This is a genomic window from Aminobacter aganoensis, assembly GCF_014206975.1.
GTDB classification, from domain to species: domain Bacteria; phylum Pseudomonadota; class Alphaproteobacteria; order Rhizobiales; family Rhizobiaceae; genus Aminobacter; species Aminobacter aganoensis.
In genome coordinates, this window is the sequence record NZ_JACHOU010000002.1 from 613,937 (window position 1) to 669,298 (window position 55,362).

The window sequence follows — 55,362 nt, forward strand, 5'->3', positions numbered from 1 at the left end:
CTTTTCGAGCACTTCGAAGGCGGCGAGCGCCTCGTCGGCCTTGCCGGAGTTGGCGAGCGTCAGCGCCTGCGAGAACTGGTCGCCGGAGCGGTTGGCCTCGGTCTCGACCCAATATTCCCAGGCGACGAAAAGGCCCGTGCCGATCACGACCAGGATGGCAAGCACGATGGCCAAGGGGCCAAAACGGTCCCACAGGGCCTTCGCCTGCTCCTGGCGAATTTCCTCGTTTACCTCACGAAAGAAACTGTCGTCCGACATGCTATCCAACCACCTTTGCCCCCTCGGGGCCGTTTGAGCCTGCGTTTTAGCGGAATTTCGCCGCCATGGAAGGGGGCGGGGTGGAAATTCGGTGAAAGGCAAGAACCTGCCTTGCCACGCCCCGTTTCCGGTCTGGCCATTGTCATCCTTCGACAAGCTCATCCTTCGACAAGCTCATCCTTCGACAAGCTCATCCTTCGACAAGCTCAGGATGAGGAAAGCTCGGGAAGCGGGGCGCGAGGCCGTGCCTTCCGATAGTTTAGTAATGGCGCGACGTCCGCGCCCCGCCGGCGATTTCTGTTCCCGTCCGTTCCGCTTCCGGGGCAAGGGCATTTTCGCCCGCGCCCCCACTAGCGCATCGTCCAGCGCACCCGGGCCGTAGTGCCCGAAGGGGAACCCTTGGACGGAACCTCCCCGGACCGCGAGCCACGTTAGCCCACGAGCGGAGGCGCCGGTTCCTCCCCACATGCCACCGTCGCGACCGGCGTTCCCGCGGGAGAAACTGGCATGGATTGTAAGGGAGGTCTGGAGGGCGTGGAGAAACAGGGCCGGCTATCCACGCGGCATGGTGACAGATGGTGACACGTGGAAGGCGGAGGCAGTGCCTTGTGAAGCAAACTTCTGGCCTCTCATTCCTTCGCCCCCCCCCTGCCGGCGTTCGATGCTCGAAAAGCCAAGCAGTTGGTTTTTCGTCCGCTGCGCGGACTGCATCTCACCCCACAGGCAAGAGGGGGGTGCGAAGGAATGAGGCGATGAAGATCAGGAGCCGCAGGACCCAACAACAATCACCGACCGTGGAGAAACATTCCACGCCGGGCCAACTGCACCCAGCACCACGCTACATGCCGCATTCCACCGCGAACGCATCCATGCCACATTTCGGCCGTACCCGCCTTTTGTCGCCAAGCCCCCGAAATCGCATCGAAGTTCGCCATGTCCAAAGCGTTCCGCCTCAGTGTCCTGTTGTCCGCATCACTGATGGCGCTGCCGGCGGCGGCCGGCCCTGCGCCCAAGGTCGACGAGGTCAAGGAACCGCAAGTGGTGCTGATCTCGTTCGACGGCGCGCACGATGTCGCCCAGTGGCAGCGCAGCCGCAACCTCGCCGCCCGCACCGGCGCGCGCTTCACCTATTTCCTGTCCTGCGTGTTCCTGCTGTCGCGCGAGACGCGCGGCGAATACCGGGCGCCGGGAAAATCGGCAGGCAGGTCGAATGTCGGCTTCGCCATGGACAAGCAGGAAGTGGCCGACAGGCTTGGCCAGATCAATCTCGCCGCAGCCGAAGGCAACGAAATAGCCAGCCACGGCTGCGGCCATTTCGACGGCGGCAAGTGGAGCAAGGCCGAGTGGACCAAGGAGTTCGACGCCTTCTCGACCATCATGCGCGATGCCTACAAGATCAACGGCATTGTGCCCGAGCCGGCTGGCTGGGCCGGCATCGCCGCCTCGGTGAAGGGCTTCCGGGCGCCATATCTGTCCGACAGCAAGGGCCTGACGGCGGCGCTGCACGACAAGGGTTTTGCCTACAATGCCAGCGGCGTGTCGCGCGGGCCGGAAGAACCCCGGCTCGACGGCAGCATGATGGAGTTTGCGCTGCCGCTCATTCCGGAGGGCCCTTCGGAGCGGCGCATCATCGCGATGGACTACAATCTGTACGTCCGCCACTCCGGCGGCGTGGACAAGCCCGAAGAAGCGGCGACATACGAAAACCGCGCCTATGGCGCGTTCCGGCAGGCCTTCGACACGCAATATGCGGGCGGCCGCATCCCGCTGCAGATCGGCTTCCACTTCACGCTGATGAACGACGGGGCCTATTGGCGCGCGCTGGAACGCTTCGCCAGCGAGGTGTGCGTGAAATCGGACGTCGAATGCATCAGCTATGCCGACTTCGTGGCGCGGCGCAACGACGCCCCGGTGCAGACCGGGGGGTGAAGCGAGGCTTTTCTTCAAACGGGACGGTGACGCCCCCTCCCCCTTGTGGGGAGGGATAGAGGGTGGGGGTACTGCCAACGCTTCCGCTGGCCATCATCCAAAAATCATGAGGGTAGGAGAACTTCACCCCACCCCTTACCCCTCCCCACAAGGGGGAGGCAGCACGGACGTTGCGCCAGACCAATCACGCCACCGGCTGGTCTTTAGGCTTCAAGCCAGCCTTTTCGCGATCGAGATAGCGCTGGTCGATGTCGGGCAGCGCCTCGCCCACGAGCGTCGCCTCGAAGGCGCGCAGGCGCTTGTAGACCGACAGCAACTCGACGATGGTCGACCAGGAATTGACCAGGAACTGGAACGAGCTGGTGACCTGGGAGAAGGCGTAGCTGATCTGGTTCATCAGGCCGAGCGTCAGCTTTCCGGCCGCAATGGACGGCACCATGACGACCAGCGAGAAGATGTTGTTGGCCTGAAGGTAGGTGTAGCGGACGACGTTGAAATAGACGTAGTGGAAATAGAGCCGGAAGTAGTTGCGGCGGACGTTGGCGAACAATTCGGTGACGGTTGCCGGCTGGGCGCGGTCCTCGTGATCCTCGCCATAGACGAGTTCCTTGCGGTAGGCGGCCTCGACGCGCTGGTTGCGGAACTGCAGACCCGGCAGCTTGTAGCCGGCAAGAACCAGGCTGACCGTGCCGAAGATCGACCAGGCGATGGCTGCGACCAGAAGCGGCTGCTTGACTTCACCCAGCAGCGGCAGGTGCGTGATGTGGGTCGACAGTTGGATGAGCACCGGCGTGAAGGCAATCAGCGTCATGATCGAGTCGATGAAGTTGACACCCAGGCCCTCCATGATCTGGGCAAAGCGCATGGTGTCTTCCTGCACGCGCTGGGAGGCACCCTCGATGTGGCGCAGGCGCGACCAGTGTTCCATGTAGTAGCCGTTCATCGCCATGCGCCAGCGGAAGATCCAGTGGCTGACGAAGAAGGCGTTGACGACGGCGATGTTCATGCCCAGCAAGGCCAGGCCGGCAAAGCTCGCGACCTCCCAATAGAGCTGCTCGTCGGTCGCCGTGGTGGCCTTGGACAGGACATTCTGGATGAGGTCGTAGAACGGGCCGTACCAGTTGTTGACGGCGACGCTGACCTGGACCTGGAAATAGACGACGAACAGAATGAGCGCCGTGCCGAGGACCGACCAGCGCTGCCAGGGATGCGGCGAGAACCAGGCCCAAAAGGCGTAGAAGATCATCACGCCGACGAAGAAATAGATGTAGAACCACAGGAAGGGCGGCGACCAGAACACCGACACGCCGATGATCTTGGGGGCGTCGGCAGCCGCCGGCGGCATACCGAAGACGGCCCCCAATTGTTCGCCTCCGAAGAACCAAGCCAGGACAAGGACGAGGCTCCAGACGGCAGCCGAGGAGAAAAACAGCTTCGGCTGCGGGAAGAAGGATACGAACACGCTTCAGGGTTCCTTTCGGCGTTCTGCGGCCCATGCAAAAGAGGCATATGCAATTTGCCGCATGAAGTCATACTTCGCGCCTGATGGGAATCCCCGCGGGCGCATCGACATTGCAATGCGCGCCGGATCGTGGCGATTTTCGGCCCCCGACCATTACAGTTTGGCAATGCAAGCACGGAACCCGCGATGAACCAGCCAGCCCTTGCCGCAGCCGGGCTCTATGCCGCGCTCAATGCCCTGATCCTGCTGTGGCTGACGATGGCGACCGCGCTGGTGCGGCGCAGGCACATGGTGGCGATCGGCGACGGCGGGGTGGAGCATCTGCGCAGGACCATGCGTGGCCATGCCAACGCCGCCGAGAACATGCCGGTGATGCTGATCCTGCTCGGCCTTGCCGCAGTACTCGGCGCGCCGGCGCTGGCGATCCATGTGCTGGGCGCGGCCTTCACCTTCGGCCGGGCGGTGCATGCCTGGCACTTCACGCATGAGACGGCGGCGCAATGGCAGCGCGCCACCGGCTTCGGGCTGAGCGTGATGACGATCGCTGCCGCGGCACTCGGCGTGTTCGGCCATGCGCTCACGCTCATCTAGGCGCGGCAGGCGCCCTCGCCCGGAACCGGCAGGGCCCGCCTGAAGCCACGACCGAGCGGCAGGTCGCCGAGCTCGCGTGCATCCATGCGCTCTATGTCGGGATGGGACAGCGGATCGCGCAGCCAGGCGAGAAAGCGTTCGCTGTCGCTGCCTTGGTTGTCGTGCCGGCCTTGCAGCAGGGTGGTGAGGCTTGAGAAAATCTTCATCTGACTTCTCCCGAAGCGTTGGTCCTTTCACTCAAATTCGGCTATAAACGCTGTTCCTACAATCAAGAACTTGGCCGACGGAGTTTAGAAAATCTCAAGTCAGGCGCTCAATCGCGTGCATCTCAACCGCGTGCATCTCAACGGGCTCCGCGCGGTGGAGAGCGTGGCGCGCTGCGGCTCGCTGGTCAAGGCGGCAGAGGAGCTGGGCGTCTCGGCCAGTGCGGTGAGCCAGCAGATCGGCCGCACCGAGGCGCAGCTGGGTCGCGCGATCTTCCAGCGCACCGGGACGGGGCTGGCGCCGACGGCGTTCGGCGCCAAGTTCTGCGCCAGGCTGACGAGCGGCTTCCAGGAGCTGGGGCGCGCGGTGGCGCTGGCCGACGAGGCGAGTTCGAAGATGCTGGTGGTGTCGGTGGCGCCGGCCTTCGCCTCGCGCTTCCTGGTGCAGCGGCTCAGCCGCTTCAACCAGCGTTTTCCCGAGCTGAAGCTGAGGATCGACGCCTCGACCGGGCTTGTCGATCTCGACCATTCCGACGTCGACCTGGCGATCCGCATGGGCGACGGCAAGTGGCCGGGGGTGCGGGCGGAGCTTTTGCTGGCGCAGGAGGTGTTTCCCGTCTGCGCGCCGGCGCTGGCGGCCAGGCTGAAGCGGCCGGCCGACATCGCGCAGCTGCCGGTCATCGCCGACGAAAGCACCATGATCAGCTGGGAGCGCTGGTTCGAGGCGGCGGGGCTTGCGCCCTACCCGGTGCTGCCGGCGGGCCCTGCCTTCACCGACCCGATCCTCGGCATCGATGCGGCGATCGCCGGCCAGGGCGTGGCGCTGGCCTGGCAGTTGCTGTCGGCCGACGCCTTGGCCGACGGGCGGCTGGTGGCGCCGTTCGGCATCACGGTGGCGAGCGGGCTCGGCTACTACCTGGTGACGTCGGCGGCCGAGCGGCCGCAGCGCAAGGTCAGGGAGTTTTCAGGCTGGCTGGCCGAGGAGGTCGCCGCGACGATGGCGCGGTTCGGATGTCAGCCCGAAAAGGCAGCGTCGTAGATTTCGGGCTTGAAGCCAACGATGCGGCGGCTGCCGAGATCGAGCATCGGGCGCTTGATCATCGAGGGCTGGGCCAGCATCAGCGCGACGGCCTTGCCGGCGTCGACGTTCTGCCTGTCGGCGTCGGGCAATTTCTTGAAGGTGGTGCCGGCGCGGTTGAGCACGGTCTCCCAGCCGAACTCGCCGACCCATTTTTCCAGGGTTGCGCGGTCGATGCCGGCTGCCTTGTAGTCGTGGAAGTCGTAGGCGACGCCGTGGCCCTCGAGCCAGGTCCGGGCCTTCTTGATCGTGTCGCAGTTCTTGATGCCGTACATTTTGATGGGCAAGGTCGGGTTGATGGGCAAGGTCGGGCCTCCGCGTCTGGCGGCCGGGCGGCATTGCCGACTCGACCGTTTCGGTTGCGGCTAGCTTGTACATCGAGGCCGCTTTGGCAAGCGCGCGGCGGCGCCGGTGCCGGTGCTGTACGCCTTGCAAAACGCCTCGGGATTAATTACATAGGAAGCTAATCATTTTCATACTAATAAAAAAGGGGATCGAGATGAGCGACGAAGCCTTGAAGGCGGCATTTTTCGACGAACTGCTGAAGGTCAACCGCAAGATGCGGACGATGTTCGACGCCCGGGTCAAGAAGCGCGGGCTGACGCTGGCGCGCGCCCGGCTGATGATGCAGATCGCCGAGTGCGAAGGCAAGACGCAGGCCGAGCTGGCTGAGCAGATGCACATCGAGCAGCCGTCGCTGGTCGGCCTGATCGACGGACTGGAAAAGAAGGGGCTGGTGGTGCGCTGCACCACCGACGATGACCGGCGCGCAAAACGCATCTTCCTGACGCCCACCGCCCGGCGCGAGACCGACGGCATGCGGGCCTTCGTCGCCGAGCTGCGCAACCGGGTGCTGGCCGGCGTCGACGACGCCGACATCGAGAGCGCCACCCGCGTGCTGAGCGTGCTCAGCCGCAACATCGGCGAGGCCGCCTGCGAATAGGGATGGCCGAGATGCAGCAGGCACCGGACACCGGCGAAGGCCGTGGTAAGAGGGCTGAGCCCGGGCAAGCCGATACGGCGACCCGGAGTGAGGTGCCTGTCGCGCCGCAGCCTGCTGCGCCGGCGCCAGCACCCCCGGCCTTCGTGCCCAAGCCGATGCCGATGGCCGCGGCCTATGTCTGCGCCTCGGTGGTGCTGGCGCTGACGCAGGGGCTGGGCATGAACCTGGTCGCCGCCAACGTGCCGCAGATCCAGGGTTCGATCGGCGCGACGGCGACGGAGACGACGTGGCTGGTCGCCGCCTACATGGCGCCGAACGTCTCGCTGGCGCTGGCGCTGATCAAGATCAGGACGCAATACGGCCTGCGCAACTTCGCCGAGCTGAGCATCCTCGGCTTCGTCGTCGCCTGCGTGCTCAACCTGTTCATCTCCGACCTGCAGTCGGCGCTGGCGGTGCGCTTCATGAGCGGCATCGCGGCCGCACCGATGTCGACACTCGCCTTCCTCTACATGCTGGAATCGTTTTCGCCGGAAAAGAAGCTGAATGTCGGCCTGCCGCTGGCGCTGACCAGCATCGCGCTGGGATCGCCGGTGGCGCGGCTGATCTCGCCCGCCCTGTTCGACATCGGCGGCTTCCATGCCGTGACCATGTTCGAGCTCGGCATGGCGATGGTCGCCTTCGCGCTGGTCTACGCCTTGCCGCTGGCGCCGCAGCCGCGCGCCAGGGTGATCGGGAAGCTCGACGTGATCAGCTACCTGCTGATCGCCACAGGCTTCGGGGCAACCGCCATCGTGCTGGTGCTAGGGCGGCTCTACTGGTGGCTGGAAGCGCCGTGGATCGGCGTGCTGCTGGCGCTGGCCGTGGCCTGCATCACCATTGCCGCCGTCATCGAGCTCAACCGCGAGAACCCGCTTCTCGACATTCGCTGGCTGGCGAGCCCGCCGATCCTGCATTTCACCGGCGTGCTGCTGATGTTTCGCCTGGTGCTGTCCGAGCAGACGCTGGGCGCCTCCAGCCTGTTCCAGGCGCTCGGCCTCAGCAACGAACAGACGCGCTCGGTCTATGGGGTGATCCTGGTCGCCTCGATCGCCGGCGGGCTGACCTGTGCTGCGCTGATGAAGCACGGCAAGGAGGAGCGCATCCACATCGCGGCGCTGATCCTGATCGCCATCGGTGCGTACATGGATAGCCGCGCCACCAACCTGACGCGGCCGGAGCAGGTGTTCTACAGCCAGGCATTGATCGCCTTTGCCGGGGCGCTGATCCTGCCGCCGGCGATGAAGAGCGGGCTAATGTCGGCGCTCAAGAAGGGGCCGAACTACATCCTCAGCTTCATCATCGTGTTCCTGACCACCCAGAGCCTGGGCGGCCTGCTGGGCTCGGCGGTGTTCACCACCTTCGTCACCAGCCGCGAGCAGTTCCACCACAACATGCTGGTGGAAGACATCGCGCTGACCGACCCGCTGGTGGCGCAGCGCGTGGCCCAGCTCGGCGGCGCCTATTCGCGCGTCATCACCGACAAGGCATTGCTGAACGCCGAGGGGCTGCAGTTGCTGTCGCAGCAGGCGACGCGCGAGGCCTATGTGCTGGCCTACAACGACGCCTTCCTGCTGATCACGGCGATCGCGCTGGTGTCGCTGGTCCTGCTTCTCGCCCATATCGCCATCGTGGCCCTCCGCAACCGGACCGCCGCGCCCCAAGTTCCAGCCACTACGTGAACCGCCATGCTATCCAAGAGCCTCCATCTCCTGCGTTCCGCCAGCACCATCCTGGCCATCGTCCTCGGCATCGCCGGGCTGACGCTGATCCTCTATGTCTGGCAACTGCCGCCGTTCAGGAGTTCGGTCGAGGTCACCGAAAACGCCTATGTGCGCGGCCAGCCGACCATACTGGCGCCGCAACTGTCGGGGACTGTCGCCGAAGTCGCGGTGCAGGATTTCCAGAAGGTCGAGGCCGGGCAGCTGCTGGTGCGGATCGACGACCGCATCTTCGTCCAGAAGCTGGAACAGGCGCGGGCGACACTGGCATCGCAGCAGGCCGCACTGGCGAATTCCGAGCAGCAGCGGCATTCGGCCGAGGCGCGCGTCAAGTCTGCGGAGGCGCAGGTCGCGTCGGCCAAGGTCGCCTATGACAATGCCCGGGCAAGCTGGGGCCGGATCGAGCCGCTGCTGGCGCGCGGCGTGTCGACGCTGAGCGAAGCCGACAAGTCGCGCACCGCACTCGAACAGGCGCGCGCCGCCCACAGCCAGGCGGAAGCCGCACTCGAGGTGACGCGGCAAGACCTGCAAGCGACGATCGTCAGCCGCGCAGCACTGGAAGCAGCGGTCTCGGGCGCGGAAGCAACCGTGCATCTCGCCGAGATCGACCTCAAGAACACACGCATCGTGGCGCCCGAGGACGGGCGGCTCGGCGAGGTCGGCGCGCGGCTCGGACAATATGTGGCGCCGGGCACGCAGCTGGTGGCGCTGGTGCCCGAGCGGATCTGGGTGGTCGCCAATTTCAAGGAGACCCAGCTTGCCGGCATGAAGGCCGGCCAGCCGGTGACATTCACCGTCGATGCGCTGGGACACACCCGGCTCGACGGCCATGTCGAGCGCTTTGCCCCGGCGACGGGATCGGAATTCAGCGTGCTACGGCCCGACAACGCCACCGGCAACTTCACCAAGGTGGCGCAACGCCTGCCGGTGCGCATCAGCATCGAGCCGGGCCAGACGATGGCCGACAGGCTGGCGCCCGGCATGTCGGTGGTGGTCAGCATCGACACGGCGGCGCAGCAACTGGTCGAGACGGCAGCACACTAGACTAGGGATGCCGATACCGGAACTTGGCTTCGTGCTTGCGCACGAAGTCGCGTATCGTTACGGGCTTGCGCCCGGTGATGTTCTCGAAATTGTCGAACACCTCATCCGCCCCGGGAATCTCCTTGCGCCCATGCATGACGAAGTGCTCGTAGATGCTGCGCATATAGGCCGGTTCGAGGCCGTTGGTTATCGATTCCAGCACCTCTTCCGGCGGTCGCGGCACGTAACGAAAAGGTTGCCCGAGTTCCTCCGTCAGGATGCCGGCAATGTCGGCATGGGTTTTCGCATCGTAGCCGAGGCGATAGACTTGGCCGTTGTGCCTGTCGGGACGAGCCAGGCACTCGACGGCGACTGCCGCGACGTCTTCGCAGTCGACCCAGCTAAGACGGGCATCGGCGAAATGCGATGACAAGACACCATTGCTGGCGGCGCGGTCGCCCTGATAGCCGATGAGATTCTGCATGAAGGCTTCCGGGCGCAGATGCGTGAAGGAGAAACCAGCCCATTCGATGTATCGCTCGACGAACTGGTGCCAGCCCCAATGCGGAACCCTGGTGTCGTCAGGGCCGCAAGCACCCAGATGGACGACATGCTTGACGCCTGCTTTCCTGGCATCGTCGATGAAGGATTTGCTCTGGCGCAGCATGTCGATGGTGTATCCGGTCATCAGGAACGCAACGTCTACGCCCTGCAATGCCGGCAGCAAGGTTTCCGGGCGGTCATAGTCCATCTCAACGACAGGCAAGCCGAAATGGGCAGCTTTCTCCGGTGAGCGAACGGCCAGAACCACATCCAGATCGGTGCGCGCCGCCAAAAGACGGACGATCGCTCCACCGACTTGGCCGGTGGCGCCGGTCACGAGGACAACTGGTTTCCGGGGCTGATGTGCCATTTGTATGCTTTCGTTTGACTGCGACCGTTTCGCCGCTGAAATCGGCGGACGCGGAGACTAAAAACTGGCCCGGCGAAAACAATCCAGAATCAGATCACCAATCCTGCGGGAATCCTTTGGCCACAGGACCTGGAATTCTTCCGCTTTGCTTCGAATCGCGACAGCGCTCCACCTTCTTGTCTTGACGCAATCCCAGGAAAACCGCTGCACACTTTTCCTTGAATTGCCCTGGGATCAGCCGGCCGTTCATCCGTGCGGCATTCGCTCGAATTTCTGCAAAGACGCATCCACCGTATCCCACGCATGGCCGCGGATGGTGTATGTGACCGCCTGCGGATTGAACTGGCCCGGGTCGTCCAGGCTGGCCGCGTGGATCGCGATCACATCCGGCATTGCGACGAATGTCAGGTAGACCGGCGTTCCGCAGGTCGGGCAGAAGGCGTGGATCTTTTCGGCGCCGCTGTCGGCTGCGACCCGCCAGGTTCTCGCTTCGCCCGTTATCCTGACATCGGCCTTGCCGGCGAAACTCAGATATGAACCATGCCCGGTGCCGCTTCGTTTCTGGCAATCGCGGCATTGGCAGTGGTTTTCGAAGACGGGCTGGCTGCCCGTTTCATAGCGGATCGCGCCGCAGGCACATCCGCCGGCATAGAGCCTGGTCATCGGCAATCTCCTTTCAGGCTGGCCTCAGGCCGCTTTCGGCTTGGCGAAAATGTCGAGGGCTCGGCCGGTTTCGAGGAAGGACTTCAGGCTGGAGAGCACGATCGGCCAGCCCTTGCTGATGCCGTTCGCCATGCCGCTGCCGGCTTCGAGCTCGTCATGAATGACGGTCAGCCGAACCATGCTCTCATATTCCTCGATCTCGAACGTCACCCGGCTGTGGCTAGCCGGATCGGCGGCCTGCGAGGCGTTTGCCCAACTGATGACGAGACGGGACGGCGGCGAGATTTCGATGACCTTGCCGACGAGCTCGACGGTGCGCTCGTCATTGGCGCGGACATGCTCCCACTTCGAACCGGGGCTCCAGTCCGAGACGTTCTCATGGCCCCAATAACGCCTTGCGACGTCGGGCCTGGTGACGGCTTCGAACACCTTTTGCGGCGTCGAGAGAATGTAGGTCACGTAGACAAAGCTGGTCTTTTCCGTGGTCATCGTCACTCTCCTTCGAGTTCCTTCTTCAGATCGTGCAGCAGGGTGAGCCGCTGACGTTCGAACTTCCGCACCCAACGTTCGTAGACCTCGTGCAATGGCACCGGGTTGATGAAGTGCAGCTTTTCCCGACCGCGCCTGACCGTGCTCACCAGATTGGCCGCCTCCAGGATTTCGAGGTGCTGGGTGGCGGATTGCCGGGCCATTTCAAGGTTTTCGCAAAGCTGGCCAAGCGTCTGCCCGTTCTGTTCACACAGAAGGTCGAGCAGCCTCCTGCGTGTCGGGTCGCCCAGCGCTTTGAAAACCTTGTCAGTGTCCATAGGTCTCACTCGTCGGTGAGATCATAATATGCAGGTAAATACCTGCATGTCAAATCACGGCGCATGCCTGCTGACAAAGGACACCGTGCAGACCACGGCAGGCTCCAAACTCCGCTTGCAACAAAAAGGGCGCCACCGCGTGGTGGCGCCCTTTTCGTGCAAGGTCGTCGGGGGCTTACGCCTTGCGGTGGGTCGGGTAGCTCGTCGAGAAGATCTCCTCGACCGGCGGATGATTGAAGGTGCGCAGCGGATATTTGGCGATGACGCCGTCGAACTGCGCCTGCGCGCGCTTGCGGTATTCTCGGTCGTCGACACCCGGTATGACGCCGTTCTCCATGACGAAGCGACCGGCGATCATCACCGTCGAGACCGACCGGGCCGAGACGTTGAGCATCAGCGTCTGGATCGGGTCGATGGTCTGGCCCATGAACGGGTCGTCGAAATCGACGACGATCAGGTCGGCGGCGGAGCCGGCCTGCAGGCGGCCGAGGTCGGGGCGGTTGAGCGCGTCGGCGCCGCCGGTCGTGGCAGCGTCGTAATAGTCCTCGGAGCGGCAGCCGTCTGTGCCGCCTTCCTCGATGCGGCAGAGCATCATGCCGACCTGCATGTTGAGGAACATGTCCGGCGGATAGGTGTCTGTGCCGAGGCCGATGCGGATGCCCATGTCGCGATATTTGCGGAACGACTGCAGCGCGTTGCCATGGCGTGCGGAGACCAGCGGGCAATGGGCGATGGTGCCGCCGCCGTCGCGCAGGATCTCGAGATCCCTGCCCGGCCGGTCGATGCCATTGCGGCCGCTGACATGGGTGCCGTGCGGCAGGATGGCGCGCGGCGACAGGAAGCCGAGGCTTTCCAGCCATTCGGCCGGGCTCATGCCGCGCAGCTTGAGCACGCTCTGGTACTCGAACGGCGACTGGCAGCAATGCAGCCGGATCGGCACGTCGAGCGCCTCGGCCGCCGCTGCCGATGCCTTCAACAGCTCGGGCGTGCAGGTCTCGATGCGGTCGGGCGCCAGCATGGTGCGGATCAGGCCCTTGGCCTGGCCCTCGAACTTGCGGCAGAAATCGACGGCGTCGGCGAGGCCGTCGAGGCCGCGTTCCTCGTCGAAATGGAAATCGATGGTGCCGTCGCGGCGGACAAGTGAATTGCCGGAGCGATAGGCCGGGCCGAGATAGACGCGCAGCCCGAGGTCACGCGCGGCTTCGGCGGCGGCGCTGAACTCGCCGACGGTCTCGCCCCACTGGCGGTAGAACAGCGAGGCGATGGGCAGCGCCGTGGTGATGCCCGAGCGGATCAGCCGCGAGAAGGCGTAGCGCTTCTGGAACGCCAGTTCTTCCTCCGAGTACATCTCGAAGGGACCGCTTTCCATGTAGGTCTCGGGCCAGATGCGGCCCTTCCTGGCCGCCGGCTGGTTGTCGTAGCCGAGCACGGTGGTGTCGAGGTCGGAAAGCGCGTCGAGATCCACGAAGCCCGGGCCGATCAGCGCGTTGCCGTAGTCGATGCGGCGGGCGACCGGGCCCTCGTAGCCATGACCGACGAAGAGCACGCGGTCGCCGGAGACGACGACTTCGCCATTGGGGTAGAGGGCATGGCGGCCGCCGACATGGCCGACAACCCAGCGGGCGGTGAGGAGCAATGGTTCGGTCATTTCAAATTCTCATTCGACTGTGAACAGGGCCTGGCCGTCGCGGGCCACCGGCTTGCCGCGCTTGAGCACCAGCTTGCGTTTCGGACGGGCGGCGACCGCTTCCGGCACGGTCTCGGCATCGAGCAGCACGATGTCGGCGAAGGCGCCCTCGCGCAGGCCGTAATCGGCGATCTCCATGACGTCGGCGCCGCCCTGGGTGCAGATGTGGAGGGCGTATTCGACGTCGGCGTCGTTGCGGAAATTGTTGCGCAGGCCGATGAACAGCGCGCGCTCGAGCATGTCGAGATTGCCGTAGGGACCCCAGGTGTCGCGGATGCCGTCGGAGCCGGCGCAGAGGCGGACGCCGGCGCGGCGCAGCTCGGCGGCCAGCGGCACGGGACGCGAGGCGGGCGCCGTGGTGGCAATGGCGATATCCTGATGCGCCAGATGCTCGGTGAGCGCTGCGGCGCGGGCACGGTCGGTCATGCCGAGGCAGAAGGCGTGGCTGACGGTGACCTTGCCCTGCATGCCGAGCGCGCGGGTGCGCTCGATGATCATCTCCATCGAGAAGGCGCCGAGGTCGTCGGCCTCGTGGAGATGGATGTCGACCGGCTTGCCGTGCTTCTGGGCAAGGCCGAAAATGGCGTCGAGCTGGCCCTTGGGATCGCGGTCGATGCCGCAGGGATCGAGCCCGCCGACTACATCGGCGCCATTGGCGAGTGCCTCGTCCATCAGTTCGAGCGTGCCGGGGCGGATCATCAGGCCCGACTGCGGGAAGGCGACGATCTCGATGTCCATGACATCGCGGAAGCGCTCGCGCGTGGCGGCCACGCCGTCGAAGCACCACAGCTTCTGGTCGGTGTCGACGTCGACATGGCTGCGGATGGCCGTGGTGCCGTGTGAGGCGGCGAGCGCCACCTGGCGCGCCGACTGGCGGGCGGGATCGATGTTGAGTTCGCGGCGCAGGCGGCGCTCGGTGGAAATCTTGTCCTCGAGGGCGGGGCCGGCCTGGTGGACATGCCAGCCCATGCCCCACAGCGACTTGTCGAGATGGGCGTGCGCCTCGACGAGGCCGGGAATGGCGATGGCGCCGCCGCCGTCCTCGACCTCGGCGGTCGAGGCTTCGGCCTTGCCGATGCGGGCGATGCGGCCATCGCGGATGAGGATGTCGGTCAAGGCACCGCCGAAGGGCCGGACGTTCCTGAGGAGGAGTTCTTTCATTTCAGCACCGCTGCATTGTCGGATTTCGGTGGTGCCGGGCGCGGACGCCCGGCGCGGTCAGCCGGCGACCTTTTCCGGCTTCGGCGCGGCGTAGCCGGCGGCTTCCTCATGATGGAGAAGCTCGGCCGGGCGCTTGAGCACGAACTGGTTGTCGGCGGCGATGTAGTTGTCGGCGTGGAGCCGGGCGATCGGCTGGTAGACCTCCGGCCGGACATAGCGGCCGCGCTCGTCGAGGCACTCGTCGCGGACATACATCTGCACGACCTCGCCGATGACGATGGTGCGGCGGCCGTAATCGAGGATCTGCGACACCCGGCACTCCATGGCGCAGGGCGATTCCGCGATGCGGGGTGCCGCGACCTTGACCGAGGGCGTGCTGGTCAGGCCGGCGACCTCGATCTCGTCGACGTCGCTGGGGAAGTTGATGCCGGTGACGATCATCTCCTTGGCGATGGCCATGTCGACCATGTGGACGACGAACTCGCCGGAGCGCCTGATGTTGGCGACGGTGTCCTTGGCGGTGCCGTCGGGGCGCGTCTGCATGCCGAGGACGAGCAGCGGCGGCTCGTGCGAGAAGACGTTGAAGAAGCTCATCGGCGCGGCATTGTTGCAGCCGTGCTCGTCGATGGTGGTGACGAGCGCGATGGGCCGCGGCCCGACGAAGCTGCACAGCAGGCGGTAGCGGTCGTTCTCGGGCAGTTCGGCGAAATCGAAATCCATTTTTTCTCCCTCAGACCGCAGCCCGCAGCGGGTGGACGGCACTTGCCTGCGCCACGATCGGCTCGATAGCACGCCCTTCCTCGACCGCATGGCAAGAGGCGCGAACGCCGCCATCATACATGCGAAGCACCGGCGCCTCACTCCGGCAACGTTCGTTGGCGAGCGCGCAGCGCGGATGGAAGTGGCAACCCGGCGGCGGGTTGATCGGGTTTGGCACCTCGCCCGCGGCCGGCTGGCGGTCGCGCTTCGACATGCCGAGATCCGGAATCGTGTCGAGCAGCAGGCGGGTGTAGGGGTGCTGCGGATTGGCGAACAGCTCGGCCGCCGGCGAAACCTCGACGAGGCGGCCGAGATACATGACGCCGATCCAGTCGGACATGAAGTTGACCACGGCGAGGTCGTGGCTGATGAACAGGTAGGTCAGGCCAAGCTCGCGCTGCATCTCGCGCATCAGGTTGAGGATCTGGGCCTGGACGGAGACGTCGAGCGCCGATGTCGGCTCGTCGCAGACGAGGAACTCGGGCTTGGTGGAAATCGCCCGCGCGATCGAGATGCGCTGGCGCTGGCCGCCGGAGAATTCGTGCGGAAACTTGTCGCCGTCCCTGGCGTTCAGCCCGACGAATTCGAGCAGGCGGTCGACCTCGCGGCGTTCGTCCTGGCGCGAGGCGCACATGCCGTAGGTGCGCAGCGGCTCGGCGATGATGTCGGCCACGCGCCAGCGCGGGTTGAGGCTGGCATAGGGATCCTGGAAGATCATCTGCATGCGGCGGCGGATGTCCGCCGGCTGGCCGGCTGGCGCACGCGAGATGTCGGCGCCGTCGAACAGGATGGAACCGCCGGAGGGATTGGACAGGCCCATGATCAGGCGGGCGACCGTCGACTTGCCGCAGCCGGACTCGCCGACGAGGCTCAGCGTCTGGCCGCGCGGGATCTCGAGGTCGAGACCGTCGACGGCCTTGACCGTCTGCTGTTCGCCGCCTTCGAGCAGGCGGTTGAGGAAAGGCTTCGCCATGGCGAAGTGCTTCTTCAGGCCCTTGACCTGGAGCAGCGGCTGGCCGGTTCCGGCAATCGGTGCGGCGTTCATGGCGTCACCCCTTCATAGAGCAGGCAGGCGGCGGCACCGTCGGCCACCGGGCGCAGTTCGGGCCGGACGCGGTGGCATTCGGCGAAGACCTTGGGGCAGCGCGGATTGAAGGCGCAGCCGGTGGGGATGTCGGTCAGGCGCGGCATCGAGCCCTCGATCTGGATCAGCCGCTCGGGGCGCGGCCCGACGCGCGGGATCGAGCCCATCAGGCCGGCCGTATAGGGATGGCTCGGCTTCTGCAGCACATGCGCCACCGGGCCGATCTCGGCGAGACGGCCGGCATACATCACCGCGACCCGGTCGGCGGTCTCGGCGATGACGCCCATGTCGTGGGTGACGAGGATCGCGGCCGCGTTGCGCTCGCGGCAGACCCGCTTGAGCAGCGCGATGATCTGCGCCTGGACCGAGACGTCGAGTGCCGTGGTCGGCTCGTCGGCGATGATCAGCCGCGGCTCGGCGCAGAGCGCGAGCGCGATGACGACGCGCTGGCGCATGCCACCGGAGAACTGGTGCGGATACTGGTCGAAGCGCCTGTCGGGCGCCGGGATGCCGACCTCGGCGAGCCAGCCGATGGCGCGCTTCCTGGCTTCCGCCGCCGACATCGGCAGATGGGTGCGGATCGTCTCGACAAGCTGCTCGCCGACGGTGAACAGCGGATTGAGGCTGGTCAGCGGGTCCTGGAAGATCGCGCCGATGTGGCGGCCGCGGACCTTGCGCATCTCGTCGGGCGACAGGTTGTCGATGCGCTTGCCGTCGAGGCGGATCTGGCCGCCGCCGATGCGGCCGGGCGGTTCGAGCAGGCCGATGACGGCGGCGCCGGTCATCGACTTGCCGGCGCCGGATTCGCCGACGACGCCGAGGATCTCGCCCTGTTCGACGTTGAAGGAGACGTTGTCGACGGCGGTGAGCACGCCCTTGCGCGTGGGGAACTCGACTTTCAAATTTTCGACTTCAAGCAGGGCCATGGCCTTACCTCAGCTTCGGATTGAGGGCGTCGCGCAGCCAGTCGCCGATCAGGTTGACGGCGAGGACCAGCACGGCGAGCGTTGCCGACGGGAAGATCACCACCCACCAGATGCCGGAGAACAGGTACTCGTTGCCGACGCGGATGAGCGTGCCGAGCGAGGGCTGGGTCGCCGGCATGCCGACGCCGAGGAAGGACAGCGTCGCTTCCGTCAGCACCGCCATGCCGAGATTGATGGTGGCGATGACCAGCACCGGGCCGAGCACGTTGGGCAGGATGTGGGTGAGCATGATGCGCAGGCGGCCGACCCCGATGGTGCGGGCGGCCTGGACGTATTCGCGCTGGCGCTCAACCAGCGTCGAGCCGCGCACGGTGCGGGCGTATTGCACCCAGTTGGTGAGCCCGATGGCCAGCACGAGAACGAGGATGGCCGCGCTCTCGTGCTGGTTGGCGGGGAGGATGCCACGCATGACACCATTGATCAGCAGCGCGACCAGGATCGCCGGGAAGCTCAGCAGGACGTCGGCGACGCGCATGATGACGGCGTCGACGATGCCGCCGACGAAACCGCCGACCAGGCCGAGGAAGACGCCTAGCACGGCGGCGAGGATGACCGAGGCAAAGCCGACAAAGAGCGAGATGCGCAGGCCGTAGAGGATCGACGACAGAACGTCGCGCGCCTGGGTGTCGGTGCCGAGCCAGTAGGCCGGGTTGGCGCCCTCCATCCAGGCCGGCGGCAATTCGCTGTCGAGCAGGTTGAGATGGGCGATGTCGAACGGATCGTAGGGGGCGATGACCGGCGCGAAGATCGCGCCGAAGAACAGCAGCGCCAGCGCCATGGCGGCGATGACCGTCGTTTTCGAACGGCGGAAGCTGTAGAACAGGTCGCTGTCGGCGAAGCTGCGCAGACGCCCGGTGAAAGAGGTGTCACTCATGGTCATGGGTTCCCGTCAAGCGCCCTTCCCGGTGGCCCGGGTCGGATCGGTGCGAAGGCGCGGATCGATGACGTTGTAGAGAAGGTCGACGCTGGTGTTGATGATGACGAAGATCAGCGAGACCATGACGAGATAGGCCGCCATGACCGGCACGTCGGTGAAGTTGACGGCCTGGATGAACAGCGCGCCCATGCCCGGCCACTGGAACACCGTCTCGGTGATGATGGCGAAGGCGATGAGGCCGCCGAGCTGCAGGCCGAAGATGGTGACGACCGGGATCAGCGTGTTCTTGAGCGCATGGCGGAAGTGGATGGCACGGTTCTTGAGGCCGCGCGCCTTGGCGAACTTGATGTAGTCGGCGCGCAGCACCTCCAGCATCTCGGCGCGCACCAGCCGCATGATCAGCGTCAACTGGAACAGGCACAGCATGAAGGACGGCAGGATCAGCGCCTTGAGCCCGGAGGCGGTGAGGAAGCCCGTCGACCACCAGCCGACATCGACGACATCGCCGCGGCCGAAGGACGGCAGCCAGCCGAGCCAGACGGAGAAGACGAGGATCAGCAGGATGCCGGTGACGAAGGTGGGCAGGGAGATGCCGATCAGGGACAATATCTGCAGCCCCTGGCTGAGGACGCCGCGCGGCTTGAGCGCGGTGTAGATGCCGAGCGGTATGCCGAGCGCCAAAGACAGGATGGCGGCGACAAGGACGAGCTCTGCCGTAGCGGGGAAGCGCTCGGCGAGCAGCGCGCTGACAGGCCGGCTGTTGCGGTAGGAGATGCCGAAATCGCCGCTGGCGGCATTGGCGACGAAACGCCCGTACTGGATGACCAGCGGGTCGTCGAGGCGCAGGCGCTGACGCACCTCCTCGCGCTCGACCTGGGTGGCGTCCTGGCTGACGATGTTGTTCACAGGGTCGCCGAGGAACCGGAACATCAGGAAGGCGATGAACGCCACGGCCAGCATGACCATGACGGCCTGCAGCAGACGGCGGACAAGGAATACGAACATCGTCGCAGCTCCCTAGAGGGGTAGGCCCGCTTCGTGGCGGCGGGCTTGCCGGTAGCGAAAAGGCCCCTGCCCTCGCAGGACAGGGGCCCGGTTCGGGTTACTTGACCTTGGCGTACCAGAGGCGGAGCAGATCGTCGGCGGTCTGCACGACCTCGACATTGTCACGCACTGCCCAGGACAGCGGCTGCTGGTGCAGCGGCAGCCAGGCGACTTCCTGCTCGGTGATGCCGAAGGCCTCGACCATCATGGCGCGGCGCTTGGTCTCGTCGAGCTCGACGTCGATCTTCTTGACCAGCTCGTCGACCTTGGCGTTCTTGTAGCCGCCGGGATTCCAGGTGCCGAGCTTCTCCTCGGGCGAGTGCAGCATGGCCGACAGCACGGAGAAGCCGTCGAGCATCGGCAGCGTCGCCCAGCCGATCATGAACATGTCGGTCTGGCCTTCCTGCGCCTTCTTGAAGTGCAGGGTGCGGGCCTCGGTGACCAGCTTGGCCTTGAGGCCGACCTGAGCCAGCATCGCCGTCATGGCCTGGCAGACTTCCTCGTCATTGACGTAGGCGTCGTTCGGGCAGTTCATGTTGAACTGGAAGCCGTCGGGATAACCGGCCTCGGCCAGCAGGGCCTTGGAGGCTGCCGTGTCGTAGGGGAACCGCTCGTTGAGCTTGGCATCGAAGCCAGGCACTTCAGGCGCGATCTGCATGCCCGCATTGCGGGACTTGCCGCGCATGATCTTGTCGCGGACGAGATCCATGTTGATCGCCTGGTAGACGGCCTTGCGAACCCGCGCATCCTTGAACGGATTGCCCTCGACGTTGCCGTCGACCAGCTTATCGCGCATGTTGAAGTTCATCATGATCGAGCGCAGGCCGGGCGACTCCAGCACCTTGGTGCCGGGGTTGGATGCAATGCGCTTGGCATCCTGCAGCGGCGACGGCGTGATGATGTCGACCTCTCCGGAGAGCAGGGCCGCGACACGGGTGGCGTCGGAGGTGATCGGCGTGAAGGTGATCTTGGTCAGGTTGTGCTCGGGCTTGTCCCACCAGCCTTCGTTGACGACGAGAACGGTCTGGGCGTCGGGACGGCGGCTCTCGACCTTGAACGGGCCGGTGCCGTTGGCGTGGGTGGTGGTGTAGCCCTCCTCGCCGAGCTGGGCATCGACGGGGGCCACCGCATTGTTCTTCTCGAGCCAGCCGGCATCGAAGATGGCAATGTTGGTCAGGTAGTTGTTGAGCAGCGGCGTCGGGCCGGAGAGATGCAGGTCGACGGTGTAGTCGTCGATCTTCTCGACCGATTTCAGCGCCGGCAGGTTGCCCTTGATCGGCGACTTCTCGGCGGTGGCGCGCATCAGCGACACGACCACGTCGTCGGCGCCGAAATCCGCACCGTCCTGGAACTTGACGCCCTGGCGCAGCTTGTAGCGGATGACGTCAGGCTTGATCACTTCCCAGGAAAGCGCCAGCGCCGGCTCGATCTTCAGCTCCTTGTTGTAGCGCACCAGCGGCTCGTAGACGTGCTGCAGGAAATTGATCGAGAAGCTGTCTGTCATCGAGTGCGGGTCGAGCCCGTAAATGTCGCCGGCCGCGGCGTAGCGCAGTTCGGCGGCGCTCGCATTGCCCATCAGGCCAAGCTGGACCAAAGCCGCGGCGGTGGCCGCGAGCAGGAACTTCTTCATTGAACTCCTCCCGTTACAGAACCTATGGACCCGCGCCGTTTCGTTTGCAGGGCGCCTTTGGGCTCCATCCATTTCACGCTGACATCGTATCCAATTATTGTCAACAATCTATGTCGACAAATTTGTTGACTTCCTGTCTTTTTGAGATTGAATAGGTTGCGGGTCGCATGTTCGGACCCGGCGGGAGGAGGAGCGGATGGACATTGAAGCCGGCAAGCGACATGCCACCGATCAAGACATCTACGAGAAAATCTGGAATGCGATCGCCGAGCGGCAGATCGGCCCAGGCACGCGGCTGAAGGAAGAGCAGCTCGCCGACATCTTCAGTGCCAGCCGGGCGCGCATTCGACAGGTGCTGCAGAATCTGGCGCGCGACGGCCTGATCACATTGGTTCCAAATCGCGGCGCTTTTGTATCCAAACCATCGATCGAAGAGGCCCGCGATGTTTTCTTCGCCCGCCGCACCATCGAAGAGCGCCTGGTCGAGCGGCTGTGCGCGACGATCAATGCCGAGGGCATCGCGCGGCTGGGCCAGCATGTCGAGGCCGAGCGCAAGGCCCACCAGGGCGGCGATGTCGCCGGCGCGATCAGGCTGTCGGGCGCGTTCCACATGCTGATCGCCGAGCTGGCGCAGTCGCAGATCCTGGCCAGCCTGCTGCGCGACCTTGTCTCGCGGACATCGCTGATCATGGCGATGTACCAGCAGAAGGACGTGCTGAACTGCGGTCCCGACGAACATGCCGACATCGTTGCCAGCATCACCGCGCGCGATGCCAGGAAGGCGCTGGCCGTCATGCACCACCACCTCGCCCATATCGAAAACCAGCTCGACCTTGAAAGCGACCGCGTCACCGCGCGCGACCTGGAAGACATTCTCGGCCTTTGAGCCGCCGGCAACTCGGAAAGCAGACGACATGGCGCAGCCCGACATCCTCGTGCGCAACGCAACCATCGTGACCATCGACCGGGACCGCCGGGTGATCGAGGGCGGCTGGCTGGCCGTCACCGGCGACCGCATCAGCGCCATCGGCACCGCCGGCGATGCCGCGCCGACAGATGCCAGGGACAGCATCGACGGCACCGGCATGGTGGCGATGCCGGGGCTGATCGACAGCCACTCGCATGCCGGCCACGGGCTGGTGCGCAATGCCGGCGCCGGCGTCGACACCTGGTTCGAGGCCTGCGAGGAGATCTATGCGCGCGGCTCGACGCCCGCCTTCTGGCGTGCCGAAGCGCGGATGACCCAGCTCGAGCGGCTGCGCGGCGGCATCACCACGGCGATGACGCTGCTCGGCGGCGGCGCCGACATCTACCGCACCGACGACCCGGCCTTCGGCGACGCCCATAGCGGGGCGACCGCCGAATCCGGCCTGCGCACCTTCATGGCGGTCGGCCCGGGCCGGCCGCCCTTCCCGCGCAGCTATCGCCATTTTTCCGACGCCGGACAGGCGAAGGACGTGACGGTGTCGTTCGAGCGCCAGCTGGAGGTCAGCGAAATCCTGATCGACCGCTGGAACGACCTGCCTGGCCGCGGCACCGGCGTCTGCCTGGTGATGCCGGTCTATTATGCCGCCCAGGTGGCGGATGCCGACGCCCGCCGGCAAGTGGTCGAGATGGGCGAGGCAATCATGGATCTGCGCCGTCGCAAGAGCGTGCTGTTCACCCAGGACGGCCACCGCGACGGCTCGATCGCGCTGGCGCGCGATCTTGGCGTCCTCGGTGAGTTCGCACTGCTGGGCCACAGCGTCGACCTTACCGAGGACGATTTCGCCGCACTCAGGGAGACGGGCGCGTCGATCATCCACAACCCTTCCGCGATCATGTCGGTCTATGGCCGCTGCCCGGTGCCGGAGCTGATCGAGGCCGGGGTCAATGTCTGCCTCGGCTCGGACGCGGCTGCGCCCGACCGTGGCTACGACATGTTCCGCCACATGGCGCAGTGCATGCACTATCACCGCCGCCACTTCCGCGACCCGGCCTATCTGCCGCCCGGCAAGACGCTGGAGATGGCGACCATCGACGCGGCGAAGGCAATGGGACTGGAGAGCGAGCTCGGCTCGCTGGAAATCGGCAAGAAGGCCGACATCGTGCTGGTCGACATGCGCAAGCCGCATCTCTACCCGCCGGTCATGCCGGTGACGCGCATCGCCCATTTCGCCAATGCCGCCGATGTCGACACCGTCATCGTCAACGGCAAGGTGCTGATGCGCGGGCGCAGGACAGATCATCTCGACGCCGACGACATCCTCGCCGACGCGGCGGAACAGGCAGCGCTCGCCTTCGAGCGCGTCGGCCTGACGCACCTGCTCGAAGAGCCGCAGGAATTCTGGCGCAACGCACGGCAGCCGCTGCCGATCTGACCTCACCCGAGCAAGGGCCAGCGGCCGACGCTTTGTCGGTCGCCTCTTGTCAGACCTGTACCGTGCGGGAGATGAAACTCCGAACCCGGCCGATTAACAGGATTTCACGAAGTTCACGATTCATTTTTCTTCCCAGCAACAACGGCTTCACGCCGTGTCGATATCATCCGACTTGCACATGGGAGGATCCATCGATGACCATCGCGCAAATGAACTGGGGGCGGCTGACGTTTTCTCCTGAAGATCCACGACTGAAGGACTTCATGGACAGCCTGGACGAGGTCTACAGATTGGCAGAACGCCATCCAGGTTTTCTATGGAGAATACCCGACGAGGTCATAGCCCAAGAAATCCAGGCAAGCGGCTTCGACAATCGAATGTCTGCCACCGTTTCACTTTGGACGAGCTTGGACGCCCTTCACGACTACACCTACAACTCACTCCACGGCGTCTATCTCAAACGGACTTCCGAATGGTTCGAGAAGGTGGATGGACCGCAACTGGTCGTCTGGGATGTTGAGGACGGCAACATAAGGCCAAGCTTTCGAGAAGCTTGGGAACGCCTGCTTGCCCTTCGCGAGTCTGGCCCGTCAGCAAGAGGATATGGGTGGCGAACATAATGCAACGCCGACGGCTTCAGCTTGCGCCAAGCGCGCCAGCCCAAGTGCTACATTGCGTTGGAAATGAGAGTGCCGTCCGAAGCTTGGCTCGTTCCCTCAGCCAATCGGCCAGCGACAGCCGGAAATGCCGGCCCAACCTCGCATGGCTTCGGCTGCGCACATCGAGTTGACCACGGCTTCCCCGGTGGCTTCGGCGGCGGCGCGGAACAGGCGGTCGATGCGGTTTTCGTTGAGGGCAGACATGGCGACGAAATCGGCGCTCTCGTCGTGGTCGAGGGTCCGCGCGGTCGAGAAGCCGAGCGCGATGTCGCCTAGGCTCCGCGCAACTGATGCAGCGCTGCGTATTGCAGCAGCATGATGGTCTTGCCGTCGCAGATGCGACCGTCGGCGATCATGGCCAGCGCCTCGTCGATGCCGATCTCCAGCACCTCGATGTCCTCGCCCTCGCCCGCATGGCCGCCGCCGGCGGAGACGCGATCGGCCGGCTCGTACTCGCCGACGAAGAAATAGATCTTCTCGGTGACGGCGCCGGGGCTCATGAAGGCTTCGAAGACGCGGCGGACATGGTGGATGCGGAAGCCGGTTTCTTCCTCGACCTCGGCGCGAATGCGCTCCTCGGGTGCCGCGTCATCGAGCAGGCCGGCGGGCGTCTCGATCAGCATGTCGTCGTAGCCGGTGACGAAGGCGGGGTAACGGAACTGCCTTACCAGCACGACGGTGCGGCGCGCGGGATCATAAAGTAGGATGGTGGCGCCGTTGCCGCGATCGTAGGTCTCGCGGCTCTGGACCTGCCATTCGCCGTCGCCGCGGCGGCAAGCGAAGGTGGTCTTCTTGAGGACGTACCAGTCGTCGGAAAGGGTGGTGACGTCCTGGACACGGATGCGGTCGGCAATGCTCATCTGACACCTTCAATGCGGGCCACTCGGCCGGAGATTCGCGGGCGCCAGAATAGGCGGGGCCACGCCGGAGCGCGACCCCGCATGGTGAGCCTCAACGCACCGGAGGAGCGTACATCAGGCCGCCGGCGTTCCACTGGGCGTTGATGCCGCGATCGATCTTGAGGTCGCTCGACTGGCCGAGATTGCGCTCGAAGATCTCGCCGTAATTGCCGACCTTGGAGATGACGTTGTAGGCCCAGCGCGGGTCAAGGCCGAGTTGCTGGCCGCTGTCGCCTTCAGCGCCGAGGAAGCGCTTGACGGCCGGGTTGGCCGAGGTCAGGCCGGCTTCGGCATTGTCCCTGGTGATGCCGAGTTCTTCGGCCTCGATCAGCGCGAACAGCGTCCAGCGGACGATGCTGAACCACTTGTCGTCGCCCTGGCGCACGGCAGGGCCGAGCGGCTCCTTGGAGATGATCTCGGGCAGCACGGTGTAGGCGGCGGGGTCGGTGAGCTTGAGGCGCTGGGCGTAGAGTGCCGAGGCATCCGTGGTGTAGACGTCGCAGCGGCCGGTGTCGAAGGCCTTGATGATGCCGTCGGCGGAATCGATGACGACGGGTTCGTATTTCAGCTTGTTGGCAGAGAAATAGTCGGCGACGTTCTGCTCGGTCGTGGTGCCCTGCTCGGTGCAGACCGTGGCGCCGTCGAGCTTGAGCGCGCTGTCGACGCCGAGGTCCTTGCGGATCATGAAGCCCTGGCCGTCATAATAGGCGGTGCCGGCGAAACGCAGGCCGAGGCTCGCGTCGCGCGACAGCGTCCAGGTGGTCTGGCGCGACAACAGGTCGACGGCGCCCGACTGGACCGCGGTGAAACGCTCCTTGGTCGACAGCGGCACGTAGCTGACCTTGTCGGCATCGCCGAGGACGGCAGCCGCGACCGCGCGGCAGACGTCGATGTCGAAGCCCGACCACTTGCCGGCATCGTCGGGCGCCGAGAAGCCGGCGACGCCCTGGCTGACGCCGCAGGTAACGGTGCCGCGCTGCTTGACGATGTCGAGCGTGTCGGCCTTTGCCGGCGTGGCAAGTGCTGCCGTGCCGAGCAGAAGTGCTGAGATCAGATGTTTCATGGTTGCTCCTCCCTTGTTTTGAGGCAAAGCCTCTTCGTGCCGCCGGCGCCGGGCGCCGGAAGTCCTTGAAATTCGCCGTGTCGAATGCCGCCGCGCGACAGCCGCGCGGGTTTTCAGTTACACCCCGCCGGCCTCCACGGCAGCAAAGGTCTCGTCGAGAACGCCGACCAGATGATCGGCATCGCGCCTGGTGAAGATCATCGGCGGGCGCATCTTCAGCACGTTGTCGTGCGGGCCCTCGGTGCCGATCAGCACGCCGCGAGCGCGCGCCCCGTCATTGACCTTGCGGGCGAAGGCGGTGGCCGGCTCCCTGGTCCTGCGGTCGGTGACCAGCTCGATGCCGAGGAACAGGCCCATGCCCCTGACGTCGCCGATGACCTCGTAGCGCGTCTGCATGTCGCGAAAGCGCCCGACGAGATAGGCGCCGACATCGGCGGCGTTGTCGCGCAGGCGGTCGCGCTCGATGACGTCGAGCACGGCGAGGCCCGCAGCACAGGACACCGGGTTGCCACCGAAGGTGTTGAAATACTCCATGCCGTTGTTGAAGCGGTCGGCGATGTCGCGCGTGGTGACCAGCGCCGACATGGGGTGGCCGTTGCCGATGGGCTTGCCCATGGTGACTATGTCGGGGACGACGCCCTGCGTCTCAAAGGCCCACCAGTGGCTGCCAACACGGCCGAAGCCGACCTGCACCTCGTCGGCGATGCAGAAGCCGCCGGCGGCGCGGACCATGGCGTAGACTTCCTTCAGATAGCCCTCGGGGAGAAAGACCTGGCCGGCGACGCTGGGGATGGATTCGGCGATGAAGAAGGCCGGCGCGCGGCCTTGCTTGCGCATCGTTTCGATCTGCTCGGCGATGCTTTCGGCGAAGCGTTTTGCATGCTGCTCTGCCGGCCAGTCCGACGGCGCGCGGTAGCTGTCGGGAATGGTCGCCTCGAAGACATGCGCCGGCCGGCCCTTGCCGCCCTTGCGCTTGTATTTGTAGGGGCTCAGGTCGATCAGTTCCTGGGTGGTGCCGTGATAGGCCCAGTCGAGCACCAGCGCGTCGTTGCTGCCGGTCAAGGTGCGCGACATACGCAGCGCCAGGCTGTTGGCCTCGCTGCCCGAGCAGGCGAAAGAAGCGACCGACAGGCCCTCGGGCAAGGTCGCGGTCAGCCGCTCGGCATAGGTGACGATGGCGTCGTGCAGGTAGCGCGTGTTGGTGTTGAGCTTCGCCGCCTGGGTGGCGATGGCGTCGACGACATCGGGATGAGCGTGGCCGAGGTGGCAGACATTGTTGAAGCAGTCGAGAAAAGCACGGCCGCGGTCGTCGATCAGCCAGGCGCCCTCGCCGCGCACGAATTTGATCGGCTGCGAATAGGAGATCGACAGGTTGGGCAGAAGCGAGGTTTTCCGCGCAGCGACGATTTCGGGGCGGGAGCGGCCGGTCTGGCGGAAGGTCTCGGGCGGGATACCGGCCAGCGTCGCCGCATCCGGGAACAGCTCGGCCCAGACGTCGAGATAGCGCGCCTCGCCGACGCCGAGGATGTCGCGGGCAGCGAGATCCGGGTCGGTGGAGATCTGGAAATGCAGATGCGGCGCCCAGCCGCCGTTTTCGGCGGGCGCACCCATAGCACCGACGAGCGCGCCGGCTTCGAGCCTTTGTCCGGGCTTGAGGCGCGACATCGCTTCATGCGCCATGTGGCCCCACAGGGTGACGAAGGGCGGGCAGCCCTGGGGTGCGTGCTCAAGCGCGACCAGACAGCCATAGCCGAGCGGGTCGTCCTCAATCTCGACGCTTTTCACGGTTGCGGCGAGCGGGGTGTAGACCCTGCTACCAGCCGGCATGAACAGGTCGAGCCCGAGGTGGTGGACGCGGCGGGCACCCTCGACGAAGCGCGACCAGAAAATGTCGGAGGTATAGACGGTGCGCGCTTCACCCCACGGGCCGATGCCGAGCGCGATGTTGTTTTCCGCGCACCAGGCGTCCCACCAGGCGGTGGCCTTGTCGGGTTCACGGCCCGCCGAGGTAACCGTCATCGGATGGGCCGGATCGCCATAGGGCACCAGCGCCTTGGCGAGCGTCGCCGGATGGCGGTCAAGCACGGGCGCAAAGCTCTTGCGGTTGACCTCGATCCAGGCGGTGACGGCCTTCGCCCCAGGTGCCGCGTCGAAGCCGCAGGCATGGCGCAGGATGGCGGTGGCGAAGCGCCGGTTCATGGCATCGAGGCGACGAAGCAGGCGCCAGGCCGGGGCCTCCGAGATGGCGAGATAAGGATTGTCGCCGACCTGCGCCTTGCGCACCGCTGACAGCGAGACGGAGATGACGAGGCGCGCGACGATGAGATCGAACAGAAGGTCGACTTCCTCCTCGCGCAGCGGAAACTCGGCATGGAAGCCGGCTGCGAGTGCGGCGGCAGCGCCGATGGGGTCCTCGACGTCGAGGATGGAATAGGCGCAGGCCACCGCGACTTCGGCGATCAGAGGCGAATGGAGCGCGTCGCCGAAATCGATGATGCCGGCGATGCGGCCATGGTCGTTCTCGTCGACCAGCACGTTCCAGTCGTTGGCGTCGTTGTGGATGACCTGGGCGCGGAGCGACGGAAGCTTCGGTACAACCTCACGGTCGAAGCGTTCGAGGAACCGTTCGAGCAAAGCGCGGTCGGCATCGTGGGCGACATGGGCAAGGCGGTCACGAGCGGCGCCGGCCTGGCGGATGTCCCAGTCGAAGCTCCTGAGCGCGCCGGGATGGATGAAGCCCTGCAGGGCACGATCGAGCTTGCCGAGGGCACGGCCAAGATTTTCGAGCAGCGCCGGGGTCCGCGCAGCTTCGGCCAGCGGCAGGCCGGGCAGCCAGGAGACGAGGCGCAGCGCATGCCGGCCGCCGTTGGACGCCGATGCGTGGGCGAGCGCTTCGCCGCCGGCGGTCTTCTTCAGGCCCGGCACGGCGACATCGGCGCCCGAACGGGCGAGATGGTCGAGCAAGGCTGCCTGGAACTCGCTTTCATGGCGCGGTTCGGACGCGTTGACGATCTTGAAGATCCAGTCGCCCTCTGCCGACATCAGCCTGAAATTCTGGTCGCGCTCGCTGTCGAGCGGGGTGGCGACGCCGCCGACGCCGAAATGGCCGGCGGCGAGTGCCGCCGCTTCTTCGCGGGAGAATTGCGGTGCGGGGTGGTTTACGTCGGTCATCGGCAATCCAGGATTTCTGATGCCGGAGCTTGGCACGGGCTTAAAAATGAGGCATCCGGCAATGTGACGGTTGCACCGGCACTTCGCGTGCATTGACCGGCACATTCACGGCGACCGACGGAAGCGAACGATGAAGGAACTCGACGCCAAGGACAGGGACATTCTCGGCATCCTGACGAAGGAGGCCCGCATCCCGATGAAGGCGCTGGCGGCGCGCATCGGGCTGTCGCGAAGTGCCACCACCGAACGCGTGGCGATGCTGGAAAAGAGCGGCGTCATCCGCGGCTATCGCGCCGATATCGGCCAGATGGACCGCGGGCTGGTCTCGGCCTTCCTGATGGTGACGCTGGTCTCGACGCCATCGATGGGCGTGCTCGACCAGCTGGCGCGCTATTCGGAGGTGCGGCGGGTGTCGTCGGTCACCGGCCAGCTGGACCTGATCGTCGAGGTGGAGGTGCCGTCGATCGACAGGCTGAACACGCTGCGCGACATCATCGCCACGCATCAAAGCGTGCAAGACCTGACGACGCTGATCGTGCTGCGCCGGGACATCGAGCGGCTGGAATGAAGCGCCTGACGGAGCGTTTCCGCGAAAACGCTTCGTCTTCCTGTTCTTGCGCCATTCCCGACGGCATCGGTTTCAAGAATTGCCCCAGGGCTTGCCCCTGGCCATGAGTTCGATCGCCTTGACGTGCTCGGCCTCGTCGAGGCTGGCGAAGCCGAGGCGGAAGGCCTCGGACGGGTGCGCGGCATCGAGCGCGAAGCGAACGCCCGGCAGGATGGACAGCCCAAGGCCCCCGGCGCGCGCCGCCCAGGTCTCGGCGCTCAGCGGCCCGTGCAGTTGCAGCCAGATCGCCAGCCCGCCGGCCGGCAAGGCGAAAGATGCGACGTCGCCGAAACGTTCGGCCAGAAAGCCGGCCAGATGGTCGCGGCGCTGCTGGTAGATGCGGCGGGCCTTGCGGGCATGGCGGCGCAAGGCGCCGTCCGAGATCAGCCCCGCAATGGCGTTCTCCAGCGGCAGGTCGCCCTGTCGGTCGATGGCCTCGCGGCGGTCGGCCATGCGCTGAAGCAGGCCGCGCTCGGCGACGGCGTAGCCGACGCGGATGCCCGGCGCGAGCAGCTTGGACAGCGAGCCGATGTAGACGACGCGCTGGTCGGGCGTCGCCCGCGCCGCCATCGGCAGGACCGGCCTGCCGTCGAAGCGGTATTCGTGATCGTAGTCGTCCTCGATGATCGCCAGCCCGAAGCGGCGGGCAAGGTCGAGAAGGCGGAGCCGGCGCGCCGCGCCGAGCGTCACCGTCGTGGGATACTGGTGGTGCGGCGTGAGGTAGACGGCCTTCAGCCCCCGCTCCCGTTCGGCGAGGCGTTCGAGGGCGTCGATGTCGAGACCGCCGCCGTCGACCGGCACGCCGAGCACGCGGGCGCCGGCGGCGCGGAAGGCCGCCCAGGCGAGCGGATAGCCGGGTGTCTCGACGGCAATGGCCTGGCCCGGCGACAGCATCGCCGACGCCGCCAGGAACAGCGCCATCTGGCTGCCGCGGGTGACGAGGATGTCGTCGGGGGCGGCCGTCAGCCCGCGCTCTTCCTTGAGGTAGGCGGCGAGCGCCTCGCGCAGTTGCGGGCTGCCGCGCGGATCGCCATAGGCGCAGGCGGTCAGGAAGGACGGCCCGGCAAGGGCATTGCGAAAGGCCCTGGCGAACTCGGCCGCCGGCATGAGACGGGCATCGGGGGCGCCGTCCGACAGGTTCAGCATCGGCTTTCGCGCCGGGACGGCGGCGGGCGATGCTGCCGATGGTCGAGCGGGGCGCGCCGGCGCCATGCCGAAATCGGGCAGGTCGTGCGCGACGAAGGTGCCGCGCGATGGCTCGGTGGCGAGCCAGCCCTGCATGGTCAGCTCGTGATAGGCGGCATCGACCGTGTTGCGGTTGAGCCTGAGGTTCTTCGCCAGCGCCCGCGTGCCCGGCAAGGGATCGCCCGGCTTGAGCCTGCCGCGTTCGATCTCGGCGATGATCGCGGCAGCGAGGGCGAGAAAGACCGGCTGGCCCGTGTCAGGCCCGAGCTCGATCGCAATGTCCTTTCGCCCCGCCATCCGGCCTACCCATTTTCTTCAAACCGGACCTGTTGACTAGGCCGGACAAGGCCTATCGCATGAAGACGAGGTTGCTGCAATCCCGCGGCACCGAGATCGAAAGGACAAGGTCATGGCCGAGAAAGCCGTTTTCTATCATGCCGGATGCTCCGTCTGCGTCGATGCCGAGCAGCAGTTCGCCTCGGCGCTCGACGGCGCGCGCTACAAGGTCGAGATCGTTCATCTCGGCGAGGACAAGGCGCGGCTCGGCGAGGCCGAGGCGGCCGGGGTCAAGTCGGTTCCGGCCTTCGTCATCGGCGGCGCCGTCTATCACATCAACCACGGCGCCGACCTCTCGGCCCTGCGCTGAGCGGCCGACGGAGACTGGCATGCTGAAGTCCGCGATCGCCATACGGCATATCCACTTCGAGAACCTGGGCACGTTCGAAGCCGTATTGGCGGGCGCGGGCTACAAGCTTCACTACCACGACGTCGGAGTCGACTCGCTGTCGATGCTCGACCCCGTGCAGCCGGACCTGCTGGTCGTGCTCGGCGGTCCGGTCGGCGTCTATGACGACGACGCCTATCCGTTCCTGGCCTGGGAGCGGGCGCTGCTGTCGCGCCGCCTCGCCGCCGGCCGGCCGACCTTCGGCATCTGCCTCGGCGCGCAGCAGATGGCGGCGACGCTGGGGGCCAAGGTGGCGCCGACCGGCGTCAAGGAAATCGGCTTTTCGCCGCTGACGCTGAGCAGCAGCGGCTGGGCAAGCCCGTTGCGCCATCTCGACGGCGTCCCGGTGCTGCACTGGCACGGCGACGCCTTCGAGATACCGGAAGGGGCCGAGAACCTGGCTTCGACGCAGCTGTGCGGCCAACAGGCGTTCGCTGTCGGGCGCAACTTGCTGGGCGTGCAGTTCCATCCCGAGGCCGAGGCCTGCAACGGCCTGGAACCCTGGCTCGTCGGCCATGCCACCGAACTGTCCACCGCCGGCATCGACCCACGCGCGATCCGGGCGGACGCGATACGCCACGGCGCGCGCCTGCGCGAGGCAGGCCGGGCGATGTTCGGCGAATGGCTCGAAGGGCTCGAGCCATGAGCGGCGACGTCGCCGCCAATCTGGCAACGGTGCGCAACAAGATCGGCGAAGCGGCCGAGCGGTCCGGACGCACGGCCGAGGCCGTGCGGCTGGTGCTGGTGACCAAGACGGTGGCGGCCGAACGCGTCCGCCAGGCCGTCCGCGCCGGCCAGATCGACCTCGGCGAGAACAAGGTGCAGGAAGGCCGGCGCAAGGCCGACGGGCTTGCCGGCGAGACGATCCGCTGGAGCATGATCGGCCATCTGCAGAGCAACAAGGTCAAGGACGTGCTGCGCTTCGCCGCGGAAGTGCAGTCGCTCGACCGGCTGTCGCTGGCGACCGCGCTGGAGAAGCGCCTGCAGCATCTCGGCCAGGGCCTCGACGTGCTGGTGCAGGTCAATACCTCGAACGAGGCAAGCAAATATGGGCTCGCGCCTGACGAGGTGCCGGCGTTCCTGAAGGCGTTGCAGGCGTTCGACGCCCTGCGCCCGCGCGGCTTCATGACGCTGGCGCGGTTCACGCCGGATGTGGCCGAGGTGCGGCGCTGCTTCCGCGTGCTGCGCTCAATCCGCGACAAGGCGGTGCTCGACGCGCCGCAGGGCGCGGCACTCGCCGGACTTTCGATGGGCATGTCGGGCGACTACGAGGTGGCCATCGAGGAAGGGGCGACCATCGTGCGGGTGGGCCAGGCGGTGTTCGGCCCGCGGCCCCTGCCCGATTCCTACTACTGGCCGGACCTGGCCATGACGGCCGGGGGAAGCTGACCTCTCCCGGCTGCGATCGACGCACATCCGGCCCGCCCGTGCCGGGACTGACCAAGGGACGTTTCGGCCTGGCGACGAGAGGGCGCGCCCAGGCAATCTTCGTTCGTCGTAGCGATCACGCTTCCACGTCGCCGCGCTGCGGCAGCCCTCTACCACCTCCCAGGTGCCGTTCGGATGTATTAGTCGCTTCTGGCAGAGCTGTTTCAATTGCTGTACGCTCTGCGACGGAGGAACGAACGCCGGCACAGCCAGCGTCACAGACCGACGAATCTGGGAGGGTTCATGGTCGACATCATTTCCAAGCGGGACGGCCCGCGGCGCGAGGATGTGCAGATCAAGCGATTGGTCGAGCAGAACCGCGCCACGATAACGCGCCTTGCCGACCAGATCAGTTCCGGTGCCTATTCCGCCCGCAAGGCTCCGCGCGAGGCGCCCAAGGCCCAGGGCCTGATCTTCCATCAGGTCACCGCGGGCTCGCCTGCGGCAGAGCCTGATCCGCACGTGCGGATCAGCCTCAACGGGCGCGTCGTCATCGTCGACCAGAACTGCGGCAAGCAGCTTCATCACATTGGCGAGATTCGAAGCAAGAACGGCCTGGACGTGTTCGTGCTCGCCACGCGCGCCAATGGATTCTTTTCGCCGGTCAACGAGGCGATAGCCGAGGCGCTGTTCGAACTCGACGGCACGACGATCGAGGCCAGCGGAAGCGAAGAACAACTTGCCGTCGCCATCGGTGCGAGATTGGGATTTGCCGGATAGCGGACTCTTCGACGGCATGTGCCAAGCCATATGGTCAAACAACAACCAGGAACTTGATGTAACAGCTGGATGACAAAAGAGATCGGCCAAGACGAAATCCAGGTCGCTGCCCGTCCGTCGCGCTCAAGGCCGGTTGCGGGAAAGATGGTCCCGGCCAGCGCGGACTATGACGAGCGCATCACGATGCGCGCCTGGGAGACGTTGCTGTCGGGCGAAACCGGCGACGCAAGCCACCGCTTCCCTGTTCGTTCGCTGATCCACGATTCCTGGAGCCGTTGCGCCATCGGCGGCATCAACGCCCAGCAAGGCGAAGCCCCCATCAACAGCGGCAAGGACGAGATCGAATATCTCACCCGCGCCAACAACGACCTGCTCGCGGCCGCGCGCCGATCGTTCGCCACCATCGGGCGCCTCCTTGACGGCACTGGCGCGATGCTGGTGCTGGCCGACGGCGAAGGGATGCTGATCGACGCCATCGGCGACAAGAAGACCATCCACGACGGCATGGATATCCATCTCGCCATTGGCGGCAAATGGACCGAGGACGTGGTCGGCACCAACGGCATCGGCACGGCGCTATGGACGGGCGAGCCCGTCTTCGTTCATGCCGCCGAGCACTTTTGCGCCGGCATCAAATCGTGGACCTGTGCCGGCTCGCCGATCCGCGACCCCTATGACGGGACGATCATCGGCGTGGTCGACCTTTCCGGCCATCCCGACATCTTCCGTCCCCACAACACGGCGCTCGTCACGGCGGCCGCGCGCGAAATCGAAAAGGCGCTTGCCGACCATCAGAATGCCGAGCGCACGCGGCTGCTCGAGGTGTTCATCGCGTCCGCTCCGCATTACCGCCGTACCGACGGCCTGATGATCGTCGACCGGCGCGGCCGGCCTATCTATTGCAACAACCTGCCGGATTACGCCGCCGGCAATCCGCTCGACGACCAGTTGCCACAAGGCCGGGGCTGGCGCCTGCAGTTTCCAGAGGCGGACACCGTCGCCGCACTGGCCAACGCCCTGCCCCAGGGCCTGCAGGCCTGCAACATCAGCCCGCTCAATCTCGACGGCGATCTCCGCGGCGCAGCCCTGGTGTTTCCATCGGGCAGGGTTGCGCGTCGTACATACCCCTCGCGGCCGGCGACACCTCACCTGGCCGAAGCCGCGGCAGAAATCGTCGGGGACAGCGAAGCGCTGCTGGCGGCCATCGACGTCGCATGCCGCGTTGCGCAATCGAAGGAGGTCACCTCGGTGCTGATCGAGGGCGAGACCGGTGTCGGCAAGGAGCTGTTCGCGCGCCTGGTCCACGCCGGCAGCCGGCGTGCACCCAGCGACCCGTTCGTGGCCCTGAACTGCGGCGCCATAACAAGAGAGCTGTTCGGCAGCGAATTGTTCGGCCACGTCGCCGGCGCCTTCACCGGCGCCAGCCGCGAGGGCAAGCCGGGTGTCTTCGAGCTGGCCAATGGTGGCGTGCTCAGCCTCGACGAAATCGGCGAGATGCCGCTGGAGATCCAGCCCTTCCTGCTGCGCGTCCTGGAGGAGCGGGTTGTCCATCGCCTCGGCGACAGCCGTGGCCGCCCGGTGGACGTGCGCCTGATCGCCTCGACAAATCGCGATCTCAAGCAGGAGGTTGCCGCCGGCCGCTTCCGGCGTGACCTCTACTACCGCATCGGCACCGTATCCATCCATGTGCCGCCGCTACGCGAACGCGGCGACGACTGGCAATTGCTGCTCGAGCACTTCAATCGCAAGATCGCCGGCCGGATCGGCGGCACGCTCCTGGAATTCTCCGACCCTGCCCTTGAGGCGTTGCAAGCCTATCAATGGCCCGGCAACGTCCGCGAGCTGCGCAACCTGGTCGAACGGCTGCATGTACTTTCGCATGGCAACATGGTGGAGGCTACAGACCTGCCCGAAGAGATCGCTTCGCCGGCGAAGCCTGAAATGCCCGCGAAGATCGCTGAATCAACCGCAGCACCGATCATCAGTTTCGAGGACGCCGAGCGCCAGGCAGTGCTGTGCGCGCTGACGGCCGAGGGCGGCAATCTCAGCCGCGTGGCGCAGAGGCTCGGCATTTCGCGTCCGACGCTGTACCGCAAGCTCGATCAGTTCGGCATTCGCCGCGGCTTCGTCTGAGCGTTGTTTCCCTGTCGGCAAAAAAGAACCCCATGGCCGTGAGCCATGGGGCGGGGAAAGGCGGCGCGTGGCCGCCACTCTCAGGCTGCCACTCTCAGGCGGCCCCTCTCAGGCAGCTTGCGCGGCAGTGTCGCCAACGAGAATGGCGCGATTGCGCAGCAAGAGCCCGGCCGCGGCCGCGCCAAGGCATGGGGCAACGATGTAGAGCCAGAGCTGCGACATCGCCGCTCCGCCGGCAAACAGGGCCGGTCCGAGCGAACGAGCCGGATTGACCGAGGCGCCCGAGACGACGATGCCGGCGAGATGGATCGCCACCAGCGTCAGTCCGATCGCCAGGCCGGCAACCGGTCCCGAACCGGCCTGCGACGTGGCGTTCAGGATCACCGTGACGAACAGGAATGTTGCCACCAGTTCGAACAGGAAGGCCGAGACGACGGAATAGGCTGACCAGCCGTTCTGGGCAAAGCCGTTCGCCGCCACGTCAAAGCCGGAGACCTTGCCCTGCGCGATGACATAGAGCACGCCGGCGGCGACGATCGCGCCGAAGCACTGGGCAATGACGTAGCCGACAAGATCCCCCGAGCCGAGGCGCCCGGAGACCAGAAAGCCAAGGCTGACGGCGGGGTTGAGATGCGCGCCCGAAATCGGGCCGATGGAATAGGCCATCGCCACGACCGACAGGCCGAAGGCCAGCGCCACGCCAAGCAGCCCGACCTCCGAGCGCATGAACAGGATTGTCGCGCAGCCGAAGAAGACCAGCGCGAAGGTGCCGATGAATTCGCAGACGTATTTGTTCACTTTCCACTCCCTGGGGTTGATATGCCGGATCGGCCGTCTCTTCTGTTGGGGCGACCGATCCGGATCCATTCACGGCATGAGGACACGCGGCCTCATGATCGCTTGCTTTCGCTCGAGCCTAGGCCCGACCGAGCTTTTCAGCGCCGCCGCCCAGCGCCGGGCCGGCTGTCGGGTCTTCCTCCTCGGCAACGTCGCCGACGAGCGTTTCCGTCGTCAGGATGAGCACGGCGACCGACGCGGCGTTCTTGAGCGCGGTGTAGGTGACGCGGACCGGATCGATGATCCCGGCTTCGTACATGTTCTGGAACTTGCCGAGCGCGGCGTTGTAGCCGTAGCCGCCATTGACCCGCGACACCTCGGCCACGACAGCTTCCGGATCGCCGCCGGCATTGGCGACGATGCGCCAAAGCGGCCGCGTCAGCACCGACTTGACCAGGCGCACGCCCTCGGCGACATCGCCGTCGACCGCCGCGAGCACCTCGTCGAGCACCGGCGCGATCTGCGTGAGTGCAGAGCCGCCGCCCGCCACGACGCCCTCTTCGGAGGCCGCTCGCACGGCGTGCAGGGAATCCTCGATGAGCTGGATGGTCCGCTTCTGCTCGACCGGGGTTACGCCGCCGGCATAGAGCACGGCCGTGCCGCCGGAGAGCTTTGCCAGACGTTCGCGCAGCTTGTCCTGCTCGATGTTCGGCGGAGCCGCCTCGTATTGGCGCTGCACCTGGGCGCGTCGCGCCGCGATGGCGGCGATGTCGCCGCCGCCGCGGATGACCGAGGTGTAGGTTGCGCTGGTCTTGACCCGCTCGGCCGTACCGAGATCTTCGGCGGTGATGTCTTCGAGACGCCCCCCAAGATCGCGCGCCAGCACCTTGCCGCCGGTCAGGATCGCGAGATCCTCCAGCATCGCCTTGCGCCAGTGACCGTATTCCGGCGGATGGACGACGAGATACTTGCCCGGCCCGTTCTTGCCGAGCAGCGTGACCACCACCTCCGGCGACACTTCTTCCGCCACGATCAGCAGCGGGCGGCCGTCCTCGTCGGCGATGCGACGAACCGCATCCAGCGCCGCCGGATCCTTGATCTTGAGATCGGTCATCAGGATGTATGGCCGGTCGAGCACCGCCTCCATCCTCTCCTGGTCGGTGACCATGTGGTGGGAAAGATAGCCGCGGTCGAAAGACATGCCTTCGACCACATCGAGGGTGGTCTCCGTCGTCACGCTGAAGTCGGTGGTAATGACGCCTTCAGCGCCCACCCGCTCATAGGCCTCCGCGACCAGCGCGCCGAGCCTGGGGTCGGTGGCAGCGATGTTGGCGACCGCCGCCAGGTTGCCGTTGGACCTGGCCGGCTTGGCCGAAGCCTTCAGCGCGTCGACGACCCTGGTCACGGCAAGATCGATGCCCTTGCACAGGTCGACGGACTTCGCACCGCGCTCATTGGCCTCGACGCCCTTCTGGATCAGCGCATTGGCGAGTACGATCGCGGTCGTGGTGCCATCGCCGGCGACTTCGTTGGTCTGCATGGAAACCTCGCGCACCACCTGTGCGCCCATGTTCTCGAAACGATCGTGGAGTTCGATCTCCGACGCGATGCTGACGCCGTCGCGGGTGACCATCGGCGTGCCGATCGGCCTGTCGATCATCGCGTTCATGCCTTTCGGTCCGAGCGTCGGCTCGACAGCGGCAGCGAGTTGGAACACGCCGCGTGCAAGCGCACGCCGGGCATGGGAATTGTGGATCATAACTTTAGGCATGACTCCTCCTTCCGCCTTACGGGCGGTTTGTTGATTAGGGGCCTCGTGCGAGGGAGGCCGTTGTCTCAGGTCAGTGGCGCTTGGGTTGGCCGTGCCTTGTCCGGAACCCGATCCAGGATGAAATCGACAAGGGTAGGTTCCCCGTCGACGACATCCGCTTCCTTGTATCGCGTGTGCTTGAGCCCCCGGCACAAGGCGCCGTTGAACTCCATGTTGATACGAACCCCGCGCAATTCCGCGAGATAGGCGCCCAGTGCCGAGTTCGGGATGCCAGCGCCCTCAGATGTTACGAAGACCGGGTCCTCGGGCCGCCGCCCGGGAAAACGCTCGAGCAGCGCTGCGCGGTATCGCGGCATTTGCTTCGCCGCCTCGCCCGGCTCGAACCGGACGACATCGAGCGCCGCCAGGTCCATGCCGAGGATTTCCCGATCCGTCAGGCCATGCCGCCGCAGGCCGCACAGCACCGCCTCCTGGCGCCGCTTGAAGGCCTTCACCCTGAAGGTCTCGCGCAGGCTTTCGAGATCCTGGTCGCCGGAAAGCTCGCCAAAGATCTGGCCAAACGTCTTGCCGGCCTCGATGCCGCGATTGACCTCTTTGGCGAACATGTGGTCGTGCAGCCAGACGCGATAGGCCGGCGACCACGAGAGCCCGTCGAGCGCCTTGCGGATGCCGTCGAGCATGAGATAGGCGAAGTTGGGCGAGCACCAGTAGGTCGGCAGGCGGAAATCGACCTCCACGCTGCCGTCACCCCTGACTTCGGCCCGCTCGACGAACCCCATCTCGGTGACGGGTTCGTCGAGTTCAGGATCGTTCACCTGTGCGAGAAGCCGCCGGAGTTCTTCCTCGCGGCTGATCGAAACGCCGGCGGTTCCCATGGCCCCTACTCCGCCGCGATGCTGAACGGAGACCGGGCGAAGGCCGCCTTCTTGGCCTCGATGTCGATGTCGTAAAGCCGGGCCGCGTTCAGGCCTAGGATCTTCTCCTTGATCTCGGGCGTAAGGTCGACGCCCCGTTCCTGCTTGATGTCCTCCGGCAGCTCGAAGGCCCAGAACTTCTCGACCAGCCAGCGCGGCGTCCAGATCGCGTAGTCCGAGCCGAACAGGATCTTTTCCGGGCCGGCCCAGAACAGCAGTTCGGAGATGACCTCGGCGAAATAGCGCGGGCGCGAGTGGATGAAGGGCAACGCAACGGCCAGGCCGCCATAGACGTTGGTTTCCTGCACGGCGATCCAGCAGAAATCATCGAGGCGCGGCAGGCCGCAATGCTCGACGATCCAGTTCAGGTTCTGGAAATCGGTCGCCGCGTAGTCGACGTCATGGACGTCGAACGCATCCTTGTTGAGCGGGATGATCGTCGGTCCCTTGTGGACGTGGACGTTCTTGATGCCGAGCTTCTCGCAGAGCTCGAAGCACCTGTAGGCTGCGGGGTCGTTGAGCCGCCATCCCTTGGAGGCACCGTTCCATTCGGCCGTGTACATCTTCACGCCCTTGATGTCGTAGGTCTCCTTCATGAAGTGGATGTATTCGAGCGCCTTTTGGCCATCGCGCGGGTCGAAGGAGCCGTTGACGATGAAGCGCTCGGGATAGCGCTTGGCCATTTCCGAATTGCGCTCGACGGTGTTGAAGCCGTTCTTGTAGAAGTCCTTGAGATAGGTCGACTGCACGATGGCGACGTCGTCCGGGCCGTCGATGAACAGGTCGCGGTAGAGATCGTCGGCGCTGTACTTCTCGAACTTGCTCTTCTCCCACAGCTGTTCCCTAGGGCTGAGTGCCGTATGGTAGGCGTAGAAGCACTCGACGAACTGCTTGCCGTGGATGTTGCGCTGGTTTTCCGGGCTGCCGTCCCAGAAATGGGTGTGCCCGTCGACGACGAAGATTTCCTTGCCTTCCGGTGTAATGAACATTGCTGCCTCCGCAATAGTCGCGTTGATCGGGCCGGCGCGCCAATCACTGGCGCGCCGGGTCTGCCGCGTTGCCTCAGATGTATTCGAAGACCTCGTCCATATCGCCGAACAGGATGACCTCGTTGTCGTCGATGCGGACCATCCGGCCGTAGTGGGTGGAGGTGTTGACCTCGAAGATCTCGGCCGTCATCTCGCGGCCGAGATACTCGCCGATTTCGTCCATCTTGAAGATCAGCTTGCCGTTGCCGTCGATGCGGATCATCGCCGGCTGGTAGGTGACCGTGACCCCGGGCTTCTTGCCCATGAACTCGGCAATCGCCCGCGCTTCGACGGAGTCGTTCATGGTGACCCCGCACTGGTGCGAGATCGTCTGCTCGAAGGTGATGTCCTTCATCGACTTGAAGATGTTGGACTGTGAAGCGTCGCGTGCTGCAGTTGACATGGCAATTGCTCCTTGTTCAGCGCTTGAGGCCGAGTTCGCCGAGGATCTGACCAATCCGTTCCTCGGACTGGGCACGAACGTCCGCGAAGGAAATCGGCTTGGAATGCGGCATCGACCAGATCGGCTGAAGGCCGATGGCTGCCTTGTCGGCGAGCGCGCCGTGCTTCGTGACCCAGCCCTGGAAGAGCTTCCTGTTGGCTGCGCCGTGCTTTTCGTCGTTGGCCAGCAGGTAGATCAGGTCGATCGTGTTGGCGAGGTTGCGCTCGTAGTCGGCTTCAGCCGCCGAAACCACCGGCGGCGTGATGAAGTCGTGGTTGGCGGCAGCGGCCTGCATGAGGAAACCGGACCGGAAGAGTTCGCCGACCAACGGCTCGAAGATGATGTTGATGGCGAAGTACTGCTCGAGATAGTCGGGCGTTCCCATGATGGTTTCGATGGCTTCGCGCGTGCCCTGCCAGATGCCGTCCTCGAGCCAGTGCTTCTTGCCGAGCTCGTCATCCCAGCCCGCGATGTCCATGCCGATCTCGGCAAGGTAGAGCGTGATGTCCTGGGCGAGGCGCAGCTTGTAGGACGAGTTGGTCAGCGTCGCATTGTTAATCATCTGGGTGTAGCCGTAACGCTGGGCCTGCATCAGCGACGTGCCGAGGCCGAACTCGGCATGCTTCCAGGCGCCGAGATGCGCCTGGAGTATCTTGACCCAGACCTTGTCGAAGGTCTTCGGCGCGCCGGCCCTGCGCGCGTTGGTGATGACGCTCTGCACCATCGTCTCGATCTTCGACTGGCGCTGGTAATGGGTGCGTTCCCATTCCTGGTCGGGCGCGCGGAAGGCATGCCAGTTGGAACTCTTGGCCGCCGTGTTGTCCTTGATGTAGGCGCCCTTTCCGTTGGAGAAGGAGATGATCCAGTCCTGGATCAGGTAGCGTTCAGGGTCGGGTTGAACGTCGACGGTGACGTCCTCGTAATGGGTGGCGCGCTGGCCCTTGGGGTCGAAGTACCGGTACTTGCGGCTGTCGGAATCGGCGAATATCGCCGCACCCGCGGCTCCCGATCCGACTGAACTCGAAGTTGCTGGCATGGTCTCACTCCCTTGTTGCAGTTGCTCTGGTATGTCCGGTTCCGGCTCAGTGAGCCGCTGTGCCGCCGGACGATGTGGTGAACTTGTCGAAGAAGATGCGCTCCAGTTCGAAGCCGTTCATGAACAGCACCGGCTGCAGCGCATCGATCATCGGCGGCGGGCCGCAGGCGTAGACGTCGCCCTGCCCGTCGACCGCGAGTTGCTTGAGCTTGGCGTCGACGCTCTCATGCACGAAGCCACGCTCGCCATCCCAGGCCTCACCGTTGACGTGCGAGAGAACCGGGATGAAGTTGACGTCCGCATGCTGGCCGACGAGTTCGGCGATCCTGTCGAGATAGAACAGGTCGTCGGGCGTACGGGCGCCATAGAAGAAGTAGACCGGTCGCTTTTCGCCGCTCTTGAGGTGATCGTTGAGGATCGACCAGACCGGCGACATGCCGGAGCCGGCGCCGACCAGCACTAGCGGCCCTTCTCGCTCCTCGCGGCGAAAGCAGGTTCCATAGGGTCCGACGACGGTGACATCGGCTCCGACCTTGATGCCTCCGGAATCGAGCTCTCCGGAGAACTTTCCTTCGGGATATTTCTTGATGATGAAGGAGAGTTTTTGGGTTTGGTCCGGCGTATTTGCCATGGAGAACGAGCGCGTAATCGTCTCCCCTTTTTCCGTGGTGACCGTGATGTCGACATATTGCCCCGCCCAGAACTTTATCGGGGAGCCGAGTTCGATCTCGATGCCGCGAATGTCGTGGGTCAGGCGCTCGACGTGAGCGATCCGGCCTTTGAATGTCTTCACGGCAATCGATTTCGCCAGAACCTCCTCGTCATAGTTGAGAAGTTCGACTTCCATGTCGGAGTAGGCGATCGCCCGGCACAGCAGGATGTGACCGGTGTCCTTCTCCATGTCGTTCAGCGCGAAGGTCGAGTATTTGAGCATGTCGACTTCGCCGTCGAGCAGCACGCATTTGCAGGCCGAGCACTGCCCTTCCTTGCAGCCATGCGGCAGCGCGATGCCCTGGCGAAACGCCGCGTTCAGCACCGTCTCCCCGTTCTCGACCTCGAATTCGACGCCGACGGGCTCCAGGCGCACTGTGTGAGCGTCACTCATTAAATTAGCCTCCCGATAGCGAGTATCTTCACTGGTGCTCTTGGCTTCTGACCGAGCGAGCCCTTGTAGCCAGCCGTCACCTTTCTCCAGTCGTCGGCAGGCGGATGGGCCCCTGTGACGGTGAAGACGGTTGTGGCGATTGCAGCCCAGGCCGCGACGACGATGGGCAAGGCGAAGCGGGCTCGTGTCATGTCGACCACCAAGCGGTGGGCGGGCCGGCGGTGAACCGGCCCGCCTGACCGTCAATTGAACGGCGAAATGGTGAAGCCGGCGCGATACTCGGCGAGGTGCTTTTCGCGATCGGCCGGCGACATTGCGCGGAGTGCGTTCAACGGCGATCCGAGGGTGTGGCCACGCACGTCGTCGAGCGTCCACATCTCCTTGGCGTCGAAGCGCAGATGCGGCTGCGGGACGAGCGTCTTGCCATCGGAACGAACGAAGTTCAGATCCTTGATCGCATCGGCCAGATCCCAGCCATCATAGAGCGTCTCCCACTCGCGCTTGCCGCTGAAGCGGCCCATCGCCGGCGTCGGCCGGCCCTGGTACTCGTCGGCGAAGGCCTCGACGGCGGTCCAGCGATCGAGCTCGTGGGCGAAGGTGTGCAGCTTGCCGTCGATCTCGTCGACCACCATGTCCTCGCGGATGAGGCATGGTACGAGGCAGCTCCAGCAGCGGTGCGGATAGACGTAACCGACGTCTTCGTTGAAGGTGATGATCTTCTCGCCGCGATGGCTGAGCTTGTCGTACCACTTCCAGAAATCGCCGAACTGCGCGTACCAGCCGGGATACTTCTGCTCGAACCACTCGAAGTCCTTGTCGGTCTGGGCTTCGATGCGCCAGAAGTTCACGGGCCAGCCGACGGCGAAGAACTGCGCGACCTTGTGGACGTAGAGCTTCTTGGTGATGCGGTTCCAAGCCTCGTGGACGTCATCGTGATGGATCTTGATGCCGTATTTTTCCAGCGGCAGCATGTAGGTGCGGTAGTAGTCCTCGAAGATCCAGCGGTGCCACATCTCCGCATAGGACTCCTTGTCCTTGTCACGGTTGGTGGTGCCGTACTCGATGAAGGTGCCGATCGCCGCGTCGACGATGGCGTGGTTTTGCCAGAAGGCGTAACGCAGATCGCGTTCGAGCAGGAGATGGTTCTCCGGCTCCTTGAGCGCGGCCATCAGCAACGAGTGGCCATTGCCGATATGCCGGCTTTCGTCGGACTGAACCGACAGGAACACGGTCGGCAGCGCATAGTCGCCGTTGCGGGCAGCTTCCGAGGGCATCGCCACGAAGAGCGTGTTGGTGAAGGCGGTCTCGGCGACCACGGTCAGGTACATGCAGGCCGAGGTCATGGTGTCGCCGGTGATGAAACCTTCACCGAACTGACGGCCAATCGTCGTGGCATAACACTTGCCGAAGGCCTCTTCGGTGATGTCGAAGCCGGCCGGATCGATGTAGTTCTCCATGTACCATTTCTTCAGGTTCATCTGGATGGTCGAGTGACGGAACTCGTCGACCATCTGCATGGTGAAGCCGGTACGCAGGTCTTCGCCGGGGGCGAGGCGCGCCACCATCGCCATGGAGCGGGCGGCCGAGATTTCCGGGAAGGGGATGATGGCCAGGAAAAGCTTCATCCACTCGACCCAGCGCGGCTCCACATTGCGGAACATGTCGCCGCGCAGTGCTGCGTCGAGCGCGCCGTAGACGCGGTTGTCCTTCTCCTCCTGCATCGGGAAGTAGGACCGCAAAACCTGCTTCATCGGATCGCGCGGTGCCTTGGCGATCTTGTAGTCGGTTGGAAACGTCATCGCTTCCTGGACGTAGGTCGGGTTCCAACCGAGGTCGGAAATCTTCTTGGTCGCCTCGCCGACGGAAATTCCGCGTTGCGAGGTAATCTTGTTGAGCGTCAAAGACGTCATAGCCATAAGCCTCCACTGGATTGCGCCGTGGGCCTCATGGCCCAGGCAGGAAGCGGCACACACCACCGCCAATTGAAGTTCGAGCGACATGCCAAAGGGTGGCGCCGTCAGGCGCGGCCCCAGGCCAGCCGTTCAAGTGGATCACGGCAAAGGTGCGGGAAGAGCCTTCGGCTGCCCGTCGAAGCCGCCCGCAGTCGCGGGCACGCCATCGCACGGGGCTGGCCGAAACCTGTCTCCTCCATTCCTTCGTTCTTGTGGCACCGCTTCGATGCGCGGCGGGCTTCTTATGCGAAAGTACTATGCAAGGGGTGTGCCAACTCGGGGAAACAGCCCCTGAACCGGCGAAACGCGGCTCGGCGGCAATCAAGAATGGAGCCTGCCAGCAAATTTGTAACGTTATTTTACAGTCGTAATTTACAAATGTAATATTTTATATTTTGAGGTCAAAATAATATACGCTTTTGATTACAAGATAACCGATGGTCGACATCAATCTTTATTTGGATTATCTAATTTTGCAGCGATTTTTCGCTCACCTCTTTATCCGGGAATGACCATGACGGACCAGAATGGACAACCGGGGCGGCCGGAGCCGCTGCAGGACGTGACAACGGAACTGGTTCGCCTGATGCCGCGCGACCTGATCTTCACGATGCGCTTCCTGGGCGAAAGCCAGCATCGGCTGCAGCGGCATTTCCAGGATTTCATCGAGACCGAGATGAGGTCGGCAGGGATGACCCCGCAGACCCATCCAATGCTCCATGCGTTCATCGAACGCCACGCCATCATGCTACGCGACTTCGTTTTTTCCGGTGTCTCGCTGTCGCGTCAATTCCATGTCGACGAGATCGAGCGGCTCATCGGCGACACCACCTCGCTGCTTCGCGTCGACATCTGGGATGATCTCAAGAGCCACATCGAGGCGGCGGAAAAGCAGTTCAGGTCACAGGTTCCACGCCTGCCAAACCTGCTGTCCGACTGGGAAAGCCCGGCGCCCGATACTCCGGAAGACGGGCAATGACGGGCCTTTCAGTGCCGGACCCGGCCACCCTGCCACGCGCCCAGGATCGCCACCGCGCTCTCGCGCAGCGCCTTGTGGGCGTCGGCCATCAGGCTGGCCCGCATGTCCGGATCGAGTGCGGCGAGCGTGGCCTGCGCCTCCACCGTGGCGTCGGCGCCACCCTCTCCCGCCGCCCGTTCAATGGCGGCGAGGCAAGGATGCCCGCGTCCCAGTCTTCGTTCGGCAGCGGCGCGCAGGGCCTCGAAGAATGGCTTGCCGGTCGTTTCGAACATTCCGCTGCCTCACCTTCCACCGATCCGGTCGCCTTCGCCTTCATCCGCAACGATAGGGGATTGCAATGAACGATCAAGCACCCTCCGCGACCGAATTGCTGCAACGGCGCCTGACGCTGGTCGGCGACGTCTCGACGCTCAACGCCCAGGCGCTGAAACTCCTCCAGGCGCTTGCCGGCGCCGAAATGGAGGTCCTGCGACTGGAACTCGAAATCGGCAGAACGGCCGCCTCCGCGCAACTGGTGCGGGATTTGCATGAGGCTGAGAAGAACGCCGCGGCGATCCGGGCCGCGCAGACTGAATGCGACGACCGGATTGCCGATGCCGAACGGGAAGTCGCCGAACTCGACCTCCAGCTTGCAACGGCGCGGCGAACCTGACGGGAGGAAGACATGAACCAGCAGACCATTCGCAACTTGACCCTGTTCGAGCTCCTGGCGCGCAGTTGGAAGCGCCCATCGCCGATCGCCGACGTCCGCTTCAGCGCCGACGGCTCGGCGGTTGCGTTTTCCGGCACCGACGGCAGCGTCGCCATCGCGCCGACCACCGATACCGAGCCGCCGGAGGAGCGGATCAGGGTCAGCGCCGATCTCGGCCAAACCACGATCAGGCCGCGGAAGAACCCGCCGGCCCCGATCACCGCCGCCGTCATTCGCAATGATGGCGACGCCCCCCTGGCCGCATATCGGACGTCAGGTTTCGTCTGCGGCGGCGGAACCGGCGACGTCCTTGGCCTTTCTTGCACCGGCGAGGTCGAGGAAACACTGTTCCGGACGGAGGCCGGGCCGGTGATAGCGGTCGACCATTCCGAGCAGGCCGGCATCACGATAGCCACGGATGGCGACCACCTCTACATCTCGCGCGCCTCGGGCGAAGTGACGCGCCATGGACGCGGGCCCGGTTCCCACATCGAAGCGCTTGCCATATCGCCGGACGGGCGCCAGGTGGCCGCGTCGTTCGCCGACGGCCTGTCGATCTGGACGCTTGAAGGCTCCAGCGCCGCATTGCACGAAATCACCCTGCCCTCGCGGCCACATTCCTTACGCTGGAAAGCCGACGGAAAGGCCCTCGCCTGCAGTCTCGAAGGCGGCGGTTTTGGCCTTGTCGACCTGCAGGGCGGACGCGTGGAGCTGTTCGGCGACTTCCCTGCCTCCGTGCAATCATTGTCGTGGAGCAGCCCGGCCGATGCACTCGTCGCGTCTGGCGCGTTCCGCATCGCGGCGTGGTCAGGCGCATCGCAGCAGGACGGAGACCGCGCCGCGCTCGTGACCGGCCGCCCCGGACTGGTGCTGGTCGATGCAGTGGCGGCCCACCCGAAAAAGGCGCTCGTGGCGGCGGGTTACGCCAACGGGCAGATCGTCATTGCCGAGATCGGCGCGCGCGACGAAATGCTGGTCCGGTCCTCGGGCGGCGTCGTCACCGCACTTGCCTGGTCCGCCGACGGCACCCACCTCGCCCTGGGCGACGCCAGCGGCACGGCCGCGATCGTCACCTTCCCCCATCAGATGTTCAAGTAGCCTGCAACCAGGAGGAAACGATGCAGACCCAACTCACCAGCGATGAACAGAGCAAGGACGAGTTCTTTCAGCAGCTTGCGCAGCTGTCCGAAGAAATGGTGACGAAGCACGGCAAGGATTTCAGCATGGGCGCGCTGGTGCTGGCGGCACGCTGGATCGCCGAGAACCGGATCGGCGAAAACCGGGCCGGCGAGGCCAAGTCGAACTAGGACATCCCGAACCGAGGTCCGCGCCGCGAACGGCGGACTTCGGCTTTCGGATCAGATCATGGTCCGGCAGGACGTACAGAGCCTCGTTCCGTTTCAGCGGGAACGAGGCTCCAGGGGCCAGGCGAAACTGGCGGAAAGGGTCATGCCCGAGCCTGGCGCCCGTCCGCACTCCCGGCCTGTTCCTGCTGATGGAGCAGGCAGACCGTCCGCAACATGGAAGCGAGGTTCGATACGCCATCATGGATTTCGACAGCTTCGTCGTGCAGCGCGGAGATGAGCTTGGAGGTCGACAACCCCTCGCCCAGCGCAATCTCGTCGAGCACGTTCCAGAAGGCCGACTCAAGCCGGATGCTGGTCGAATGACCGGCAATGCGGAGCGAGCGGCTCACCTGCTGGAATCTCTGCGGCGCCTGGGTTGCCAGGACTCTGCACATATCGGTCTCTCCCACCTGCGTCTTCCTCCTGTTGCATCACGGTCGCCGGGAGCTCCGCCGCCGGCGCGACGTCCGGCAGCGGAACTTTCGATCCGCCGGCCAGGCCTGGCGCCTGGCCGGCGATCACCCTTACGGGATGAGCACGGCGCGGCCGTGGATCTTGCCGTTGTTGAGGTCGTGCAGCGCGCGGTTGGCATCGGCGAGGCGATACTCGACGGTCGTCAGCTCGACGAGACCGCGGTCGGCAAGCGCCATCAACTCGACCAGCTCGGCCCAGGTGCCGACCAGGTTGCCGATGATGTTCTTCTCGGTAATCACCATGTCCACCGTGGGCACGCGGATGTCCTCGCCATAGCCGACGACATAATAGCTGCCCATCGGCCGTGTCATGGCGAGGCCCTTGGTGGTGGTGCCACGCTCGCCGACGAAGTCGATGACAGCCTCGGCGCCCTGCCCCTCGGTCAAGGACAGCACAGCCTCGACCTCGTTGCCGTCGGCAAGGACCAGCTTGTCGGCGCCGATCTTGGCGGCCAGTGCCAGCGAAGCCTCCGACTTGTCGACGACGACGACATCTGCCGCACACATCGCCTTCAGGCACTGGATTCCGATATGGCCGAGGCCGCCGGCACCGATGACGACGCAGGTCTCGCCAGGCAGCAGATGGCGGGTCGCCTTCTTGACCGCACGGTAGGCCGTCAGGCCGGCGTCGGCATAAGGCGCGACTTCCTTGGGCGACAGCGTCTTCGGCAGCGGCACGATGTTGCGTTCGGAGGTGCAGAGATACTCGGCATAGCCGCCGTTGCAATCAAGGCCGGGGAACTTGCCAGGCCCGTGCATGTCGAAGCCGCGCCGGCAGGCCAGGCAGGTGCCGCCCGAGATCTTGGGATGGACAATCACCGGGTCGCCGACCTTGATGCCTTCGACCTCCTTGCCCACCGCCTCGACCCAGCCGGCATTCTCGTGACCCATGATCAGCGGCAGCAGCTGGCTGCCGTTGGGGTCCATGTGCGGACGCCAGACGCCCTCGATGATGTGCAGGTCTGTTCGGCACACGCCGGCGCCGCCGATGCGCACGATGACATCGGTCGACTTGTTGATCTTCGGGTCGGGGACCTCCTGAAGCGACACCCACTCGTCGGCCTTCAGGCTGTCATCGTAGTTGGTCAGAACCTGCGCTTTCATCTTCTTCTCCCTTGCCGCCGGAATCCTCGACCCGGCCGTCGCCAGAGAGCGTGGCAAGTTGCGTGCCAGTATGTAAAATACAATAAAATCAGATATTTGTTCCATAAACGCCAACTCATGCCCGTTCGCCAACTGAACGTTCGGGCGAATGGACTGTGCAGTTTCTGGCTATCTCAAATCCGCTGTTTCGGCCGGGCCTTCGGGCCGGCACGGACGCCTGGGAGGACCCATGCAATACCTGTCTGGAATTGATCGCGCCCGCGCGGCACTCGAACGCGGCGACCGCTTTCCTGCCGGCGCCCTGTCTGCGGCCGTCGCAGAGAGCTGGCAGCGCTGCCGCGACCTCGGTCTTGATCCGCGCGCCACGCCGCAAGGCAACGTCATCGCCTTTTCCGACGTCAACCGCCGGCGCGAAACGAACGCTGCCCTGCGGCGCCTGGCGCTGGCCGAGATGCAACTGCTCCATTCCCAGATTGCAGGCTCAAATTTCATGATCGCCCTGGGCGACGCCGACGGCGTGGTGCTCGACACGATCAGCGACCAGCGCTTTGCCGACAGCGCGGCCGGGCGTTCGATCATTCCCGGAAGCGTCTGGAACGAGAGCGACCGCGGCACCAACGCGCTCGGCCTGGCAGCGCTGAGGCGCGAGCCGGTCGCCATATACGGGCGCGAGCATTACTTTTCCTGCCACGGACATTTGAGCTGCATGGCCGCCCCGATCCTCGATCCCGGCGGCCATGTTCTCGGATTGCTCGACGCCTCCTGCTCGGAAGAAGCACGCCAGCAACACACCCATGCGCTGGTGAGGATGGCCGCCGCCCAGATCGAAAACGGCCTGATCTTCCAGGAGCGTGCCGAAAGCTTCATCTTCGCCTTCCATCCGCGCGTGGAATATCTCGACACGCTGTCGGCCGGGCTTCTGGCCGTCTCCCAGGACGGAGAGGTCTTGTCGATCAACCGTCCCGGCGTCCACCTCCTGACCGGGCTGCCGGCAACACTCGGCATCCATTTCGACGGATTGTTCGAGGCGGGTTTCGGCACGGCGATGGACGGCCTGCTAAGCGGAGGCGTCATTCGCATACGCGATCGCGCCGGCAGCGGCGTGTTCATGGTTTGCCGTCAAATCGGCCAGCGTGGCATCGTCGAAAGGCCGCAACGCGCACGCGCGGTGCCGGCCGTGCTCAGCTCGCCAGGCACACCGGACTTCGTGTGCGAGGATCCCGCGCTCAAGCGGTCGGTAGCCGACCTGGCGAGGGCGGTGGCGCTGCGCATGCCGATCCATGTGGCGGGCGAAACCGGCACCGGCAAAGAACTGATGGCGCGGCACGTTCACGATCTCAGCGGCAGGAAGGGCGAATTCGTGGCATTGAACTGCGGCGCGGTGCCGGAGGCCTTGTTCATTGCCGAGATCTTTGGACACGAGCGCGGGGCCTACACCAATGCGCGCGCCGACGGCGCTCCGGGTCTGGCCCGGACGGCCGACCGCGGCACGCTGTTCCTGGACGAGGTCGGCGACATCCCGGCTTCCGCCCAGACGGCCCTGTTGCGCTTCCTCGACAGCATGGAAGTACGCGCGGTTGGCAGCCAGAAGACGCACAAGGTCGACGTGCAGATCGTCTCGGCGACGAACCGCAACCTCGAGGAGATGGTCGCGTCACGCGAGTTCCGCGCCGATCTGCTCTATCGCCTCAACGCCTATACCGTGCGCATGCCGCCGCTGCGGTCCCGGTCGGACTTCGCCCTTGTCGTCCAGCATCTCATGCAGAAGATCGCGCCGGGCACGGCGATCACCGATGCCGCGATCGCGCGGTTGTCGCTGCGCAGTTGGCCTGGCAACATCCGCGAGCTCCAGTCGGTCCTGCAGCGTGCGCTGGTGCGGCAGCATCTCGAATTTGTCGACGAAGAATCCTTCACCGAGCGAGAAACAGCGCCAGAGGACAGCTGCGAGGATTGCCGCGGCCACGCATTGAGCCGGCACAAGTGCCGCGAGATCAGGAGCGTGTTTCGTGCCTCGGGTGACAACGTCTCGAAGACAGCGCGGATGCTGGGCCTCTCCCGAACCACGGTCTACAAGCACGTCCGCTGACTTGGCAGCTGACTGCGAGCTTCCCCGCAACTCGCAGGAGCGCCGAAGCGCACTCCAAGGCACGCGGCGCCGAAATGGCTAAGTCACTAGCTCGCCGAAACGACGCTATTGCCGTTGTTTGCCCGTCACTCCCACTCCATCATCAACAAGACGGCTTAGATATTGAAATTCAATATTCTTTTCCACAAGCAGAATCAAAAACACCGTCGCTTTTACCGTCAAATCTAACTATCGTCTATCATTGAGGAATTTTGGGCCGCCAAGCTCGGCATTCATGTCGCGTCTTGCATCATCTATCGGTAGCGGCAACATGTTGATAAGTAACTGATTTCTCTATCTTTGCCAAATTCGCTCATATGGGGTGCCCGATTTCGCTACATCATCAACAGGCTTATCAAGCCAAGTAGCCGATTCGTAACTATATGATATAGAAGAAGAATTTCTCTTCTTTGTGAACCTCTCCAACCGAAGAAAAATGACGGTAGATGGTTTTTGGCACCACTTCCTCACGATACCATGGACCTACCCCCTAGCCGGCAAGCGGTGCCGGGGTGCATGCGGCGCATCGAACCTGGGAGCAGGAAGGCGGAGGAGAAGTGCACGACGGTCTGTGTGATGCGACTGGTCATGGCGGCGGTCTCCGCGGGAGCGCGCCCATGCGTCTCCATATCGGTCCCCATCCGAACCGGAACGATGCCTGATGCTGCCAGTACGTCCGTGGCCAGCGCGGGCGCTCATTCCAGCTCGAATGAAGCGACACGCCGCACCGCATTGGCACAAGGCGTTCGCTATCGACAATTCGGTGATGAATGGCGGGGCGCTGACACCGCGAAGCCAAAACTGCCAAATCAACGAGTTGTACAAATGCATGTTGATTAAGTTTTGAACGAGGCACGTGGCACGATTTATTTCTTCTTATTTCCGAGTGCAGGACAGACGGCCAGATTTAGTTATCGATATTTTGGAGATTTCAGGAAATAAAATCCAGCGCTCCTATCATTCGCGTGCCGCAGGCGCTATATGGGTTGGGTGGCGATCCTCACATCGACCGCGGAAAGACCCTCAAAGCATCGCATGAGATTTCGCCTGCTCCGCAGCCGCATGGTCATTCGGCATGCGGCAGGCGTTCTGGAACCCAGCTCGACGAATTCCCGGCCCAACGGGCCGTCTCGTACATGCCGATTTCCGTGTCTCGACATCCGTCGACGCGGGAGCAATCGGAACATCGATCAGAAAGGGTTGATACCATGGCCGTGCAGAGCGTGACGAAACGATCCTTCACTCAGCGTTGGGAAGCTACCAGCCGTCGAATCCGTGCTGTTCTTGTCCTGTGCCGGGGCGATCGTCGCCACTATGATCGTCGGCTTCACTGGGGTGGCTGGGTGACCGGCGGCACATCACGCGCAACGGCGGCCACTGCGGGCGACATCGCGCGTGGAGAGCTGGCGTCGGCCATATGCGTCGAAAGGTTCAACGCAGCGCCGGACGCGGCGGCAAAGCTCTCGGAGTTCAAGGCCCTGACTGACAGCTACAAAAAGCGGCAGTTCGTCGAAGCCGGCGGCTGGACGACGATGCCTGGGCGAACGACCTCGGACAGGCTCGCAGTCCAGGGTTGCGCCACCGCCCTTGCCGCATAACAGGCGACGCGAGATGCCGCCGGTCGCCGGGACTCCTTTCCTGGCGGGTCGGCGGGCCGACCACAACCAAGGAGCCCGACGATGAGCCCCCACGACAAGAAGACCGACCCGGCACCGTCCTCAAAAGAGTTCGAAGAAACCGAGGAAAACCGCTTCGAACGCATTCGCAAGGCCGCGGCTGAAAGGCACAGGAAGGCGGATACCGATGGCACGCGCCGCCGCGCACGACAGACGGCGGAGGACAATCGCCTCATCTGAGCACTCGGACCGTCGGCGTCACGACTGGACGTTCGCGATCCAACACAAGGAAGCCGTCATGAAAAATCCGATCCTGCCTCAAATATACCTGTATGACTTCAGGAGCCTCTTCGTCAGGGTTTCGTTCGCGGCTGCAATCGCTTTCATTCTTTATTCCGTGCTGTTCGGGAGCCTATGACCGGCTTCCAGTGGTCGCGTTTGCGATGAGTATTCGTCTGGCGATTGACCGAGGCGGAATGCCGTGCCTGCTACCGGCCGGCGTGATGACCTGCTCGCGGGCGACAGCGGTTTGCCGCGGGCATATATAAGTCGACCTATTGCAGGCACACCGAACCAACAAAGATGGCGGCGGCGGCTCCGCGTGCCATTCCGCGATCCGGAGCCTTGGTCTAGGAAACATCGCGATGGTTGCAAGCGGATGCGGCCGCGGGACCCGGATGCTTCCGCTCCCCTCCCTCCTCGGCGATGTCCTTCATGTTGCGCTGAGGGTCACATAGCGATCGCTGTCAAACAGCCAACGTGGTCGCGCATATAGCCTGGAGCGAGAGGTGGCTGGCTTTAAAGGCTAGCCGGTCTCTGCTCGCCGATAGGCATAACGCGGATCGTCCCTCAAACCCGTTCCGTCAGGAAATCCTGTTTGGCGGATCGAACATCCGCTGCTGGCAGCAAGCCGGGAACAATCATGAAAAGTCGAGGCGAATGAACAGCAATCTTGCGCAGCTCCCGAAGGAACCGGCGGATCTGTTCACGAGGCCGTTGACGCGGTTCCTGCGCATCGAGGCTATGGCAGGCGCTATCCTGCTTGTGTGCACGATCGTCGCACTGGTTCTCTCCAACACGGCCTGGTCGACGCAGTTTCTCGGCTTCTGGGAAACCAAAGCGGGGTTTAGCGTAGGCGGGATGGAATTCGTCCGCTCGCTGAAGCACTGGATCAACGACGGCCTGATGACGCTGTTCTTCTTCGTCGTCGCCCTCGAGCTGAAGCGCGAGCTCGTGCTGGGCGAATTGCGAAACCCGCGACGGGCCGCCTTTCCCCTCGCGGCCGCTCTCGGCGGGATGGTGGTGCCGGCCGGCCTGTTTCTGCTGCTGGTGGGCGACGAGCCGGGCGCGAGCGGCTGGGGCACCGTCATGTCGACGGACACGGCATTTGTCATCGGCTGCCTGGCGATTCTGGGCGCCCGCCTTCCGCACAGCTTGCGCCTGTTCCTCCTGTCCCTCGCCATCTTCGACGACGTCGGTGCGATCCTGGTGGTGGCGATCGCTTACGGCGGGACCTTGAACTGGATCGCGCTCGCGCTGGTGGCGCTGGGGCTCGCCATCGTGGCCGGGATGGCGCGTCTCGGCTTCCGCAGCATTCCCGTCTACTTCGCGATGGGCGGGCTGATATGGCTCGCGCTCGACGCATCGGGCGTTCATGCCACGCTCTCGGGGGTGATCCTCGGATTGATGACGCCGGCCCGGAGCTGGGTAAGCGACAGCCGCCTGCACGCGATCTTCGACCGCGTCGTCGCGTATCCTCCCGGCGCCCGATGGGGAGGCAACACGTCCGCCCGCCAGGATCTCCGCCGCGCCGGCATTGCAGCCCGCGAAGCCCTGTCCCCGATAGAGCGACTGGAGGTATCGCTTCATCCCTGGGTGGCGTTCACCATCATGCCGCTGTTCGCCTTGGCCAACGCCGGCGTTCCGATCGGCGCCACAGGGTTCGTCCCTGCGCTCGCAACTTCTATTTTCGTGGCCTTGGTGATCGGAAAGCCGATCGGGATCGTTCTCTTCAGCTTCATGGCTGCCAAGATGCGTTTGGGCATCCGGCCGAGTGATTTGCCATGGAGCCTGCTGGCGGCCGGCAGCCTTTTGACCGGCATCGGCTTCACCATGGCGCTGTTCATCGCCGAACTCGCTTTCGATCCGGGCCTGCTGAATTCCGCAAAGCTCGGCATCCTTGCGGCCTCCGTCGTCTCAG

The 55,362-nt window shown here is 64.7% G+C and carries 53 protein-coding genes and 2 pseudogenes (2 of these 55 only partly in view); 23 read left to right on the forward strand and 32 right to left on the reverse strand.

Annotation, left to right across the window (positions count from 1 at the left end; translation table 11 throughout):
- Positions 1 to 258, reverse strand: the beginning of a protein-coding gene (locus GGR00_RS07075) for a tetratricopeptide repeat protein (RefSeq protein WP_184698778.1). It extends 408 nt beyond the left edge of the window; only the first 258 of its 666 coding nucleotides appear in the window; its start codon is at positions 256 to 258; its stop codon lies off the left edge, out of view.
- Between the two features lie 933 nt (positions 259 to 1,191).
- On the opposite strand from GGR00_RS07075, the gene GGR00_RS07080 reads away from it, so the two are divergent.
- On the forward strand, positions 1,192 to 2,187 hold the full coding sequence (locus tag GGR00_RS07080; RefSeq protein WP_184698780.1) for a polysaccharide deacetylase family protein: 996 nt from the start codon (positions 1,192 to 1,194) through the stop codon (positions 2,185 to 2,187).
- 184 nt (positions 2,188 to 2,371) lie between these two features.
- On the opposite strand, the gene sbmA is transcribed toward GGR00_RS07080, so the two are convergent.
- A complete protein-coding gene (sbmA, locus tag GGR00_RS07085) occupies positions 2,372 to 3,649 on the reverse strand; it encodes a peptide antibiotic transporter SbmA (RefSeq protein ID WP_055978210.1) in 1,278 nt (425 codons plus the stop codon).
- Between the two features lie 186 nt (positions 3,650 to 3,835).
- Between sbmA and GGR00_RS07090 the strand changes: the two genes are divergently transcribed.
- Complete coding sequence (locus GGR00_RS07090) at positions 3,836 to 4,240, forward strand: MAPEG family protein (RefSeq protein WP_184698781.1); 405 nt, start codon at positions 3,836 to 3,838, stop codon at positions 4,238 to 4,240.
- On the opposite strand, the gene GGR00_RS07095 is transcribed toward GGR00_RS07090, so the two are convergent.
- Positions 4,237 to 4,446 carry a hypothetical protein gene (locus GGR00_RS07095; RefSeq protein WP_055978207.1) on the reverse strand — a complete coding sequence of 70 codons (210 nt, stop codon included), beginning with the start codon at positions 4,444 to 4,446 and terminating at the stop codon, positions 4,237 to 4,239. The two genes, GGR00_RS07090 and GGR00_RS07095, sit on opposite strands and share 4 nt — an antisense overlap.
- Positions 4,447 to 4,561: 115 nt before the next feature.
- Between GGR00_RS07095 and GGR00_RS07100 the strand changes: the two genes are divergently transcribed.
- Positions 4,562 to 5,482 carry a LysR substrate-binding domain-containing protein gene (locus GGR00_RS07100; RefSeq protein WP_343065526.1) on the forward strand — a complete coding sequence of 307 codons (921 nt, stop codon included), beginning with the start codon at positions 4,562 to 4,564 and terminating at the stop codon, positions 5,480 to 5,482.
- Here the strand turns inward: GGR00_RS07100 and GGR00_RS07105 are convergent.
- Positions 5,458 to 5,808, reverse strand: a complete 351-nt coding sequence (locus GGR00_RS07105; RefSeq protein WP_210314975.1) for an ArsC family reductase — start codon at positions 5,806 to 5,808, stop codon at positions 5,458 to 5,460. The two genes, GGR00_RS07100 and GGR00_RS07105, sit on opposite strands and share 25 nt — an antisense overlap.
- 212 nt (positions 5,809 to 6,020) lie before the next feature.
- On the opposite strand from GGR00_RS07105, the gene GGR00_RS07110 reads away from it, so the two are divergent.
- From GGR00_RS07110 to GGR00_RS07120, 3 genes are all read left to right on the forward strand, one after another.
- Positions 6,021 to 6,464, forward strand: coding sequence for a MarR family winged helix-turn-helix transcriptional regulator (locus GGR00_RS07110; protein ID WP_055978203.1), 444 nt, complete (start codon positions 6,021 to 6,023; stop codon positions 6,462 to 6,464).
- 155 nt (positions 6,465 to 6,619) lie between these two features.
- Entirely contained in the window at positions 6,620 to 8,182 is a 1,563-nt protein-coding gene (locus GGR00_RS07115; protein ID WP_055978442.1) for an MFS transporter, read from the forward strand.
- Positions 8,183 to 8,188: 6 nt separating this feature from the next.
- Positions 8,189 to 9,265 carry an HlyD family secretion protein gene (locus GGR00_RS07120; RefSeq protein ID WP_184698785.1) on the forward strand — a complete coding sequence of 359 codons (1,077 nt, stop codon included), beginning with the start codon at positions 8,189 to 8,191 and terminating at the stop codon, positions 9,263 to 9,265.
- A gap of 1 nt (position 9,266) precedes the next feature.
- Here GGR00_RS07120 and GGR00_RS07125 read toward each other — a convergent pair whose 3' ends face one another.
- The 12 genes from GGR00_RS07125 to GGR00_RS07180 all read right to left on the reverse strand — a co-directional run bounded on the left by GGR00_RS07125 (position 9,267) and on the right by GGR00_RS07180 (position 20,854).
- Entirely contained in the window at positions 9,267 to 10,157 is an 891-nt protein-coding gene (locus GGR00_RS07125; protein ID WP_184698787.1) for an SDR family oxidoreductase, read from the reverse strand.
- A 246-nt stretch (positions 10,158 to 10,403) separates the two neighbouring features.
- Positions 10,404 to 10,820, reverse strand: a complete 417-nt coding sequence (locus GGR00_RS07130; RefSeq protein WP_184698789.1) for a GFA family protein — start codon at positions 10,818 to 10,820, stop codon at positions 10,404 to 10,406.
- A 24-nt stretch (positions 10,821 to 10,844) separates the two neighbouring features.
- Complete coding sequence (locus GGR00_RS07135; RefSeq protein WP_184698791.1) at positions 10,845 to 11,309, reverse strand: SRPBCC family protein; 465 nt, start codon at positions 11,307 to 11,309, stop codon at positions 10,845 to 10,847.
- 2 nt (positions 11,310 to 11,311) lie between these two features.
- Positions 11,312 to 11,626 (reverse strand): ArsR/SmtB family transcription factor, encoded by a 315-nt coding sequence (locus tag GGR00_RS07140; protein ID WP_184698793.1) that lies wholly within the window; start codon positions 11,624 to 11,626, stop codon positions 11,312 to 11,314.
- Between the two features lie 175 nt (positions 11,627 to 11,801).
- A complete protein-coding gene (locus GGR00_RS07145) occupies positions 11,802 to 13,274 on the reverse strand; it encodes an amidohydrolase family protein (RefSeq protein ID WP_184698795.1) in 1,473 nt (490 codons plus the stop codon).
- A 9-nt stretch (positions 13,275 to 13,283) separates the two neighbouring features.
- Positions 13,284 to 14,474, reverse strand: coding sequence for an amidohydrolase family protein (locus GGR00_RS07150; RefSeq protein ID WP_184698797.1), 1,191 nt, complete (start codon positions 14,472 to 14,474; stop codon positions 13,284 to 13,286).
- Between the two features lie 57 nt (positions 14,475 to 14,531).
- Positions 14,532 to 15,194: a flavin reductase family protein gene (locus GGR00_RS07155; RefSeq protein ID WP_055978190.1), complete on the reverse strand. Its 663-nt coding sequence runs from the start codon at positions 15,192 to 15,194 to the stop codon at positions 14,532 to 14,534.
- 10 nt (positions 15,195 to 15,204) lie between these two features.
- The gene (locus GGR00_RS07160; RefSeq protein WP_184698800.1) at positions 15,205 to 16,278 is read right to left on the reverse strand and encodes an ABC transporter ATP-binding protein; all 1,074 of its coding nucleotides are present in this window, start codon (positions 16,276 to 16,278) and stop codon (positions 15,205 to 15,207) included.
- Entirely contained in the window at positions 16,275 to 17,243 is a 969-nt protein-coding gene (locus GGR00_RS07165; protein ID WP_184698802.1) for an ABC transporter ATP-binding protein, read from the reverse strand. The genes GGR00_RS07160 and GGR00_RS07165 overlap by 4 nt, the downstream gene beginning before the upstream one ends.
- Before the next feature lie 4 nt (positions 17,244 to 17,247).
- The gene (locus tag GGR00_RS07170) at positions 17,248 to 18,183 is read right to left on the reverse strand and encodes an ABC transporter permease (protein WP_184698804.1); all 936 of its coding nucleotides are present in this window, start codon (positions 18,181 to 18,183) and stop codon (positions 17,248 to 17,250) included.
- A gap of 9 nt (positions 18,184 to 18,192) precedes the next feature.
- A complete protein-coding gene (locus GGR00_RS07175) occupies positions 18,193 to 19,185 on the reverse strand; it encodes an ABC transporter permease (protein WP_055978183.1) in 993 nt (330 codons plus the stop codon).
- A 97-nt stretch (positions 19,186 to 19,282) separates the two neighbouring features.
- Entirely contained in the window at positions 19,283 to 20,854 is a 1,572-nt protein-coding gene (locus GGR00_RS07180; protein WP_184698806.1) for an ABC transporter substrate-binding protein, read from the reverse strand.
- A gap of 196 nt (positions 20,855 to 21,050) precedes the next feature.
- Between GGR00_RS07180 and GGR00_RS07185 the strand changes: the two genes are divergently transcribed.
- The 3 genes from GGR00_RS07185 (at position 21,051) to GGR00_RS07195 (ending at position 23,834) form a co-directional block, all read left to right on the forward strand.
- Entirely contained in the window at positions 21,051 to 21,740 is a 690-nt protein-coding gene (locus tag GGR00_RS07185; protein WP_184698808.1) for a GntR family transcriptional regulator, read from the forward strand.
- A gap of 28 nt (positions 21,741 to 21,768) precedes the next feature.
- Positions 21,769 to 23,214, forward strand: a complete 1,446-nt coding sequence (locus GGR00_RS07190) for an amidohydrolase family protein (protein WP_184698810.1) — start codon at positions 21,769 to 21,771, stop codon at positions 23,212 to 23,214.
- Between the two features lie 194 nt (positions 23,215 to 23,408).
- The gene (locus GGR00_RS07195; protein WP_184698812.1) at positions 23,409 to 23,834 is read left to right on the forward strand and encodes a DUF3291 domain-containing protein; all 426 of its coding nucleotides are present in this window, start codon (positions 23,409 to 23,411) and stop codon (positions 23,832 to 23,834) included.
- A 97-nt stretch (positions 23,835 to 23,931) separates the two neighbouring features.
- Here GGR00_RS07195 and GGR00_RS07200 read toward each other — a convergent pair.
- From GGR00_RS07200 to GGR00_RS07215, 4 genes and pseudogenes are all read right to left on the reverse strand, one after another.
- Positions 23,932 to 24,149, reverse strand: a pseudogene (locus GGR00_RS07200) (P1 family peptidase); the annotation flags it as partial.
- Positions 24,146 to 24,733 carry an NUDIX domain-containing protein gene (locus tag GGR00_RS07205; protein ID WP_184698814.1) on the reverse strand — a complete coding sequence of 196 codons (588 nt, stop codon included), beginning with the start codon at positions 24,731 to 24,733 and terminating at the stop codon, positions 24,146 to 24,148. The pseudogene GGR00_RS07200 and the gene GGR00_RS07205, both read right to left, overlap by 4 nt.
- Before the next feature lie 91 nt (positions 24,734 to 24,824).
- Positions 24,825 to 25,835 (reverse strand): amino acid ABC transporter substrate-binding protein, encoded by a 1,011-nt coding sequence (locus GGR00_RS07210; RefSeq protein WP_055978172.1) that lies wholly within the window; start codon positions 25,833 to 25,835, stop codon positions 24,825 to 24,827.
- A 117-nt stretch (positions 25,836 to 25,952) separates the two neighbouring features.
- Positions 25,953 to 29,006 (reverse strand): aminotransferase class III-fold pyridoxal phosphate-dependent enzyme, encoded by a 3,054-nt coding sequence (locus GGR00_RS07215; protein WP_184698816.1) that lies wholly within the window; start codon positions 29,004 to 29,006, stop codon positions 25,953 to 25,955.
- Positions 29,007 to 29,136: 130 nt separating this feature from the next.
- On the opposite strand from GGR00_RS07215, the gene GGR00_RS07220 reads away from it, so the two are divergent.
- Positions 29,137 to 29,574: an Lrp/AsnC family transcriptional regulator gene (locus tag GGR00_RS07220; RefSeq protein WP_184698818.1), complete on the forward strand. Its 438-nt coding sequence runs from the start codon at positions 29,137 to 29,139 to the stop codon at positions 29,572 to 29,574.
- Positions 29,575 to 29,646: 72 nt separating this feature from the next.
- Here the strand turns inward: GGR00_RS07220 and pdxR are convergent, their stop codons facing one another.
- A complete protein-coding gene (pdxR, locus tag GGR00_RS07225; RefSeq protein WP_184698820.1) occupies positions 29,647 to 31,095 on the reverse strand; it encodes a MocR-like pyridoxine biosynthesis transcription factor PdxR in 1,449 nt (482 codons plus the stop codon).
- 112 nt (positions 31,096 to 31,207) lie between these two features.
- Between pdxR and GGR00_RS07230 the strand changes: the two genes are divergently transcribed.
- The 5 genes from GGR00_RS07230 to GGR00_RS07250 all read left to right on the forward strand — a co-directional run bounded on the left by GGR00_RS07230 (position 31,208) and on the right by GGR00_RS07250 (position 35,803).
- On the forward strand, positions 31,208 to 31,444 hold the full coding sequence (locus GGR00_RS07230; protein WP_055978166.1) for a thioredoxin domain-containing protein: 237 nt from the start codon (positions 31,208 to 31,210) through the stop codon (positions 31,442 to 31,444).
- A gap of 19 nt (positions 31,445 to 31,463) precedes the next feature.
- A complete protein-coding gene (locus GGR00_RS07235; protein ID WP_184117346.1) occupies positions 31,464 to 32,168 on the forward strand; it encodes a glutamine amidotransferase in 705 nt (234 codons plus the stop codon).
- Positions 32,165 to 32,911, forward strand: a complete 747-nt coding sequence (locus GGR00_RS07240) for a YggS family pyridoxal phosphate-dependent enzyme (RefSeq protein WP_200943465.1) — start codon at positions 32,165 to 32,167, stop codon at positions 32,909 to 32,911. The genes GGR00_RS07235 and GGR00_RS07240 overlap by 4 nt, the downstream gene beginning before the upstream one ends.
- A 282-nt stretch (positions 32,912 to 33,193) precedes the next feature.
- Positions 33,194 to 33,670, forward strand: coding sequence for a hypothetical protein (locus GGR00_RS07245; RefSeq protein ID WP_055978162.1), 477 nt, complete (start codon positions 33,194 to 33,196; stop codon positions 33,668 to 33,670).
- Positions 33,671 to 33,739: 69 nt separating this feature from the next.
- A complete protein-coding gene (locus GGR00_RS07250; RefSeq protein ID WP_184698822.1) occupies positions 33,740 to 35,803 on the forward strand; it encodes a sigma-54-dependent Fis family transcriptional regulator in 2,064 nt (687 codons plus the stop codon).
- Positions 35,804 to 35,911: 108 nt separating this feature from the next.
- Here the strand turns inward: GGR00_RS07250 and GGR00_RS07255 are convergent, their stop codons facing one another.
- The 8 genes from GGR00_RS07255 to GGR00_RS07290 form a co-directional block, all read right to left on the reverse strand.
- The gene (locus GGR00_RS07255) at positions 35,912 to 36,601 is read right to left on the reverse strand and encodes an MIP family channel protein (RefSeq protein ID WP_184698824.1); all 690 of its coding nucleotides are present in this window, start codon (positions 36,599 to 36,601) and stop codon (positions 35,912 to 35,914) included.
- Positions 36,602 to 36,719: 118 nt separating this feature from the next.
- Complete coding sequence (groEL, locus tag GGR00_RS07260; RefSeq protein ID WP_184698826.1) at positions 36,720 to 38,351, reverse strand: molecular chaperone GroEL; 1,632 nt, start codon at positions 38,349 to 38,351, stop codon at positions 36,720 to 36,722.
- 65 nt (positions 38,352 to 38,416) lie between these two features.
- A complete protein-coding gene (locus tag GGR00_RS07265) occupies positions 38,417 to 39,226 on the reverse strand; it encodes an iron-sulfur cluster assembly protein (protein WP_184698828.1) in 810 nt (269 codons plus the stop codon).
- A 5-nt stretch (positions 39,227 to 39,231) separates the two neighbouring features.
- Complete coding sequence (locus tag GGR00_RS07270; RefSeq protein WP_184698830.1) at positions 39,232 to 40,254, reverse strand: amidohydrolase family protein; 1,023 nt, start codon at positions 40,252 to 40,254, stop codon at positions 39,232 to 39,234.
- Between the two features lie 73 nt (positions 40,255 to 40,327).
- Positions 40,328 to 40,696, reverse strand: coding sequence for an MmoB/DmpM family protein (locus GGR00_RS07275; protein ID WP_055978152.1), 369 nt, complete (start codon positions 40,694 to 40,696; stop codon positions 40,328 to 40,330).
- 16 nt (positions 40,697 to 40,712) lie between these two features.
- The gene (locus tag GGR00_RS07280; RefSeq protein ID WP_184698832.1) at positions 40,713 to 41,771 is read right to left on the reverse strand and encodes an aromatic/alkene monooxygenase hydroxylase subunit beta; all 1,059 of its coding nucleotides are present in this window, start codon (positions 41,769 to 41,771) and stop codon (positions 40,713 to 40,715) included.
- Between the two features lie 46 nt (positions 41,772 to 41,817).
- Positions 41,818 to 42,876 carry an NADH:ubiquinone reductase (Na(+)-transporting) subunit F gene (locus GGR00_RS07285; RefSeq protein ID WP_055978148.1) on the reverse strand — a complete coding sequence of 353 codons (1,059 nt, stop codon included), beginning with the start codon at positions 42,874 to 42,876 and terminating at the stop codon, positions 41,818 to 41,820.
- A 242-nt stretch (positions 42,877 to 43,118) separates the two neighbouring features.
- The gene (locus GGR00_RS07290; RefSeq protein WP_200943464.1) at positions 43,119 to 44,792 is read right to left on the reverse strand and encodes an aromatic/alkene/methane monooxygenase hydroxylase/oxygenase subunit alpha; all 1,674 of its coding nucleotides are present in this window, start codon (positions 44,790 to 44,792) and stop codon (positions 43,119 to 43,121) included.
- 550 nt (positions 44,793 to 45,342) lie between these two features.
- On the opposite strand from GGR00_RS07290, the gene GGR00_RS07295 reads away from it, so the two are divergent.
- A complete protein-coding gene (locus GGR00_RS07295; protein WP_246441293.1) occupies positions 45,343 to 45,807 on the forward strand; it encodes a hypothetical protein in 465 nt (154 codons plus the stop codon).
- Positions 45,808 to 45,815: 8 nt separating this feature from the next.
- Here GGR00_RS07295 and GGR00_RS07300 read toward each other — a convergent pair whose 3' ends face one another.
- Positions 45,816 to 46,079 (reverse strand): hypothetical protein, encoded by a 264-nt coding sequence (locus GGR00_RS07300; RefSeq protein WP_184698836.1) that lies wholly within the window; start codon positions 46,077 to 46,079, stop codon positions 45,816 to 45,818.
- A gap of 65 nt (positions 46,080 to 46,144) precedes the next feature.
- Here GGR00_RS07300 and GGR00_RS07305 point away from each other — a divergent pair, with 65 nt between their 5' ends.
- From GGR00_RS07305 to GGR00_RS07315, 3 genes are read left to right on the forward strand one after another with little or no spacing between them, the layout of a single operon-like run.
- On the forward strand, positions 46,145 to 46,459 hold the full coding sequence (locus GGR00_RS07305) for a hypothetical protein (RefSeq protein ID WP_184698838.1): 315 nt from the start codon (positions 46,145 to 46,147) through the stop codon (positions 46,457 to 46,459).
- Between the two features lie 12 nt (positions 46,460 to 46,471).
- Positions 46,472 to 47,596 carry a WD40 repeat domain-containing protein gene (locus tag GGR00_RS07310; RefSeq protein WP_184698840.1) on the forward strand — a complete coding sequence of 375 codons (1,125 nt, stop codon included), beginning with the start codon at positions 46,472 to 46,474 and terminating at the stop codon, positions 47,594 to 47,596.
- 20 nt (positions 47,597 to 47,616) lie between these two features.
- Positions 47,617 to 47,805, forward strand: coding sequence for a hypothetical protein (locus GGR00_RS07315; RefSeq protein ID WP_055978136.1), 189 nt, complete (start codon positions 47,617 to 47,619; stop codon positions 47,803 to 47,805).
- Positions 47,806 to 47,945: 140 nt separating this feature from the next.
- Here the strand turns inward: GGR00_RS07315 and GGR00_RS07320 are convergent, their stop codons facing one another.
- Both GGR00_RS07320 and GGR00_RS07325 read right to left on the reverse strand, forming a co-directional pair.
- Positions 47,946 to 48,254: a ribbon-helix-helix domain-containing protein gene (locus GGR00_RS07320; RefSeq protein ID WP_343065527.1), complete on the reverse strand. Its 309-nt coding sequence runs from the start codon at positions 48,252 to 48,254 to the stop codon at positions 47,946 to 47,948.
- 114 nt (positions 48,255 to 48,368) lie between these two features.
- Positions 48,369 to 49,421, reverse strand: coding sequence for an NAD(P)-dependent alcohol dehydrogenase (locus GGR00_RS07325; protein ID WP_055978132.1), 1,053 nt, complete (start codon positions 49,419 to 49,421; stop codon positions 48,369 to 48,371).
- A 229-nt stretch (positions 49,422 to 49,650) separates the two neighbouring features.
- Here GGR00_RS07325 and GGR00_RS07330 point away from each other — a divergent pair, with 229 nt between their 5' ends.
- The 4 genes and pseudogenes from GGR00_RS07330 to nhaA all read left to right on the forward strand — a co-directional run.
- Positions 49,651 to 51,507, forward strand: a complete 1,857-nt coding sequence (locus GGR00_RS07330; protein ID WP_055978130.1) for a sigma-54-dependent Fis family transcriptional regulator — start codon at positions 49,651 to 49,653, stop codon at positions 51,505 to 51,507.
- A gap of 1,247 nt (positions 51,508 to 52,754) precedes the next feature.
- A pseudogene (locus tag GGR00_RS07335) lies at positions 52,755 to 53,144 on the forward strand (hypothetical protein).
- 81 nt (positions 53,145 to 53,225) lie between these two features.
- On the forward strand, positions 53,226 to 53,402 hold the full coding sequence (locus GGR00_RS07340; protein WP_184698843.1) for a hypothetical protein: 177 nt from the start codon (positions 53,226 to 53,228) through the stop codon (positions 53,400 to 53,402).
- Between the two features lie 699 nt (positions 53,403 to 54,101).
- Positions 54,102 to 55,362 carry the 5' portion of a Na+/H+ antiporter NhaA gene (nhaA, locus tag GGR00_RS07345; protein WP_184698845.1) on the forward strand. It continues 62 nt past the right edge of the window, so only the first 1,261 of its 1,323 coding nucleotides appear in the window; it begins with the start codon at positions 54,102 to 54,104; its stop codon lies beyond the right edge, outside the window.

What these genes read in the sequence shown, in the direction of transcription:
- GGR00_RS07080 (WP_184698780.1), top strand. Translation starts at nt 1,192, where the DNA reads ATGTCCAAAGCGTTCCGCCTCAGTGTCCTGTTGTCCGCATCACTGATG.
- GGR00_RS07090 (WP_184698781.1), top strand. Translation starts at nt 3,836, where the DNA reads ATGAACCAGCCAGCCCTTGCCGCAGCCGGGCTCTATGCCGCGCTCAAT.
- GGR00_RS07095 (WP_055978207.1), bottom strand. Translation starts at nt 4,446, where the DNA reads ATGAAGATTTTCTCAAGCCTCACCACCCTGCTGCAAGGCCGGCACGAC.
- GGR00_RS07110 (WP_055978203.1), top strand. Translation starts at nt 6,021, where the DNA reads ATGAGCGACGAAGCCTTGAAGGCGGCATTTTTCGACGAACTGCTGAAG.
- GGR00_RS07115 (WP_055978442.1), top strand. Translation starts at nt 6,620, where the DNA reads ATGCCGATGGCCGCGGCCTATGTCTGCGCCTCGGTGGTGCTGGCGCTG.
- GGR00_RS07120 (WP_184698785.1), top strand. Translation starts at nt 8,189, where the DNA reads ATGCTATCCAAGAGCCTCCATCTCCTGCGTTCCGCCAGCACCATCCTG.
- GGR00_RS07125 (WP_184698787.1), bottom strand. Translation starts at nt 10,157, where the DNA reads ATGGCACATCAGCCCCGGAAACCAGTTGTCCTCGTGACCGGCGCCACC.
- GGR00_RS07130 (WP_184698789.1), bottom strand. Translation starts at nt 10,820, where the DNA reads ATGACCAGGCTCTATGCCGGCGGATGTGCCTGCGGCGCGATCCGCTAT.
- GGR00_RS07135 (WP_184698791.1), bottom strand. Translation starts at nt 11,309, where the DNA reads ATGACCACGGAAAAGACCAGCTTTGTCTACGTGACCTACATTCTCTCG.
- GGR00_RS07140 (WP_184698793.1), bottom strand. Translation starts at nt 11,626, where the DNA reads ATGGACACTGACAAGGTTTTCAAAGCGCTGGGCGACCCGACACGCAGG.
- GGR00_RS07145 (WP_184698795.1), bottom strand. Translation starts at nt 13,274, where the DNA reads ATGACCGAACCATTGCTCCTCACCGCCCGCTGGGTTGTCGGCCATGTC.
- GGR00_RS07150 (WP_184698797.1), bottom strand. Translation starts at nt 14,474, where the DNA reads ATGAAAGAACTCCTCCTCAGGAACGTCCGGCCCTTCGGCGGTGCCTTG.
- GGR00_RS07155 (WP_055978190.1), bottom strand. Translation starts at nt 15,194, where the DNA reads ATGGATTTCGATTTCGCCGAACTGCCCGAGAACGACCGCTACCGCCTG.
- GGR00_RS07160 (WP_184698800.1), bottom strand. Translation starts at nt 16,278, where the DNA reads ATGAACGCCGCACCGATTGCCGGAACCGGCCAGCCGCTGCTCCAGGTC.
- GGR00_RS07165 (WP_184698802.1), bottom strand. Translation starts at nt 17,243, where the DNA reads ATGGCCCTGCTTGAAGTCGAAAATTTGAAAGTCGAGTTCCCCACGCGC.
- GGR00_RS07170 (WP_184698804.1), bottom strand. Translation starts at nt 18,183, where the DNA reads ATGACCATGAGTGACACCTCTTTCACCGGGCGTCTGCGCAGCTTCGCC.
- GGR00_RS07175 (WP_055978183.1), bottom strand. Translation starts at nt 19,185, where the DNA reads ATGTTCGTATTCCTTGTCCGCCGTCTGCTGCAGGCCGTCATGGTCATG.
- GGR00_RS07180 (WP_184698806.1), bottom strand. Translation starts at nt 20,854, where the DNA reads ATGAAGAAGTTCCTGCTCGCGGCCACCGCCGCGGCTTTGGTCCAGCTT.
- GGR00_RS07185 (WP_184698808.1), top strand. Translation starts at nt 21,051, where the DNA reads ATGGACATTGAAGCCGGCAAGCGACATGCCACCGATCAAGACATCTAC.
- GGR00_RS07190 (WP_184698810.1), top strand. Translation starts at nt 21,769, where the DNA reads ATGGCGCAGCCCGACATCCTCGTGCGCAACGCAACCATCGTGACCATC.
- GGR00_RS07195 (WP_184698812.1), top strand. Translation starts at nt 23,409, where the DNA reads ATGACCATCGCGCAAATGAACTGGGGGCGGCTGACGTTTTCTCCTGAA.
- GGR00_RS07205 (WP_184698814.1), bottom strand. Translation starts at nt 24,733, where the DNA reads ATGAGCATTGCCGACCGCATCCGTGTCCAGGACGTCACCACCCTTTCC.
- GGR00_RS07210 (WP_055978172.1), bottom strand. Translation starts at nt 25,835, where the DNA reads ATGAAACATCTGATCTCAGCACTTCTGCTCGGCACGGCAGCACTTGCC.
- GGR00_RS07215 (WP_184698816.1), bottom strand. Translation starts at nt 29,006, where the DNA reads ATGACCGACGTAAACCACCCCGCACCGCAATTCTCCCGCGAAGAAGCG.
- GGR00_RS07220 (WP_184698818.1), top strand. Translation starts at nt 29,137, where the DNA reads ATGAAGGAACTCGACGCCAAGGACAGGGACATTCTCGGCATCCTGACG.
- pdxR (WP_184698820.1), bottom strand. Translation starts at nt 31,095, where the DNA reads ATGGCGGGGCGAAAGGACATTGCGATCGAGCTCGGGCCTGACACGGGC.
- GGR00_RS07230 (WP_055978166.1), top strand. Translation starts at nt 31,208, where the DNA reads ATGGCCGAGAAAGCCGTTTTCTATCATGCCGGATGCTCCGTCTGCGTC.
- GGR00_RS07235 (WP_184117346.1), top strand. Translation starts at nt 31,464, where the DNA reads ATGCTGAAGTCCGCGATCGCCATACGGCATATCCACTTCGAGAACCTG.
- GGR00_RS07240 (WP_200943465.1), top strand. Translation starts at nt 32,165, where the DNA reads ATGAGCGGCGACGTCGCCGCCAATCTGGCAACGGTGCGCAACAAGATC.
- GGR00_RS07245 (WP_055978162.1), top strand. Translation starts at nt 33,194, where the DNA reads ATGGTCGACATCATTTCCAAGCGGGACGGCCCGCGGCGCGAGGATGTG.
- GGR00_RS07250 (WP_184698822.1), top strand. Translation starts at nt 33,740, where the DNA reads ATGACAAAAGAGATCGGCCAAGACGAAATCCAGGTCGCTGCCCGTCCG.
- groEL (WP_184698826.1), bottom strand. Translation starts at nt 38,351, where the DNA reads ATGCCTAAAGTTATGATCCACAATTCCCATGCCCGGCGTGCGCTTGCA.
- GGR00_RS07265 (WP_184698828.1), bottom strand. Translation starts at nt 39,226, where the DNA reads ATGGGAACCGCCGGCGTTTCGATCAGCCGCGAGGAAGAACTCCGGCGG.
- GGR00_RS07270 (WP_184698830.1), bottom strand. Translation starts at nt 40,254, where the DNA reads ATGTTCATTACACCGGAAGGCAAGGAAATCTTCGTCGTCGACGGGCAC.
- GGR00_RS07275 (WP_055978152.1), bottom strand. Translation starts at nt 40,696, where the DNA reads ATGTCAACTGCAGCACGCGACGCTTCACAGTCCAACATCTTCAAGTCG.
- GGR00_RS07280 (WP_184698832.1), bottom strand. Translation starts at nt 41,771, where the DNA reads ATGCCAGCAACTTCGAGTTCAGTCGGATCGGGAGCCGCGGGTGCGGCG.
- GGR00_RS07285 (WP_055978148.1), bottom strand. Translation starts at nt 42,876, where the DNA reads ATGAGTGACGCTCACACAGTGCGCCTGGAGCCCGTCGGCGTCGAATTC.
- GGR00_RS07290 (WP_200943464.1), bottom strand. Translation starts at nt 44,792, where the DNA reads ATGGCTATGACGTCTTTGACGCTCAACAAGATTACCTCGCAACGCGGA.
- GGR00_RS07295 (WP_246441293.1), top strand. Translation starts at nt 45,343, where the DNA reads ATGACGGACCAGAATGGACAACCGGGGCGGCCGGAGCCGCTGCAGGAC.
- GGR00_RS07300 (WP_184698836.1), bottom strand. Translation starts at nt 46,079, where the DNA reads ATGTTCGAAACGACCGGCAAGCCATTCTTCGAGGCCCTGCGCGCCGCT.
- GGR00_RS07305 (WP_184698838.1), top strand. Translation starts at nt 46,145, where the DNA reads ATGAACGATCAAGCACCCTCCGCGACCGAATTGCTGCAACGGCGCCTG.
- GGR00_RS07310 (WP_184698840.1), top strand. Translation starts at nt 46,472, where the DNA reads ATGAACCAGCAGACCATTCGCAACTTGACCCTGTTCGAGCTCCTGGCG.
- GGR00_RS07315 (WP_055978136.1), top strand. Translation starts at nt 47,617, where the DNA reads ATGCAGACCCAACTCACCAGCGATGAACAGAGCAAGGACGAGTTCTTT.
- GGR00_RS07325 (WP_055978132.1), bottom strand. Translation starts at nt 49,421, where the DNA reads ATGAAAGCGCAGGTTCTGACCAACTACGATGACAGCCTGAAGGCCGAC.
- GGR00_RS07330 (WP_055978130.1), top strand. Translation starts at nt 49,651, where the DNA reads ATGCAATACCTGTCTGGAATTGATCGCGCCCGCGCGGCACTCGAACGC.
- GGR00_RS07340 (WP_184698843.1), top strand. Translation starts at nt 53,226, where the DNA reads ATGAGCCCCCACGACAAGAAGACCGACCCGGCACCGTCCTCAAAAGAG.